Raw genomic sequence first — 57,671 nt, 5'->3', positions numbered from 1 at the left:
AGCAGACGGGCTTGGCATCGGCTATCCGGTGCAATCCGGCAGCGCGGATGCCATGTTTGGCGCGTACGTCAACGATTTCACCCTTGGCCATTCCGCCCAATCGAACTTCCCGGATGCCAAGGTAGACGCCTTTTCCGACTGGACGGTATCGATGCTGTTCAGCAGCGGCGGAACGATGCGGATTACAACCGGACACGGCCTGCCGTTTATCTACGGTACATACGCCGGCGGCCTGCCTAAGCTCGCTTTCCCGTCCGCCCCAACCGTCTGGTCCGGCAGCGCTTCGAGCAGCGTTCTGGGTGTAACGATTAACGGCCATCACTACGGGTTATTTGGACCTACCGGCTCCACCTGGTCCGGCATTGGAACCTCTACGCTTACCAACTCGTTGAACGGCAAAAGCTACTTCTCGGTCGCCGTTCTTCCGGACAATACGGCGGCTACTCTTAATGCCTACAAGCAATATGCCTACTCCTTCGTAACCAATACAACTTCGAACTACTCCTACAACTCTTCGACCAGCAAGGTGTCAACTACCTACTCCGTCACAACGCAAGCCATGGAAGGCACGCAGACCGGCACGATTATGGCGCTTTATCCCAGCCAGTGGAAAAATACATCGGCCTCGCTGCTCCCTTACACCTACGACAGCGTCAGAGGAACGATGAAGACGGTATCGGGGTCCTCTTTTACAACATCGCTTACTTATCAGGGCATTCTCCCTTACCTGCCTGCCGTTGGCAGCTATAACAACGCAACCTTGAACAACTATATCGAGTCCGTCCGAACCGAAGCGAACCATACCGTTGGGGCAACCGATACGTATTGGCTTGGCAAATATTTGGGCCGGATCGCCAACCTGCTCCCAATCGCCCAGCTGGCCGGCAATACGGCAGCCGTTGCGAATTTCGAGAACTATCTGGAGACAACGCTGAGCAGCAATTTGACTGCCGGGACAAAAACCAACAACCTGTTCTACTACAACAGCAACTGGGGTACCCTTATCGGCTACCCGGCCAGCTATGGTTCGAATGATTCCTTGAATGACCATCACTTCCATTACGGCTATTGGGTTCGCGCAGCGGCTGAAGTGGCCCGCAACAATCCAAGCTGGGCTTCAACCGCTAACTATGGCGGCATGGTGAATATGCTGATCAAAGACTTTGCCAACTGGGACCGCTCCGATACCAGCTTCCCTTATATGCGCAACTTCGATCCGTACGCCGGCCATTCCTGGGCATCGGGCAACTCGGAGTTTGCGGACGGCAATAACCAGGAATCGTCTTCGGAAGCGATTAATGCTTGGTCTGCGATGATCCTGTGGGGGCAGGCTACGGGCAATACGGCTATCCGCGATGCGGGGATCTACCTGTACACGACCGAGGTCAACGCGGTGAACGAATATTGGTTTAATATCGATGGAACCAACTTCAAAAGCGGCTATAACCACAACTACTCCTCGATGATCTGGGGCGGCAAGTCCGTTTATGCAACCTGGTTCTCGGCGGATGTGCAGGCGATCCGCGGCATTAATATTTTGCCGGTAACCGCTGCCTCCGCGTATCTTGGCTACAAGCCTTCCTATTCCGCTGCCTTCCTGGCGCAAACGGCCTCCGAACGCGGGGGCAATGCCTGGAACATGTGGCCGGATATATTCTGGGAATACCAGGCTCTGTATGATGCGGACGGTGCGATCAGCCTGTTTAACGCGAATCCGAACTACACGCCGGAGGACGGCGAGACCAAAGCGCATACGTACAGCTTCCTGTATAACATGCAGGCGCTTGGTCAGGTGGATACTTCCGTAACGGCTAACGTGCCGACCTACGGCGTATTCAAAAAAGGCTCAACCCGCAACTACGTCGCATACAATCCGGGAACTTCGGCCATTACGGTTACGTTCTCGGACGGAGCTACCTTGAGCGTGCCTGCCGGCTCGGTCGCTTCCTCGCTTGGAACGGTTGTTACGCCTAGCGGACCGTCAATTACCAGCTTAAGCCCCTCTTCCGGTTCAGCGGGAAGCACGGTTACCGTAACGGGCAGCGGATTCGGAGCTTCGCAGGGTACATCGTCTATTAAATTCGGCTCTGCTGCCGCTGCCGTAACAAGCTGGTCGAACACCTCCATTACGGCTACCGTTCCTTCGAGTCTTGCGGCAGGAAGCTATAATGTAACCGTAACGACCTCTGCCGGAACCAGCAATGCAGCGAGTTACACCGTTGCGGGGGCATCCCTCTCAAGCAATGTGCTTTATGCGAAATCGGGCTCCAGCTTAAGCTTTACGGCAGGAACGGCGGCAGCAAGCGATACGATTGCTAGTGCGGGCGGAGCAAACTATGACGGTAATCCGCATAGCCCAACTACGTATACCATTACAGGCATTACTGGCACATACGACGCAACCAAAGCAACCGCCTTCCACCTGTTCCTGGACTCCGGGACTAGCGTCGGCAACGGCGTTCAGGTACAGGTCACGTATGATTTTAATGGCAACGGAAGCGCGACGAGGGTGGAAACCTACGGTTACTTCGCGACCAATGACGTAACCGGCTGGGAGGATTATACGCAAGGCGGCGGACCAACCTCGGCTGCCGGCTCCTTCGCGAACATGAACAACGGCACCATTACGATTAAGGTGTGGAGCGCGATTGGCAACGGGGCATCCTCGCTTCGCGTCAATGCGAGCAGCGCCAACGGCCAGCAGTCTACCGTGACCATTCCGTATAAATAAAGAAGAGACCGCTTCGCTCCGGGCAGTTTGTGCCCGGCCGCGAAGCGGTCTTTCTCCGTGCTGCTCAACTAAATCAGATACTTCCGAATAAAATACGTTGGCGTGCAGCTCCATGCGTGGCAGTAGCTGTTGATCAGGTTGCTGCCGTACGGCGACAGCTTTTTGTCCTCCGGGTTGTACAGCTCCCAGAACGTATCCGCGCCGTCCTTGATCATCTCGCCCCAATAAGCCTGCATCTGCCGAGTGGCTTTCTCCCTGCTGCCAACCGAGAACAAGGCCTCGATCAGATGGTGGTACATATACGGCGTTGTCATTCCGATCGCCGGCTGCTCCTCAAACAGGCGCTCCAACAACGCAACGTTTTCCTCCGCCGGCAATACGTCCGCAAGGACCAGCCAAATTTGCGATGCCCAAGAAATCTGGCGATCGGAGCCGCTGACGAAGAAGCCCGCGTCCTCATCCCATAATTGAGCAACGGCCGCCTCTGCCGTCCGTGCAATCTGTTCTTCTATATACTGCTGCTTGTCTGCCAGACCAAGAGTGCGGGCCAGCTTTTGGCCGCGCTTCAGGCAATAGATCAATACGCCTTGCGATGGCGCCTGCTTGTTTAGCTCCGGATGCCAGTCGATAAAGCTCCACCAGGTCTCGTCATCACGCACGATTCCCCGCTCGTCCAGCCTCTCCACGCCAATCTCCAGCTGCTCCATGGCAATCGGCCACAGCTCTTCAAGCGTTTCCTTGTCCCCGGATGCCTCATAATAATCGTACAGACAGGCCACGAAAAACAGCGCATAATCGTAAAGCCTTGTATCATCCGCATGAGCATGCGGCTTCTCAAACACGCAAGCTCCAACCGCGCCATCCGGAAGCCGCATGCCGGCAAACAAATACAAGCAGCGCTTCACCAGTTCATGGTTGTTAAACGTCAAATAATTCGCCTGCGCCTGCAGCCTTAAATCTCCGATCCACAGCCTGCGGTCCCGCTTCGGCCCGTCCTCAAATACGGTCTGCATGCAGTCCTGCAGCGTCTTGACCGCTATGCGGTCCATCTCCGACCATTCACCGGACACGCTTTCCGGCAGCGGCGCAACGCGGGTAACATCGCCGGATGTAACCGCCGTGCACGCTACCTGCTCGAATGACACGTTATATTTTTTCGAAGTGTCCAGCACATCCACCTTGATATAACGGAACGTATACCGTCTTGGAAGCTTGATCTCCGCGGGAAGCACGTCAATAAAGATCGTCTCCTCCTGCAGCCAGGAGCTGCTCAGCCAGCCGTTGTACGTCTCAAAAGGCTCCGCAATCTCACAGGGCATTTCCCCTATCGTCAGCTTCAGCTTTAACGGTGCATCCGGCGGGCTGCCGACGGGCTTCACCTTCAAGCCGACATAACCAACAAGGTGATCGCCAAAATCCAGAATAAAGCTGTCTCCTTTTCCGAGCACCCGCTCCTTCCACGTCTGATCCTCTGCCTGCTCAACCCGCCAACCTTGAAAAGCCTCCTCATCCGCCACGATTTCAACAACGGATTTCGGCTCAACCACGCTTGTCATTAATTCAGGTATTAACGCTTCCGCTTTATCGACCATCGTTTGATTGATTAGCATCTATAAACCCTCCCGTATCCTGCTGCCTTACCTTCTTATACCTTCAATCGTATGCGCTCGCATCGTTTCCAGCAAGGCCGGCCTTTTTGGATAAGCATCCGATTTTTTTAGATGCTCCTTGCCTGGATGTCAGCGATTTTTGGGTCCCGCGTACGATTAATTTGGATCCCCCGGCGAAACTCCGCGCCGTTACTGCACTGTCAAAAAAAATCCGACAAGAGCCAAAAAAAGCAGCGCTTATCAAGTCGTCATGAAAGCCTTTACACTTAGGTCCACAGGGCTCCGGAAACCCGAACCGCTAACGAATGGAACAGCTTGATTACGCTCGAACATAACAAGGAGGGTACATCTGAATGGCACAATCTAAAAAGAAAACAATTCTGGCCCTGACAGGAGCCGTGCTTCTTACATCCGCTTTGACGGCATGCGGCAGCAACAATAATAACGGCAACGCGGCGAACGCTAATGCCGCCAACTCCCCGGAGGCAAGCCAGACCGCGGCAGCCGAATCGCCGGCGTCCACAAGCGACGCCTCATCCGAACGCTACGAGAAGCCGGTCACGCTGAAGCTAATGATCGACAACCAGACTTCTACGGAAGGCATTAAAGCGGTAGCCGACGAAATCGAGAAGCGCTATAACATCAAAACCGAATTCGACCTTCGCCCGGGCGGCGACGAAGGCGACAACCTCGTAAAAACAAGACTGGCAACCGGCGAAATGGATGACCTGAGCTTCTATAACTCCGGCTCCCTGTTCAAAGCGCTGCAGCCCGAGAAATATTTCCTTGACCTGACAAGCGAACCGTTTATGCAAAACGTGGTGGATTCCTTCCTGCCAACCGTCAGCGTTGACGGCAAAACGTATGCGGCGCCAAGCGGCGCATCGCAGGCGGGGGCTTGGCTCTACAACAAAAAGGTTTATGCGGAGCTTGGCTTATCCGTTCCGAAAACCTGGGATGAGCTGAAAGCCAATAACGAGAAGATCAAAGCAGCGGGCAAAACGGCGGTCATCGGCTCCTACAAGGACAGCTGGACCTCCCAGCTGATCGTACTGGCCGACTACGCTAACGTAACGGCTGACGCTCCAACGTTTGCCGACGATTTCACCAATAACAAAGCGAAATTCGCCGATACCCCGGCAGCACTCCGCAGCTTCCAAAAGCTTGCCGAGATGAAGGATTACATGAACAAGGACTACCTCGCCACCACGTATGACCAGGCGCTCAAAATGCTCGTTGACGGCACAGGCGTTCAGTACCCGATGCTGACCTTCGCTCTCTCGAACATCTTTGCAACGTATCCGGACAAAATCGACGATATCGGCGTATTCGCCCAGCCTGCCGACAGCGCGGACAAAACCGCTTTGACCGTATGGATGCCTGCCGGAATCGCGATCTATAAGGACGGCAAAAACGTGGAAGCCGCGAAAAAATGGATCAACTTCTTCGCTTCGCCCGAGGGCATGGCCCTTCTGGCAACAAAAGCAAAGCCTGAAGGTCCTTACGTGATCAAAGGCGCAACGCTGCCGGATGACGCTTACGCCGGCGTAAAAGAAATGATGCCTTACTTCGATAACGGCAACAACGCGCCTGCCCTTGAGTTCCTGTCCCCGCTCAAAGGACCAAGCCTACCGCAGCTGACGGTTGAAGTCGGCGCAGGCATGAAGTCGCCGGAGGACAATGCCAAGGCGTACGATAAAGACGTCGAGAAGCAAGCGAAGCAGCTTGGCATCGCCGGCTGGTGATGTTTCAGAAGTAAAAGCAGCAGCCCTGCCCTGCTCCTTAAGGCAGGACAGGGCTTTTTGCAAAGATAGTAAGATGGGAGAGATTCACCATGCAGAAGGCTTCCCTAACAAAGGCTTCCAAAAGGTTTTATACGTACAAGTTTTTGCTGCCCGCGGGCATTATTTATTTCGTGCTGTTCCTCTTGCCCACCATCATGTCCTTCTTCTTCAGTATGACGAGATGGGATCTGGTGGACTGGGATTTCATCGGCCTGGACAACTATAAGACGTTTTTCTCGGAATCGTCGCTTAATATCGGCTTTCGCAACACCTTGATCTATGCGGTAGTGACCTGCGGTCTCAAGGTCGTATTCGGACTCTTGCTTGGGGTTGCGCTGACATCCGGCCTCCGGATCAAAGGTTATCTTCGCTCCGTCGTTTTCTTCCCGACGCTGCTCTCTACCATTGCGGTAGGCATCGCGTTCAGCAGCATGATGCATCCGACGCAAGGCCTGATTAATAAAAGCCTGGCGCTTGCGGGCATTGTTGGTCCCGACTGGCTTGGCGACACGAGTATCGCCCTCTTGTCCGTCGCTTTCGTTGACGTGTGGAAGGGCATTGGCATGGCTACTGTTATTTTTATCGCGGGCATTATGTCCATTCCCGAAGAATATTACGAAGCGCTTCAGATTGACGGCGGCAACGCCTGGGACCGGTTCAAGCATATTACGAACCCGCTTGTGGCACCCGCGATGAACTCGGTTATTATTCTTGCCTTTATCGGGGGCCTTCGTTCCTTCGACCTCGTATGGGCGATGACCAAAGGCGGGCCGGGCTTCAGCACGGACTTGATCGCTTCTATCATTTATAAACAATATCAAGGCGGCTTCTATGGCCTCTCGACGGCGGGCAACGTGATTCTTTTTATCGGCGTATCCCTGCTGGCCTTCCCTCTGCTTAAGCTTCTGTCCAAAAGGGAGGTTGATCTGTAATGAAGCTGAAAGGCACGAAACGAATCGTTTTCGAGGTTATCGCGATTGTCTTGTCCATCGTTATTTTCTGGGTCCCGTTCTGTTTTGTCATTGTCAACTCGCTGAAAAATAAAACGGACGCCGCCCAGCTTGATCTAAGCTGGCCAACGTCCCTTCAATGGTCGAACTATAAGGAAGTTCTTATCGCGCAAGACCATATGGTGATCCGCTCCTTCGTGAACAGTACGCTTATCACGCTGCTGTCGATCGCTATCCTCGTGGTGGTCAGCGCAATGACCGGTTACGTGCTGCAGCGCCGCAATGACCGCTGGTCGGGCATCATTCAGTTTCTTGTGCTGGCCGGCCTTATGATTCCTCCCGCCGTCGTACCAACGATATGGGTGCTGGACTCGATCCATCTGTTCAAGACGATGTCCGGAATTGTCCTCGTCGAGGTTGCGCTTGGCATTTCGTTCGCCGTTATGTTGTACCGCAGCTTTATGGCGACAATCCCGAGGGAAATCGACGAAGCGGCTATCGTGGACGGCTGCGGCAGCATGCGGATGTTTTTCCAGATGATTCTGCCGCTCCTTATGCCGGTAACCTCGACGGTTATCGTGCTGTCGTCGGTTGGCATTTACAACGACTTCGTGAATCCGCTCTACTTCTTCCCAGGTGCCAAAAACGCTACGATCCAGCTGACCCTGTACAACTTCACCAGCATGTACAATACGTCCTGGAATTTGCTGTTCGCGGATATTATTCTGATCTCTCTTCCGCCGCTTATTCTGTTTATCTTCTTCAACAAAAGAATCGTTGCCGGCATGACGGCCGGTGCGGTCAAAGGCTGATAAGCGCAACAAATCCCGCAAACCGGACCAGGTCTGCGGGATTTTGTTATTCCAGCTTATTGCTGCTTGTCTAGTGCGGCCTGCAAGTCCTGCATGTACATCTTCCCGGTATAATCCTTGCTTGCAATCAGCAGCTGCGCATTATTCCAGGCAACAGTCTGCGTATCGGCATCGAATAAAGCCTCAAACCATAAAGCGCCGTTCTTGACGCTGTCTATGGTCTCCTGCGCCATTTGCGTCAGCTTAGGCACATCGTCAGGCATGTTTTGCACGTTAAAGCCGGAGATTACGCCGTATTCCTGCATCGCCTTGTCCCCGTAGCCGGTAAACACCGCCTTCAGCCAATCCTTCATCGTATCGTCATACGCTGCCGCCGATAAGGAAGTGATCAGCCCCGCGTTCATCAGCCAGTCATCCTTCGTTCCAGCTCCGCCCTTCACCAAAGGAATGTTAAACAATCCGATGGCATCCGTTCCGATCTTGTTTCGGATCGTGCTGTTAAAATCCCTGAGGCTCCAGCTTCCCGTGTAATACATGGCGGTTTTCCCTTCGAGGAACATCGTTGTCGCTTCGTCCGTCTCGGTTGTGTTCACATGCCTGCCGAAATAACCAAGCTGGGCCATCCGCTGGATCGTATCGGCCGCTTTGACAAAGCCCGGATCCGTTACCTTCAGCTCCTTGCGGGCTACCCGCTGCATCGCGTCATAGCCGTATACCCGGATCACATAGCTGTTAATGAGCCGGGTGATCGGCCATTTATTGCCGCCCGCCAGCGAGAAGGGCTGAACGCCATGCGACTGCAAGACCTCCGCCGCTTGGAGGAGATCATCCCAGGTTTCCGGAACCGCCAGACCATACTTGGCGAACAGATTTTTGTTGTACCAGAAGCCCTCGATGTTAATCTCTAGCGGCAAAGCGTACAGCCCTTTGTCCCGTACCATCGACTTGAGCAGCTTCACGGCTGCCGGGTTTAATTCGTTTTGCAAGCCGAGCTCGCGGAACACCTTCTCGATATCCAAAATAAATCCGTTATCCGCCAGCTGTTCAAGCGGTCTTCCCGATTCGTAGGAGAAGACCTCCGGCAGGTCGTTGCTTGCCGCCAGCAGCTGGATTTTCTGAACGAGGTCCGAGGTGTTGACGTTCTCGAACTCATATTTAATGTTGGGATGCTGCTTCTCGTATTCGCGAGCCTGCTCGCTGATAATCCGGGGCTGCTGCTCTTCCAGATCCGACGATACATAATGAATAACCCGGGTCGGATCCGTAATTTGCTCATCATTGGTTCCGTACGAGCCGCCGCTCGAGCAGGATACGAGAAATACGCATAACGCGGTTATTAGGCCTATTGCCGCGGCCGGCCTACTCATGCTGCTCCACCTCCTGCGCTGGCTCATGCGTTTTGCCGCCGACATGCCCTTCACGGAATTGCCCCGGCGTTACGCCCGCGTATTTCTTGAACAGCTCCGTAAAATGCCTGTAATTATAATAACCTACCTTCTTGCTCACATCGTTGACCAGCATGCCTTTGTGCAGCAGCATCTTCGCCTGCTCCATCCGCAGCTTAGTGACGTATTTGATATACGAGGTTCCTACCTTTTCCTTGAACAGCAGACTGAGATAGGTGGCATTCATGCCGACATGCTCGGCCACCTCCTGCAGGGTGAACGACTCCAGATAATGCTTCTCGATAAAAGCAAGCGCCTTCTCCACCGCATTATGCTTGGCGGCATGCTTATCCTCCTTCATGAAATGAAGGAACATCTCCATCTGCTCTTGGAGCCATTCAAACATCCGGTCCCTGGATGACATCTCGCCAAGTTCCCGGTAGGCTACGGTTGCCTGCTGCTTCATATCCCCGCCGGATTCCTTGGCTACCTGATACCCGATATAAGCCAGCTTGAGAACCTCCTGCTCGACTGACTCGGGACTAAGCCGCTCAGCCTCCATGCAATGCTTGTATTCATCCAATAGGCGCAGCAAGCCGTCCTTATTGCCTGTTCGCATGTTGAAGACGATTTCTTCTTCGCACCCGGTTAAGCCATGCGGAAAGCTGTCCTCCGCATGCTCGAACCGGGTCCAGCCTTTCTCCTCCAGAAAAACGGCGTACCTGAGAGCGCGTACCGCTTCATTGTAGCTTTTGGCTGCATCTGCCGCATCGGCATAGGTCTGCCCGGAGCCAATCGACTCCTCCATTTGCGGTGAACGGAGCGTCAATTGTTCCCATAGCTGATCTGCCGGCAAATCGTAATGAAAAGCGGTGGTCACCCACTCTTTTCCGTATGAGAAAGAAATCAATCGGTACGACGGATGCTCCTCGAGCCGCTCCGTTTTGCCCGTGGCTGCAAGCACGGTGACACCTTTCACCCTGTTGGCGTCAGCTTCCCCGAAGGCCTTCTTCCAATCCGCAACGGCTTGCTCCCCAAGCAGCAGCAAATCAAGCGTTGCTTTCTCCAGCAAAGCTTCCTTGTTGGCGGCCACCTGGGATTTTAGCTGCGTGTGCTCCTGTTGATGGCCGATGCGGGTAATGGTCCGATTGATCGCTTCGTCGATTTTTTCAAGCGTGATGGGCTTATCCAAATAATCAATCACGCCAAGCTTTAGCGCCTTGCGGATATATTCGAACTCGTTAAAGCCGCTGAACACGATACACGCGGTATCCGGCATTTCCTTCGCAATCTCTTCAATCAGCTGCAATCCGGTTAAGCCGGGCATGCGGATATCCGTCATCACGATATCGGGCTGAAGCTCCCGGACCATCTGCAGAGCGGAGAGACCGTCGGCTGCCGTACCCGCCAGCTCAATGCCGTAACGGGACCAGTCCACCATCATTTGAAGCCCCTCTGTAACGATATACTCATCGTCGAAAATAACGGCTTTTAACATGTCTCTCAACCCTCTCTGATTTCATTTGGCCGGAACCGGATCTCGACGATTGTTCCTTTCCCCGGTTCGCTGCGAACGGTTAGCGAGCTTCTGTGACCATAGTAGAGCAGGATTCGTTCCCTGACGTTGACAAGTCCGTACCCGGTTTCCGTTGCCTGAATATCTTCCATTCCAACGCCGTCGTCCTCCACCGTAAAGACAGCCGTGCCATCCTCCATTCTGCCCGTCAGCCGGATCGTTCCTTCTCCAACCTTGGGCTCCAGGCCGTGGTAGATGGCGTTCTCGACAAGCGGCTGCAGGATCAGCTTCAGAATCTCGATGCTCATCAGTCCCTGCTCGACATCAACGATATAGTGGAACCGCGACTTATAGCGGAGATTCTGTATCGTCATGTAATGCTCGATATGCTGGAGCTCCTTGAACACCGGGATCGTTTCCTTCCCTTTGTTCAGGCTGATCTTGAAGCTCTCCGACAGAGCAACCGTCATCTTGGCGATATCCGCGTTGTTTTGCAAAATAGCCATCCAATAGATCGAATCCAGCGTGTTATAGAGAAAATGAGGCTTAATCTGCGCCTGCAGCGTCCTCAGCTCCGCTTCCCTCTCCTTTAGCTGCGAATGGATAAGCCTTTCGTTCAGCTGTTTGTTCTCGGATGAGATCTTGCGGAACGTCTCGCCAATCGCCCCGACCTCGTCTTCTTCGAAGGAAATAACCTGAACCGAGGCGCCTGAACCCTTGGACCAGTCCACCATCATTTTTTTCAGCTGCAGGAGCGGCCGCGTAATGCTTCCGGATACAAACATGGACAGAATAATCGCAATAAGCGCGATAAAGCCCGCAATAAGCATCGTTACCGTACCGATCCGGTTGGAATCCTGCAGCAGCACGTTGGTTTTGACAATATGAAGGAAGGTCCAATTGGTCGTTGCGTTGCGGTAGCCAACCGTCAAATAACCATGCTGATGCAGCTCGCGCAGGACGCTGTCCTCGCCAACCTCGCGGTCGATCAGATGTTCAATGGAAGCATTCTGGGCATAGACGCTGCGGGAAAACTTGCCGGTCGTATCCAGCACGATAAAATCCCCGTCGTCTCCCATCGCCTGCTCGAATATCGTCTTCTTCAGATTAATAATAAGCAATCCGATGACACGGAAGCTCGCCGGATCGCGAAGCAGCTTCACGCTGGAGAACGAGGTCCCGGCATTCCCCGAATTAATGGACTGAAGGACATTGTAGCTGAAAAATACTTCCCTGCCGTTCGCCGCTTCCGCGCGCTTGTACCAATCCGTCTGGCCAATCACCGAACGGCTTGTCTCATCGTCATAGATTCCCGCGTTTGCTTCAACGCTGCCGTAACATACGGAATGAAAGCCCCGATCAAACAAGCAGATAGAGTCGATGTGGCGGGTATCGATCAGATTGCGCACAACGAGATTTTGCAGGCGGTTGGCGGTCCGGATATCGAGCACGTGGCTTTCGTCCGCCGCGCTTGCCTTCAGCTCTTCGCGTAGCTGATCGTTGGCGAGAATAAGCCGGTGCATGTTAATGACGTTCCGGAACAGAAGATCCGCCACTTCGCTTGCCGCCTGCAGATTATGCTTGTTGTTGTCCAGATGGTTATGCACGATTGTATTTTTCGAAATATTAAAGGAAATATATCCTAGAATGATTAACGGCGGCACCGACAATAACACTACGGCCAGCAGAATTCGGGTGCGAAGTCTGCGGGGACGGTACTGCCTTAGAAGCGAGGATAAAGAAAAGGATCGCATCCGCTTTGGCTCCTTGGCCGCCGATCCGGCCCGATAAGATGTTTCCTTCATTGTAAACGAAATTTGGGACGTTTATCACGGCGCATTTTTTTAGGTGGGGTGTCAGGATTTTTTGGATTGTATTTATTGTGTGGGTTAATATGCAAACTGCGTGTTTGTATGTTCTTCCGATCGCCGTTGCTCTGGGATTCCTCTCAATTAGAGTTGTATAGTAGGAATCCCAGAGCAAAAGCGAACATTAGCATTTCTCCAGAACATACAAACACTTCGTTTGCCTTTAACCTGTCAAATAAAGAACAATAACCAAGAAAATCCTTGTGGAGGTGACCGCATAGCAAAAGAGGCTGTGCAGGTAAGCTCTGCACAGCCTCTTTTGGTTTTACCTATTCAAGGGATTGCTTAACGATACAGTGCATCGTTTAGGCTCCGAAAAACAGGCCCAGGGGCTGGTTTTTCACTGTTTTTGGTGTACTTAACGATGTGCATCATCGTTAAGGTGCCCAGGATGGGCAGCTCGCTTGGCTTAACGATGCGGCGCATCGTTAAGACTGTTGATAAGATGGAACTCTAGTTAGTTAGGGGTCGGAGACACTGCGTCGATGTAGAGGGAGTTTCGTGCTGGGAGCGGCTTCAAGCAAGATCGGTACGATCGGAACGGAACCGGCTTTACTAGCCTTCCAGGCTCTGAGCCAAATCGGAGATCAGATCCTCACGGTCCTCGATGCCAACCGAGATGCGGATCAAACCGTCGGTGATGCCAAGCAGCTCTCTCCTTTCCTTCGGGATGGACGCATGCGTCATCCGGGCCGGAACGGAGATGAGGCTTTCCACGGCGCCGAGGCTTTCAGCCAGCGTAAAGTACCGAACCTTACGCAGCACCTCCGCTACCTTCTCGGTGCTTCCCACGTCGAACGAGATCATCCCGCCGAAGCCAAGCGCCTGCCGCTTCGCCAGCTCATGCTGAGGATGGTCCGGCAACCCGGGATAATAGACCTTCCGGACAGCCGGATGCTCCGCAAGAAACGCCGCGATCTCGCGCGCATTGGCCTCATGCGCTTCCATGCGAAGACCTAGCGTCTTCATGCCGCGGATCAGCAGCCAGGAATCATGCGGACCAAGCACGCCGCCAACGGCATTCTGAATATAATGCAGCTCTTCGCCAAGCTTCTCGTCCGCCGTAACGACCAGCCCCGCAACAACGTCGCTATGTCCGCCCAAATATTTGGTCGCCGAATGGACCACGACATCCGCGCCTAACGCAAGCGGCGTCTGCCAATATGGCGTGCCAAACGTATTATCTACAATAAACAACAACCCGCGCGATTTCGTCCACGCGGATACCGCCGCGATATCCGTCAGCTTCAGCAGCGGATTGGTTGGCGTCTCGACAAGCAGAGCTTTTGTGTTTGGTCGTACTGCCTCGCCTAATGCATCCAGATCAGCCGTGTCCACAAAGGTGGCCTCAATGCCAAGGCGCGCGAGCACCCGGGTAACGATCCGGAACGTCCCGCCATACACATCGTCGGTCACAAGCAGATGGTCCCCGCTGCCCAGGCGTGACAACACCGTATGAATCGCCGCCATGCCGGAGCTGAACGCCAGTCCACGCGCTCCTCCCTCGAGCTCCTTTATGAGCTCCTCCAGGGCATGCCTTGTCGGATTGCCCGTGCGGGAATACTCGTAACCGCGGTGTACGCCAATATCATCCTGTTTATACGTACTCGTCTGGTAGATCGGTACGTTAACGGCGCCGGTATGCGGATCAACCGGCGTTCCTCCGTGAATCAGCTTTGTTAATCGCTTCAACGACAAGCCGCCTCCTCTATCCCCCGTAAATCTGCTTGCTCAGATAACGCTCGCTTCCGTCCGGGAATATCGTCACAATGCGGCTTCCCGATGGCGCAAGCTCCGCTTCCCGGAGCGCAGCTTCAAGCGCCGCGCCGGAAGAGCTGCCTACAAGCAGGCCTTCCAGTCTTGCCAGCTCCTTCACCCGGACAAACGCAATATCGTCGGTAATGGTGTGAATCGCATTGAAGTAGGAAGGGTCCATAAACGGAGCCAGCTTCTCCACGCCGATGCCTTCGGTCCGGTGCGGTCCGGATTTGCCGCCAGCCAATATCGAGCCCTCCGGCTCGACGATTGCCGTCTTTACGGACGGATTCTTCTCCTTCAAATACCGCGCCGTTCCCATAAACGTTCCGCCCGTTCCCGCTCCCGCCACAAAGACATCCACTCTCCCGTCCAGCTCCTGCCACAGCTCCGGACCAAGCGTGTCATAATAAGCCGAAGGGTTCGCAGGATTCGAAAATTGCGCCGGTGAATACGCTCCCGGAATAGACGACACCAGCTCCTCCGCTTTACGAATAGCACCGAGCATTCCGTCCTCGGTAGGCGTATTGACGACCTCCGCTCCAAGCGCGCGCATCAGCGTCTGTTTTTCGATGCTGAATTTTTCAGGTACGACAAATATGACTTTATAGTCCGTTCCAACCGCGGCAAGCGCCAGACCAATCCCCGTATTGCCTGCCGTTGGTTCGATAATGGTTCCTCCGGGCTGCAGCTCGCCCCGCTCAGCCGCATCGCGCAGCAGCGCCAGACCTAAGCGGTCCTTGACGCTCCCTCCGGGATTCATCAGCTCCAGCTTGGCAAATAACCGAACCCCTGCGGGTAACGGAAAACGAGTCAGTTCAACGATAGGCGTATTTCCGATCAGCTCACGGACATTGCGATAAATAGCCATGCAAGCATCTCTCCTCTGCTGTTCCCGTCTAGAGGTGCAATCGATTCAGGCCAGCTTGACGGCTTCCAGCATCCAGACATAACGGTTGAGCCGGGTGAAGCTGACCGTAAAACCGTGATTCGTAAACAGCTTATTCAAGACATCGAGAGAGGTATAATACTCCGTGCGCAAATCCTGATATAAATTTAGAAATCCCGCTTTAAGGGCAGATTGTTCAATTTCATTACGCTCTTCCGTGCTTGCAAAGGATGTATCCGCAAACACCACGCGCCCGCCTGGTTCAAGTAACCGGCTATACAGGGCAATTGCCTGGTCTTTCTCCGTATCCGTCAAATGGTGAAAAGCATAAGTGCTCACAATTGCGTCCATCCGCTCCGGCAGATCCGGAAACTCCAGAAAATCTCCGTCCAGAAGCCGGATCGGCAGCTCACGCTTCGACACCTCCCGGCGCATGCCTTCCGAGGGCTCAATACCGTACACCTTATCGCTCCGCTTGAGCAATTTCTCCGTCAAATTGCCCGTGCCTACCCCAAACTCTACTATCGTGCCGCTAACCCTCTCCGCTACCGCTTCAAGGATGCGGTCATATCCCGCAAATACTTCCCGATACTCCACATCTTCCCCGGCAACCGTCCGATCATAAGATTCCGACCATTCGTCAAACAGCGCTGTAAACTCTCTGCCCATCTGTACGCATGCCCCTCTCGTGCTGCCACAATGTGTTGCTTGCTATCAGCATATGTAGCCTGGCTCAACTTGTTCTCCTTTCTCCAACCTTATCAATCGGATTTATGCAAAAAAAGAAACAGCCTTGCTCAACGAATAAGCAAAGCTGTTTCTCCTGCCCCGTTACCGGTTATATCGGGGAGCAATCCGGTCAATCCGGTTCGTCCAGATGATACCCGAATATCCTTCGGGCAGTCGTTTCAAATCTTCCACCGTATCAAAACCGCTGGAAAATTCGCTGCCGTCGCCGCCAACGATCACGACGCGGTTATCCGCTTTAGCCATGCGATCCAAAAACTTGTCCGGCCATCCCCACAAGAAGGGGGCTATCTTCTCGGGAATATTCATCCCAATGAATTGATTGTGACTGACGGAGGCTGCTGGCGAAGCTTGAAACGGTTAGCCCTCCCCCTCTCGGCTGAACTTGTCGACACCTAAAGTGTAAACGCTTACTAAACTGCAGGTAAGCGCCTCTTTTTTTGGGATAAGTTCCTATTTTTTTGATAATGTCGTTAAAATAAAAAAGCTGACATCGGTTAAAAAAAAACCGACATCAGCTGATTGAGCCCTCCCCGATTACGTCCGGGCCTCCTGCAAGGCGCGTTTTCTATCGCTTAACGTCAATGCGAAGCATAGAAGGAGAACGACGCAAGCAAGCGTGTAAGGGTAATTAATATCCACATCGAACAGGAATCCGGCGATGATGGGTCCGGCAATATTGCCAAGGCTCGTAAAGGCCGAATTCAAGCCCGCCACATAGCCCTGCTGGTCCTTCGCCACCATCGACATTTGCGTACTGATCGCCGGGCGCAATATATCGATCGCGAGGAAGATAATAAACGTCACCGCAAACACCATCCAGAACTTGTGAACAAAGAGCGTCAGTACGATAAACAATCCGGCAAACAAAAGACATATGGAGATGACCCGCCGCTCGCCAAACGTCCTCAGAATCCAACTGAAAATCGTGACTTGAACGACCGCGCCGGCAATGGAACCAAACGTAATAATAAAGGCGATATCCTTCGGCTCATAGCCGAATTTATGGTCGACGAACAATCCGAATACCGTCTCGAAATTCGCAAGTCCAAACGACATGACAAAAACGATAATCAAGGCCAGGAAATACGGCTCGCGATACGAATAACGGAGCTGCGTGAGAAAGCCGTGTTGTTTCTTCACGGATACCGAGGTTTCCGTTGCCTCTTCCTGTACGGGCTTCGACTCCGGAAGAATGATCAGGTTGATCACGGCTGCAAGGACGCCCGCTGCGCCGGCAGCGTAAAACGGCGCCCGTATGCCGAACTCGGCAATGTAACCTCCAATGCCGGGACCGATAATAAAGCCGGTCGTAATGGCCGCATTAATAAAGCCCATGCCCGAAGCCCGCTCTTCCTTCGTCGTAATATCCGCCGCGTAAGCCATAACGGCCGGCATAATCATAGCGGCGCTAATCCCGCCAAGCAGCCTGGATACGAATAATAGGACCGAGGATTCCGCGAACCCAAACATAGCCTCGGAGACGGCGAACACAAGCATGCCGATAACGATCATCCTTTTCCTGCCGAATTTGTCGGACAACCGTCCGGCAAGCGGCGAGAATAGGAGCTGCGTCAGCGAGAACGCCGCCACAAGCAGGCCAACGATACCTCCCGTAATGCCAAGCGTCTCCATAAATTTCGGCATAATCGGGATAACAAGCCCGATCCCCGTGAACACTAGCAATAAATTAAACATCAGGATAAGCAGCGCACCCCGATTTTTAAGCAATAAAGTCATTGTATGATTCCCCCGATTTCCAAGCTGTTCGAATACTGAATATTCATTCTAGATTATTGCAGAAAAAAAGGCCTAGCGGGCCGGTGCGGCAATGCCGTGCAAAAACACGTCCATAGCCAGCCGGTAGGCCGCCAGAGCTTCCTCTCGTTCCATTGTTCGCGTGTGCTGATTCAGGCCGTACATCAGACTGTCCAAAATAATCGCAAGTCCGGTCACATTCGAGGATTGGAATTCGCCGCTGTCGATTCCCCGTTGCAGCAAATCCCGGTTAAAGTCAATATAACCTTTTACCATCTCGTTAATGCGCTCTTCGACTTCCGGATTTTTCTCCGCATTGTTGAAGAACTCGTCAACGGCTTTGGTAAGCGGATGATTCTGCTGATCATGCGCCAGATGCTCGGCCATGCCGTACAGCTTATCGATGGTAGTCTTGTACTGCGGCTCCTTCGCCAGCCAAGTCTCTTCCCATTCCGTGTTCCAATCCTCGATCAGATGCAGGAACAGCCCTTCCTTGCTTTTGAAATGATAATAGATATTGCCGGCGCTGCAGCCTGTCGCTTTGACGATATCCTCGATAGAGGTCGCCTTATAGCCCTTTTGCACGAACAAAGCCCGCGCCGCATCCGCTATCTTCCTCTTTGTCTGCTCGGTTTGCTGCTGCTTCTTGTTCACACCCGACTCACCTCGCTTGAACTCCCGAATTCGATACTGAACGTTTATTCGATATTGTAATGGATAAACGCAAAGTTTGCAATCTCGGCGAAGTCTGCCAAATTACATATTCCGGCAACCGCATGGAAATAATTAGTGCAAAGAATTCGGGAGGACTCCGTATGCAGGGAAACCAACAAACCGTAAGCTCCAGACAGCTAATAGCCCTTATGATTTTATTCGAATTCGGAACCGCGATTGTTGTCCATATCGGACTTGCTTCCAACCATGCGACATGGTTATCCGTTCTTCTGGCGATTCCGGGCGCTCTTCTGCTCTACTCGGTCTACCTTTATCTCCATCAGCAATATCCCGAACTTATCGTCAGCGCTTATATCCGAAAGATCGTTGGTCCCATTCTTGCCTGGCCGATCAGCCTTTTTATTCTTGCCTATTTTATTTATAATGCCTCCCGCAATCTTCGGGAAGCCGGCGACCTGTTAATTGCCTCCGCGTACGACGAGACTCCTTTGTTTATCATTAATGCAACTATGGTCCTTGTCATGATTTATGTGCTTGGCAAAGGAATCGAGGTCATTTGCCGCCTGGCCCAGGTCTACGTGTATGTGATCATTATCCTTGGAATTTTCGGTCTCCTGGCCGTCTTCTTCTCAGGGGAAGTCGAGCTTTCCAACATCTTTCCGATTAACGGGGGGAGCTGGCAAAATGTCGTTAAAACGGCTTATCCCTCCATTTTATTATTCCCGTTTGGCGAATTATTCGCCTTTTCAACCGTCCTGCCCCACCTTAAGGATAAAAAAAAGGCCGGCAAAACAGGAATGGTCGCGATATTGTTCAGCGGGTTCGTATTGTCTCTGACGCAGGCCGTACAGCTCCTCGTTCTTGGAGACAGCATTTATATCCGCTCTACTTTTTCTCTCTTAACCATGATTTCGGTAGTCAATATCGCGAATTTTTTGCAGAGGCTGGATGCGATTGTCATGCTGACGCTCATTATATGCGTATTTTTCAAAATGAGCTTGTACAGCTATGCCATCATGGCCATCTGGGGCGATCTGTTCCGGATTCATACGCTCGCCAAGCTGGCTGCTCCCGTCGGGATTGTGGTGTTGTTTATGTCTATCTTCTCGGCCTGGAGCTTTCCCGAGCACGTAAGCGAAGGGCAAACCTCGTCCATGCTGATGCTTTTTATCGTCACGGTTGCCCTGCCTTTGCTTCTTCTTCTCGTGCATCTCGCCAAAAAAACATTCCGACAGCTCAGGGAGGCAGGCCATAATGACTAATCCCGTAAATACAGATCTGGAATCGAATTTAAAAAGGATTAAATCGGCTTTAGGTCCAAGCTCCGATCTGGTATTCAAAAGATTTCAGCTGGAGAATCCGGAAATAAAGGCAGCCGCCGTCTACATGGAAGGGCTGATCGATAAACAGCTTGTTCATGATTTGTTTTTCGATTCCGTAGCCTCCCTTACCTTGGACTTGAACCGGCGCAGCGGATCTCTTCTCCAGCAGATGAAGCATCTGGATCTGTCCGTTAATAACGTTCAGTCTGTGCTATCGATGGACGATCTGATCTTGGCTATTTTATCCGGCGATACCGTTTTGATCGTGGACCGATTCAGCGAAGCTCTCAGCTATGAAACGCGCGGGGGAGAAGTACGGGCGGTTACGGAGCCCTCTTCCCAAATCGTCATTCGCGGGCCAAAGGAAGGGTTTAACGAATGCATCGGTACCAACGTCGCGCTCGTACGCAGACGAATCCGGAATCCGAATCTTTGGCTGGAAAGCATGAAGATTGGTTCCGTTACGAAGACGGATGTCGCGGTGATGTATTTGAACGGCATCGCAAAGCAGGAGGTCGTTGACGAGGTCAGGCAGCGCCTGCGGAAGATCAACTACGATTCCATTCTGGAATCCGGCTACATTGAAAATTTGATCGAGGAAAAGAGCTTTACGCCTTTTCCCACCATGTTTAATACGGAAAGGCCGGATACGATAGCGGCGCATCTTCTCGAAGGGCGGGTTGCCATATTCGTAGACGGCACCCCTTTTGTGCTTGTGGCTCCAACGACGTTCTTTATGTTTTTTCAATCGGCGGAGGATTACTACCACCGTGCGGACGTATCCTCCGCAATCCGGTTCCTGCGGTATGTTTCTTTATTTATTTCGATGTTTGGCCCCTCCATCTATATTGCGGCGATTACCTTCCACCAGGAGATGATACCGACACCGTTGCTGCTGTCGCTCGCTTCGCAGCGCGAAAGCGTTCCGTTTCCCGCCTTGGTCGAAGCTCTCATTATGGAGATCTCGTTCGAGATTCTAAGGGAAGCCGGAATCAGGATGCCTCGGGCGATTGGGCAAGCTGTTTCGATCGTAGGCGCATTAGTACTAGGACAAGCAGCCGTGCAGGCCGGAATCGTATCCTCCGCGATGGTTATCGTTGTTGCCCTTACGGGTATATCAAGCTTTACGACGCCTGCCTTTAACGCTGCCTTGTCTATCCGGCTATTGAGGTTTGCGGTGATGTTTTTTTCCGCTTTCCTCGGCTTTTTCGGCATCGCGATGTTCACCATCCTGCTAACCGCTCATATGTGCGGACTACGGTCTTTCGGTGAGCCGTACTTGTCGCCGCTTGCCCCGATGAGGAAAGAAGAGTTGAAGGATACTTTCTTCCGCAGGTCGTTTAAAAGGATGAGCCCCTCCGTCCAGCCCGCGTCAAACCGCAGGTCAAAGTAAACTAACCGAGTTTCAGCAAAACTGTCGAGGAGGACCGGGCTTGTGAAACGAATCATTATGTTGCTCCTGATCATTTCAATATGCCTGCCGATCGCGGGATGCTGGAACAGCAGAGAGCTTACGGACATGTCCATCGTGGTTGGAATGGGCGTCGATGCGGTGCCGAACTCGGATCAATACTCCGTATCCTTTCAAATCGTGAATGCCGGGGCTTTATCTACGCAAGGAGTATCTCAGGCCGGCACGGGGGCTCTTCCCGTCGTGACCTACAGCAGTCAGGATAAATCCTTGTTCGGGGCGCTTCGCAAAGCATCCCGGAAGGTTCCGAGACGGCTCTTTTTCGGCCATATCCAGCTTGTCGTCATCGGAGAAGCGGCTGCAAGGAAAGGAATCGAGGATATGTTCGACTTCTTCGAAAGATCCCATGAGGTCCGCCTCAGCTCGGTTGTTCTTATCGCCAGGGGCATAACGGCTCAAAAAGTTATGAGTATTATTACGCCTCTCGAAAAGACCCCTTCGATTGGGATCTCGCGAAGATCCCGCATTACTTCCGAGGTCTGGGCGGAGAACGCCGCCACAAATGCGAAAGAGATCATCAACGATCTTGTTGGTCCGGGTGAACCGATTATCGGGGGCATCCAAATGATTGGAGACAGAGCGGAGGCCACTACGGATAAAAATTCGAAAGACGTTAATCCACCCGCTTATATTCTGGTCAACGGCATAGCACTGATGAAAAAAGGGAAGTTAACAGGCTGGCTCGATAATCAGCCTGCCAGAGGCGTGATGTGGACTCGCAATAAAATGAAGGGCACCGCCATGAATCTCCTTTGCGGGGATACGAAGGACAATGACGTCGTGATTGTCGTTCGCTCGAAAACGAAGGTAAAGCCCAGCATAAATAACGGCAAGCCGAAATTTCTGATTCACGTCAAAGAAGAAGGCATTCTGGGAGAAACCAGCTGCTCCTCCGATTTGGACAGCCGGAAATCGATGCTGCAAATTCAAGACAAGTGGACGGCTCAAACGAAAGAAGAAATCTCGGCTGCCATTAAAGCTGCACAGAAAGCGGAATCGGATGTGGTTGGTTTCGGCTCGACTATCGAGAGAACCCATCCTGAGGAGTGGAAAAAACTCAGCAAGGATTGGCCGAAAATTTTCGCGCAAAGCGAATACGAGGTTCAGGTAGAGGCTTATATCCGGAGGGCCGGCATGAGAGGAACATCGTTCAAGAAGCAGATGAAGGAAGAAGAAGGTTAAGACGGTTATCCCCTTCTTCTCCTCCATCCGATCGTAATAAACGGCAATATAGCCGCTGCCGGAATGAGTATGTATTCGATTGGCGTCAGAATGCTAAAGGTATGCCGGATGATGTTCAAAGCTTCGGATAGCGGCATTCCGGATAATAAGTCTGCCAATATGATGATAGAAAATCCAATTACAATCAACAGAACATACGACAAAGCATGTTTCATATACATCGGTTTGCCTCCTTTCGTTTAACTATAACTGTTTCCCAATTGACCAAAATAATATGTATGAAGGTGAAACGGATCTATGCGGGGAATGGAAAAAAGCTTGGCATGGACGGCTCCATGCCAAGCTTTTTTCCGCCTTATTGTCCGGGCGTGCCCCAGACTGCCGCCAAGGCCTCGTATTCGGCTCCGGTCAGGTTCAGGAACGATCCATGCCTCTTCTTCGAGGCCCCCAGGTTATACTCTTCCGGACTCAGAATACGGAACTGTCCGCTGGACAAGTCTTCCGTAATAAGCGGCAGATACCCCTTGCCGGCGGCATACTGATCGACCATTAGACACCATTCGTTTCGGTCGTTGAACTTGAATACTTCGGGCCCTTCTACTCCAAACAGCTCGTCCAATACAGGCGAATGCAATTCCCGGAACGAGGAAGCGGATAAGGAATCGCTGCTCTCGACCGTTATGCATTTGGTTGTCTCGTCCTTCGAATAACGGTAATACGCGCTGCCTTCCCGGATAATCGTCGTATCGATCACGTGATTGCCGCGTTCGATATATTTTTCCGGCTTCGTGAAGGATACAAAGTCTATCGTCCGGGAGCTGTAAATAATCTGCTTAGGCTCCTGGTCTCCTTCCTTGGTCATCGAAGCCCAGAAAATCAGATGCTCTCCCGCTTCCTCGTCGAAGATCGTTTCCGGCGCCCAGACGCAGCCTGCATCCGGAAGATCCATCTCCACGCTTCTCTCCTTCGACCAATTCACAAGATCCGCGGATTCCCACACGATAATCGACCGGCTGCCGCGATGCTGCGCCGTATCCCAGCCTTTATCATTCGCAATGCGGAGATCCGTCGCAATGATATAAAACTTGTTATCAAGCGGAGAACGGATAATAAACGGGTCTCGCACACCCTTCTCGCCGATGCTCGATTGCAATACCGGCTGGCTGTCATTCAGATCATTCCAATGGAGCCCGTCCCGGCTGACCGAAAAATAAACCTGCTCGCCATTCTCATGCTCACCGGTAAAATGCACAAACAGATAAGCCTCGTAAAGCTGATTTTTTCCTTGTTCTACTGACATGAGCTAGTCCCCCTCGAAAAATTGCTGCGTATCATGCTCTTGCTCCAATTATCCGGTACTACGGGCGGCTTGATAAGCCCTTATCATGCTATGAACTGACCTATTGTGCTTTATTTCGGATTGCCATAACGATCAGGATTTTTCTCTTCCGCAAACTGTTTATTAACTTTTTAAACAGAAAAATAAAATACACTTAAATTATCAAACCTATATAAGAAAAAAACTTTATATTGTTAATCCCATATTCTTCTGCTATACTCAGTCTCACTAACATGTTAGGAAAACTTACACAAAAGAAAACAAAAGGGAGAAATGAGTATGAGAAATCGATTTTCATGGAAGGTTTGCATAGCTTTATCTGCTTTGATGGTGTTTAGCTTGCCTCTTTATGTTGCAAATGCTGACGCGAAGCCCAAGACGCATTACCTTGCCGCAAATTCAGAGAATGTACGCTGGGGCAATATCGGGAAAGGGGATCCGGTCCTTACCGTGAATTCCGGGGATATCGTAACGGTCGAGGCTATTACCCATCATTCCGGCGATGATTACGAGAGAATGATTGAAGGCGATGCGGGCGTAGAGGATATTTTCCACTGGGATCATGTCGAGAAGAACGAAGCGCTGCGCGGACCCGGCGTACATATTATGACCGGACCAATCGCGGTTGAAGGAGCGGAACCGGGCGACGTGCTGGAAGTGAAAATACTGGATATGAAGCTACGGCCGAACGGGAACGAGAAATACGCAGGCAAAACCTTTGGCGTCAACGCTGCCGCCAACTGGGGCTACTTGTACGGAGATATGGCGGAAGAACCAAAAAAACGGGAAGTGGTCACGATCTACGAGATGAGTTCGGACGGCGTTACCGATTACGCTACGGCGCTGTACAGCTTCAAGTGGACGCCGCAGACCGATCCCGACGGCAAGGCGCATCCAACGATCGATTATCCGGGCGTTATTGTCGATCACGATACCGTCGAAGAGAACTTCAACGTACTGGAAGGCGTCAAGGTTCCGGTCAGGCTCCATTTCGGCACGATGGGCGTTGCTCCAAAGGAAGCGGACGTTGTTGACTCCGTCCCTCCGTCCTACTTCGGCGGCAATGTCGACGACTGGCGCGTAACGGAAGGCGCTACGATGTATTACCCGGTATCCGTACCCGGCGCGCTGCTGCAGGTTGGCGATCCGCATGCCGGCCAAGGGGATGCGGAAATTAACGGAACGGCCATCGAGACATCCGTGACCGGCGACATTCAAGTAATTTTGCACAAGAAAGCGGATTTGAACAAGAAGCTGAACAATCTCAGCTACCCGCTCCTTGAGAACGAGAATGAATGGGTCGTACACGGCTTCAGCTACGCAAACTACCTGGCAGAGCTTGGAGCAAATGCCCAGAAGGATATCTACAACAATTCCTCGATCGACAAAGCCATGAAGGACGCCGCGTTTAAAACAAAGGATTTTCTGATGGAAGGAATGGATCTGACGGAGGATGAAGCCTACTCCCTAATGTCAGTCTCCACCGACTTTGGGATTACACAGGTCGTTGACGGCAACTGGGGCGTTCACGCCGTCATTACGAAAGGCCAGTTCGGCGAAGCGGAGCAGAAGACTGTAGGACTGCGAAGCGCCTTTGAAAGCTTTGGCGCCAAGGTACGCTGGAATACGCCAACGCAAACCGTAACGATCAGCTATAACGGCAACACACTTGCCATGACGATCGGCCAGACAACCGCAACCTATAACGGGGAAAAGATTAAGCTGACCGCTCCCGTGCAGCTGTCAGGCGGAACAGCGGTCATCAGCGATTATTCCGCAAGCTTCTATCAATCCAAGCTGTCCAAAACCAATTAAGCCATCATCCTATTCTACTCAGCAAAAAAGAAACGCCGGGCTGCCACCCGGCGTTTCTTCCTGTCACGGCAGCTTAAATATTAAGGCCGTCCTGATTCTTATGGCGCTTGAGCAGAATCTGATTCTCAACGCGCAGTATCCCTTTTAACGAATAGATCGACTCGTGCATGAACCGGTCCACCTCGTCCATATCTTCCACCAGATAATGAACGTGAAGCAGGCAGGGACCGGTCATCTCGTAAAGAACAACAACGCGTTCGTTGGCCTTGAGCGATTCCAGAATCTCGTCCAGATGGACGGGCTCGACCTCAAGCTCCAGGTAAGCGGATATCTTTTTGCCCAATCTTTCCGCGTTGATGACAATCGAGAACTGCTCGATAATGCCCTGATTCACAAGCCTGTCGATCCGCTCCTTCACCGCCACCCCCGACAAGCCTACCTCCTTGGCTAGATCGGTATATGAAATCCGGCTGTTCTGCGACAGCCTCTGCAAAATAAGATTATCGATGGAATCCAGCATGCCTTCACCTCTTTGAGGTTATTGTAACAGATCGAACTTACCTATCTCCAGAGAGGAGTATAGAAAAAGACGCTGCCCCCGGGACAGCGCCTTCCATTGTTTATACGCCAGCCTCTTGCGGCTGCCAGTTGCGGACTCCGTTATCTTCGATAATGCCTATCGTAACGTCTGCGATCGCCGGATCAAGCAAAAGTGTGTCTCTCACCTTGAACTTGATATCGTCGGCTTCCGCAAGCGTCATCCCCGGCTTCAGCTCGATTAGACCTTCAACGTGGTAATAGCGGCCTTCCTGCAAAATTCGCATCGAATAAATATCGGTTACTTCCCCATGGGAGAAAATCAACTGCGCAACCTTCTCTTCGACTTCGCGCGGCGCAGCCACGCCAATCAGGCCAACCATGTTATCGTAGCCTACGCGGAACGCTACCGCCACCATAAGAAGCCCGATCAATATAGTCGACACGCCATCCAGCAGCGCAAAGCTGGTAAGCGAGGTGACAACGACGGCAATCAGCGCAAGAAACGCGCCTGTTGTAGCAACCAAATCTTCATAAAATACGAGACGCGTCGGAGGAGCGGCCCGTCCGACGTTTTTGAACGCTGCCGCAACAATCGCAAGACCCTTCGCCTCGGAACGCGATTCGTGAAGAATCTCTTTCATCGCTTTATGTAAAACAAAGCCGTCAACGCCAATGGAAATAAGCAGGATAATAAAGTTTATCCAGAAGCCATGGGATTCCGACGGATGAGCCAACAAATGAACGCCTTCCAAGATGGTTTCGTAGGCCATAACGGTAACCACGATAACGGCAATCATGCAAAACAGGTTAATAACCCGGCCGAATCCGGTCGGAAATCTTGGCGTCGGCTTTTTCTCGGCAAGCACGCTGCCCGCAAATACAAAGCCCTGGTTCACCGCATCCGCTATGGAGTGCATGGTGGAGGCAAACATCGCGCCGCTTCCCGTCATCACCGCAGCTACGCCTTTTACGATAGCCACTGCCGTATTCCCGACTGCCGCCGTTGCCGAAGACGTATTCCCTTTTTTCAATAAACTCCAAAAACTGTCCTTATGCCTGTCCGATTCCACTTTACAAAGTTCCCTCCATTATGTGCTTATCTTCCTAGTATAGGTAAAATTACTTTACTACAATACGATCTTGTAAAAAAGTGGTTTCATCGTATTCGCTAAAAAAAATGCCCGGCATGATCAATCTCATGCCAAGCACTTTTAATTCTACCGGAAAGGCAAAGCCTTCTTCTCCTCGCTGCTTTGAATGGCCAGCTCAATAATCTTAATCGTGTTCCTGGCATCTTCCGCCGCAACGGGTACTGGTTTATTCGCCGTAATCGCCTGAACCATTCCCTCGTAAAAGCGTTCATAGCTTCCCTGCAGCGTCTTCACCTTACCGGTCTCCGTCTTGCCGTCAACCGTTACCGTCAGCTCGCCGTACCGCTCTTCCCGATCCGTGCCCCACTCCGGCTGACCCGGCAAGCCGCCCTTGCGCAGCATGTCCTCCTGCGAATCCAGGCCGTATTTGATAAAGCTGCCCTTGCTGCCATGCACCTGGAACTTGGGACCATGCTGCAACACAAGCGAGCCGCTGTGCAAGATAACTCTTTTCGTGCCATAGCTCAGGATCAGGTGGAAGTAATCCGTCACCTCGGAGCCTGCCCTTTGCGCCATAAGATCGGCATATACGGTATCCGGCTTCCCGAACAGATGCAGCGCCTGGTCGATCAAATGCGCGCCTAAGTCATACAGCATGCCGGAGCCCGGACCCGCCGTTTCTCTCCATCTATTGGACACTTCCGGACGGTAACGGTCATAATGCGCTTCGTAGGATGCGATCTCTCCCAGCTCGCCAGCCTCGATTAGGCCCTTGACGGTAAGAAAGTCGTTATCCCATCTCCGGTTCTGATAGACGCTAAGCAGCTTGTCTTGCTGCCGTGCCGTCTCGATCAAATCATCGGCTTCTTCCGACGAAATAACAAACGGCTTCTCCACAACAACATGCTTGCCCGCAAGCAAAGCTTGCTTCGCAAAGGGATAATGCGTCTGGTTAGGCGATGTAATCACAACCAGATCGATGCTTTCGTCGGCGAGAAGCTCCGCAAGCGAGGCGATAACCTCCGTGTCCGGCAAGTATTGTCCTACCTTTTCGGGATTGCTGGACACGACCTTTGCGATTTCCATTCCTTCAACCGATTGTATAAGTGGAGCGTGGAAAACTTGCCCCGATAATCCGAAGCCAACCAATCCAACCTTAACCTTACTCATGCTCTGCACTCCCTCTCCGTTCTCTGTCCTGTCTCAACCAGTATAAAAGATGACATGCGGCAATTCAATGCCAAATTAATTATTTTACTTATAAATATAATTATTAAAATTATATAAACGGATTTCAAGCAAGTGAAACATGCACATTCTCCGTATTTTGCTTGTCATTAAAAAGTACCGTTGCTTATAATGGAAGAAGAATGGACAAATAAGGTGGGCAAAAGATGACGCAAGAGGAACGGATTAACTCAATCGTTGATTATATGAAGCTAAACCGGAAAATTAGCATGGAGGATATCTGTACCTTATACGAAGTATCCTACGATACCGCAAGGCGCGATCTGGTCAAGATGGAAGCCGATGGCCTGATTGTCCGCGTCAGGGGCGGAGCGATTCTCTCGACCATGACCAAATCGGTGAGCAGCTATAAAGACAGATTAACCGAAGCAGGAAGCAAGCGTAGCATCGCGATGACGGCCGCCTCCCTTATCCGGGACGGAGAGCATGTCATGCTGGATACCGGAACCACAACGCAATATGTCGCCGAGTTTATGTCCACAACGGAAAATGTGGTTGTCACGAACTCGATCGACGTTGCCGGCGTGCTCTGCGACAAGCCGCAAATCGCCATCCTTTTGCTTGGCGGCATGCTTAATTCCTGGCACCGGTACGCCTTTGGGCCGCGTACGGTCGAGATGTTGAACGACATCCGGGTAGACAAGCTTTTTCTCGGCACATGCGGCCTTACGGCCGAAGGGTTGTTCACCCCAACGGAGGAAGAAGCGTACCTCAAGCGGGAAATGATCAAACGGGCGAATCAGGTTATCATGCTGGCCGATTCCGCCAAATTCGATAAAAGCCTGTATCACCGCGTATGCTCGTTTGACGCTATCGATCTGCTTATTACGGACGTTAATCCGCCCGCCCCTTTCGATAAGCTGCTGCAAGACCACAATATAGAAGTGATTATCGCTTCCCCATTGCAAAAATGAACGAAAAAAGCGGCTGTGCATCTCGCGCGGCCGCTTTTCATTTTATTCTTTAATAGCGGCGGGCTGCTCGCGCTTCCTGTACATCGAAGGAGTCTCGCCAAAGGTTTCCTTAAACTTGCGGGTAAAATATATCGTGCAGTCGAACCCAACGTCAGAGGCGATTTCCGTTATCTGCCGATTGGTTCCGGTAAGGAGCTGGGCCGCTTTCTCCAGCCGGATTTTACATAAAACATTCAGAACCGTATCCCCTACCTGCTCTTTGAACAGATGAGAGAGCCGCGAGGTGGACAAGCAGCTTTTCCTCGCCAGCTCCGGCAGGCTGATCCTTTGGGCGGGAGACAACTGAAGCTCCCTTAGAATCTGGGCAATTCTCGGATCCATCGTAACGGAACTTTCCGCCGGGCAGGTCTGCTGAATATAAATAAGCGTCTCCTCGAGCGCCATTTCCGCCAGACGGCGGTGCAGCCTCGAGCTTCCCGCGGAAGTCTCATGCCGAACCATCCGCGCTAACGCTTCGTGAATGCCGTCGCGAGACTCCCCCTCCCCCACATGCCGGAAGAAAAACTGCTCATCCGAACCGGGCAGCCTTAGCCACGTGCTCCATTCCGGATCCGGAATAAAATGCACCCAAATAAATTCCCATGACATCCCTTTCGTTCCGTAGTGATGGGGAATGCCTGGCATAAGCACGGCAACATCCCCAGCCCGACACGTAACGGTGCTCTGGTTGTTCTTTTGAACCTGTCCTTCGCCGGAGACGGTATACATCAACAGCCAATCCCTGCTGCCCGAGGGACGCTGGATGGCATAATCAGCAGTCTCGTTATAATAACCCGCAATTAAAATCCCGTATGGGCGTTCATTATAAATAGCATAATCGGTTTGTTTTTTAGCCATATCAGCTCTACCTCACAATCTAGCGATTGCCCTACAATTAAAGAAAATTGAAGCATTTATACAATTATCGGAACAGTAGAATTCATCGCTACGAACATATCATAAGGAGGCTATACCTGCAATGACCGATATTACCAAGCTTAATCTTACGGACAGCGTGCAAGTAGAGATTCGTCCGGGCAAAATGGGCGGCAAAGGCGGCAGCAGTCCAACAGGAAAATCCTTTGGGTTCACCAATTACTATATGACGAGGAACGGCAAGCCTTTTATTCCCGTCGTTGGCGAGTTTCACTTCTCCCGCTTCTCCTCTCTCCAATGGGAGGAAGAGCTGCTCAAAATGAAAGCCGGCGGCGTTCATATCGTGGCAACCTACGTCTTCTGGAATTTCCACGAGGAGGAAGAGGGCGTATTCGATTGGAGCGGCAGCCGCAACTTGCGCCACTTTATCGATCTATGCGCAAAGCTCGAGTATCCGCTTATTCTGCGGATTGGCCCGTTCTGCCATGGCGAAGTCCGTAACGGCGGCATCCCGGACTGGGTGCTCGCCAAACCGATCGAGATCCGCTCTAACAACCCGGAATATTTAAAGCTTGCCAGGAAGCTGTACCGGGAGATTGCGATACAAATGAAAGGCAGCCTCTATCAGGAGGGCGGGCCTGTCATCGCCGTTCAGCTTGAGAATGAATTTATGCATTGCGGCGCCCCAAACGAAGCATGGGGATATAAGACCGGCAAATTCCTGTCTTCCGGAACCGGCGGCAACGAGCATCTGGCAGAACTCCGCCAAATCGCCGAGGCTGCGGGAATTAAACCTCTGTTCTTTACCGCAACGGCTTGGGGCGGAGCTGCCGTTCCGGAGGAAGGCTTCCTCCCGATGCTGGCCGGCTACGCCTATACGTCCTGGATTCCGAATCAACCGCCAAGCCGGGAGTTTATGTTCCGGGACCTGCGCGTTGCACCCGCTGAACCCGTTAACTTTGATACCAACGAATATCCGGTCGCTTATTGCGAGATGGCTGGCGGCATGCAGGTCAGCTATAATGCCCGCCCTTCCGTTCCCGCTGCCAGCATTGAAGCAATGACGCTTGTGAAGCTTGCAAGCGGCAGCAACCTGGTCGGTTATTACATGTACCATGGCGGCTCTAACCCGGTCGGCAAAAAAGGCTACATGAATGAACAATTCCTGCCGAAGATCACGTACGACTATCAGTCCCCTCTGGGAGAATTCGGCCGTGTCGGAGAATCGTATGACCGTATTCGCTCCTTGTCCCTTTTCCTGGAATCGTTTGGGTCTATTCTGGCTCCAATGACAACCGTTCTTCCGGATGGCCAATCCGATCTGGAGGTAACCGATACTTCGACGCTCCGGTGGTGCGTACGACAAAAGGACGGCTCCGGCTTTGCGTTCCTCAACAACTTCCAGGACCAAGTCGATCTGCCGCAGCGTCCGTTCCGCATTGAACTGGATACAGCCCGCGGCCCGGTCTCTTTCCCGCAGGAAGGAGTCGCTCTGCTGCCGGCCAACACCGGTGTCGTGTTACCGTTTAACCTTGACCTTTATGGCATTTCCTTGCTCAGCTCAACCGCCCAGCTGCTGACGGAAGCACAAGCCTCCGATGGCGAGCGGATTATTTTCTTCTATGCCCATGATGGCTTGGCACCCGAGTACGTAGTTGCCAAAGGCTCCTTGTCCGGCATTGACGTCCATGACGGTCAAGTTAACGAAGCGGGCGACAGCTACGTAATCCGCCCGGCTGTTGGCAGGAACCGCGGGATTTCGTTCCGGACGACAGACGGCAAGCCGGTCCGGTTTATGACGCTTTCCCGCCAGGATGCGCTGCAGACCTATCGTTTCGAGCTGTGGGGACAATCTACGGTTGCAATCAGCAGCTGTCCTGTTGTTGCCCATCGTAATCAGCTCGTGTTCACTTCGCCAGGCAGCACGGCATGCAAGGTGTCCCTGTTCCCGGCGCCACAGCCGGAGCTTGCCGCGAATAACGGAATGGCTGTACAGCTTGAGACGGAGGGCTTGTTCCGTACGTATTCGATTAAGGTTCCCGCCTATACGCCGGAAATAGAGGTTACCAAACCGTCGGAGCATACGGCACTACTTCAATTCGCCGGCAATGATTGGCCTTCCCATGTAGAGGACGTCTGGCTCGAAATCGATTACGACGGCGATGTCGCCCAAGCGTTCCTGAACGGCAAACTTCTGACCGACCATATTCATTTCGGCAAAACCTGGAGCATTGGCCTAAAAGATTTCTATAACCAGCTAGAGCAATCTACGCTGCATCTGACCATTACCCCGCTGCGCAAAGGAACGGTTCATACGTTTGTTAATCAGGCGCAGGTTGAAAGATTCGAAGGCGTCGAGATTGCAGTCTTCCACCGGATCGAGATCATCCCGCATTATCGGGTAGCCTTGCTTCCGCTTCCGGCAGCCAAATAAACAAACAAAGGGATCATCGCCTCATAGCGATGATCCCTTTGTTCTAATTCCCTATTTCCGACCAAAGCCTTCTCGCCGTTCTCATAAAGAACTTCGATTGCTCCCAACGGTCGCTGATTTCATGGTTGCGTTCGGCGTATTCATCCGTTGTTATCGCATAGGAAGGCGGACCCAGCTCCACGACAAAAGGCAGCACATCCCCCGCTCCCGCTTTCGACCGCCAATTTTTCATGCCCGAGCTCCACCAACGCTCGAAATGCTGCAGCATCGGATGCTCGCCGTTGCTGCCTACGTCAATCTGCACCTGCTCGCCGTTTGATACCCTCGCGTGGAAAGCCGCGCTGCGAGTCAGAACGGTCTGAATCAGCTGCTCCGCTTCATCGGATATCGTATGAAGCTCGCCTGCCACCACATAATGAGACAGATCAATGGTCAAGCGAAGAGACTGCAGCGCCTTAATATAATCTACCGTTCGCAGCAAATCTTGGGTAATCGTACCCCGGTGGGTCTCGATCAACAAAGGAATTCCGGCATGACGCGATAAGGCATCCATGGAGCTGAGCAGCTGAACGGCTGGCTCGTTGATGAGGAAAGGCGTCAGCACTTGCGCGTTAATATGCTGAATGCCGCCGTATTCTTTCGCCTTGGCTAGAAACTGATCCATGTCCTGAGCCGTCTTAGGGTACGCATTTACGCTAAAGGATAAATCGTAACGTTCCAGAAGACGTCTCCATTTCTCCTCGTCTTGCGGAGCCGGGATAAATCCGTTAATACCGTCAAAGCCCGCTTCCGCAATCATCTCTACCTGTTCCTCGACGCTTCGCCCCTTCGCGGCAGCGAGGCCCGACATTCCCCACCATGACATCTGCACGTCAAGCTTCGGATCCAACGATTCCTTCACACGCTCTCCTCCTAAACAAACATATAGTCTAGTATAGGGAATCGCCGGAAGGAGAGGCAGTAACGATCCTGCTATCAACTCGTTTAATCCTGCTACTCGATTTACTATTTGGTCAGGTTGCCGTAACTGATCGCCAGACTTTCAAGCGGATCTCTGCGGCACAAATCCTGCTCAACCACAAGCCACTTTGTCCCGATCTCCTCTGCCGCTTGGAAGATGGTTTCAAAATCCAATACGCCCTCGCCAATCTCCGCAAAAAACGCTTCTTCACCAGCCTCCGCATCCTTGATATGCAGCAACGGACAACGGTCACGAAGCTTAAGCAAATATTCCACCGGATTTAAGCCCCCGCGATGAACCCAATACGTATCGAGCTCCATTTTCACATAGGAAGGATCGGTCTCCCTCAGCAAAATATCCAGTATGTATTCGCCGTCGAATTTCCTGAATTCCCAATCATGATTATGGTACAACAGCTGTACGCCTCTTCGACTTAATCGGGCACCAATTTCATTCAGCTTACCAGCCTTGCCGAGTAAATCTTCCTTTGATTCGAAGCCGAGGGACAACGCTGCATACTTTTCTGCATTTACCTCTTCCAAATATCGAACTACGCTGTCCGGATCCGATTCAAGCTGCTCCAGCGATGAGTGGAAACCGATCACTTTTAACCCAAGCTGGTCCAGAAGCACTTTTTGCTCGGCAAAGGTAATTCCCACTGGAGGCGGCCCAAGCTCAATCGCTTTGTAGCCAATCTCCGCTATTTTTCTTAATGTTCCCCTGTAATCCTTGTCCAGTTGATCACGGACGGTGTAAGGCTGTACGGCGACCGGAAGATTAGGCATCGTTATTAAACCTCCTATCCTTTTTAGAACCAATCGAATAATACCCCGTGATAATGATCTTTGTCGTTTCTAAGCCCTTCATAGGCTTGAACGGCTTGTTCCGGCTTTAGTATATGACTGATTAACGGCTCTATTGCCAGTTTTTTGAGTTTCATAAGCTCAAATATGATTTGGGAATTCCGGGTTAAGGAATGCTTCACAAACGCGTCAGGCTCAACGGGGAATCTCCACTCGTGAGCGCCTTTAAACGTTAGGCAGCCTTGTCCGTCCAAATGAATATAATTCAGCAGCTCCGTAATATTCCCTTGATATTCGCCCCGCGGGCTTCCGAGCAGCACAACCTCTCCGTATTTCGCAACCCATGGCAGCCCTTCCGTTACGACCTTTGGAATTCCTGTGGCATCTATAAGCGTCGATACCCCTTTTCCGCCGGTAATTTTGTTTATATGCCCATGAACCTTGGGGTCTGACGGCAATGCATGTCCGATTCCGGATGCCGTCGCCGCCTCCAGCCGAGGTCCCGATAAATCGATTCCGATCACGGAAGCGCCTTGCAGAGAGGCTAATTGCGCGGCCATATTCCCGATTAGACCCAAGCCGGTTACGGCCACATAGTCGCCAAGCTCAATCTCGGATACCCGAATAGACGTTATCGCTACGGAAGCCATTCGGGTGAACGGCACCCAGTGAAGGGGCAGGTCTGACGGCGCTTTCAAAAGTATTCCGCCTGACGGAATGACCGAGTACAAGCTATGGTCTCCATAGTGAAACACATAGTCGCCCGGCTTAAAGCCCTGCACCTCTTCGCCAATCTCGATGACTTCGCTCACGGAAGAATAACCGGGAATTCCCGGCATGGCAAACCATCCCTCATTACCCGATAGACAGGCCAGCTCCGTTCCCGGACTGATTAAGGTAAATCTTTTCTTCACCAGTAACTCGCGCTCCCCCAGCTTTGCTATATGGAAGGCATCCTCATGAACCTCGACCTGCCATGGGGCGGTAAAGACGATTTTCTTGTTATTCATTATTAATCTCCTCCTTGGACATTGCCCTGCCGCTTGTCGAATAGGCCTCAATAAACTGGCTGGCTGTCAAACCGGCAATAGCTTTGAATGTTCTGCTGAATGCATGGATGGATGCAAAGCCAGCCGTTTCCGATATTTGAGTAATAGAGAGGTTACCCTCAAGCAGCTTTCTTTTTGCTTCCTCGATCCGAACATAAGTCACGTATTTATGAATAGTAACTCCAAGCTGCTCCTTAAAGAGATACGATAAGTGATTGGTCGATACCCCGGCCTGCAGGCTGATTTGTTCCAGATCTAACCGGGGATTGGCAAACTCCTGTTGAATATAAAGAACGGCTTTTTCGATAGATGCCCAGCCTTTTGTCTTCTTGCCTTTCCCTTCGTAGGACATGTGCTGATTTCTTAAGAAGTAAATGAGCAGCTCCAGCGCCAGCGACTTCATAAACAGCTGATGGTAAGGGCGTTTGCTCAGAAACTCCTGATGAAGGATATGAAATCTTTTGTGCACCTCTAGTCTATGGGCCGGATGAATGAACGAGATAGGATACAGCGACGATAACAGCTCTTCTTCCGGCTTTATCTCGACCTGCTGCCCTTTGGAAACACCGGTCTCCTGCCACTTGCTCTGATCCTCCCAATGGAATAAATCGAAATGAAAGATGTACTGAACCAAAGGCTCGCTGGACGCTGACCGGATAAAATGAAGCTTCATCGGCGGAAAAAGGATAGCTTCCCCTGCCTTTAACCGATACTGGACGCCGTCCAGCAGGATCTCGGCTTCTCCTTGTTCGATATAGGTATACACGTGATCGTAATCTACCCATTCGCCCACAAGGTAGTCCGATCTCGTTATTTTTACAGAGCGGACAAAGGGCGATAGCCGCTCTATTCCGGCGATGATGCGTTCCATAATAGCCTCCGTTTGAAAAGGGGATTTAACTATTTCCGAGTACTCGTTACACCTATCTTATTGAATTTTTAACGCGAAGTCTTTAAATAAGAAAACGTTTTTTTAACCGTAACACCGACTATTGCGGATGTGTTCGTTAAGAACGCAAAAAAGCCGCGATGCGATGCACGCGGCTTTTTGACCCTCTATTTCCTTATATGGAGCGAATTCGCTTCAGCAAATTTTCATAATCGAACCCAACCGCCGTATCAATCTCAACGACCGTCCCGCCAATAGATAATGGCGCAAGCGTCTCGTTCAACAGCCGTTCTTTGTTGCCCTGCTGTTCGATCCATTCCTTGTCATTATGGCCCTTGTGCCGATGCGCTGATCCCATACGCGCATAATAGCGCTCCAAGAGCACTAGTCCATCGGCTCTGCACATGATTTGGAAGGGCTCGAAGTCGTACTCCCGCTTCAGCTTAAGAAATTCCGCGCTTCTTAGTTCCGGACGGCCGAAAAAGCCTTCGATAACAAGCGATTGTCCGGCAGCCAGCACCTTACCCGCGAAGGAATAAAGAAAAGTAAAAGCGGCCGGCGCCAAGAGCGGCGGAGAACCATGCGTCTTGCAATCCAAAGCGTCAAACAGAGTCTCGTAGATCCCGTCCCGGGACAGCAAGGGAAGCTTCAAATCCTTGGACAGCCGCTCTGCGAGCGTTGTTTTTCCGGCTCCTGGGAATCCGTTCACTATAATAACCGCAGGTTTATTCATCCGCCGAAGGGCCATAGAGGCCGGGAACCGGAATATCCAGGAGCCGCAAATATACCCCAAGCTGGGCACGGTGATGAATCATGTGGCTTAATCCGAAGGAGCGAAGCGCCATTGCCCGCGGCTGCCGCAGAATAATATAATCACCGTTTCGCAGCGTCCATTCTTCGCTAAGCTTGTTCTCGCCCAATTCGGTTATCAACCCGATAACCTTGGCCGCATTGGCATCGTATTCCGACAGCACGTCTTCGCGCTTTTGCAAAGCCTCCCGCCGCCCCGATACAGTGGACATATCGAGTTCCGGGGAATGTAAAATAGCGGCCTGCCAGTTCAACAGGTTGATCAAATGCGTGGCAAGCCCGCCCAACGTCATCGATTTTTCATGCGGCTTCCAAGCCATATGCTCGTCAGGCAAGCGCTCCAGAATACGTCGCGTAATCGTCAGTTCATGTTCGGCATCCCCAACAATAAGTTGTTTCATCATCACTCGGGTCTCCTTCCGCTTTAAGATAGTCCTTTTTTATACTAGCATATTTTGTAAAAGTTTATCTATCTACCAACATCGGATTATTAATTAACTATACAATTAATAAATTAACCTTTGTATTGACATAAGAACGAACCTTCCACATAATATGAACTAGAATCATCTTAATTTCATTATTAAATTAACCTAACGGTTAACTAAAAGGAGAGAAAAGAAGATTATGGCTAGTACGCACAAGTATGTGAAGGATTATCCGCGTCCGCAGTGGGTACGCGACGAATGGCAATTGTTAAACGGCGAATGGGGCTTCCGCTTCGATGATTCGTTTGAAGGCGAACGCAGCAAATGGTACAGCAAGCTGGATGCGGACCGGACGATTCAAGTCCCGTTTACATATGAGACAAAAGCGAGCGGCATCGGCGAGGAAACCTTCCATCCATGCGTATGGTATGAGCGGAATGTTGCAATCCCGGCAGAAACGGGAGACAAACGCGTTATCCTCCATTTCCAGGCCGTTGATTATTTGGCTAAGCTGTGGGTAAACGGCGTGTATATCGGTTCGCATGAAGGCGGATATGCGGCATTCTCCTTCGATATTACGGATGCCGTGCAGATTGGCGGGGATAACCGCATCACGCTCCGCGTGGAAGACAGCAACAGCACGATGCAGCCGCGCGGCAAGCAGCGCTGGATCGAGAAGAACTACGGCTGCTGGTACGTGCAGACAACCGGCATCTGGCAGTCCGTCTGGCTGGAATATGTCGACGGCAACCATGTGGGCAGAGCTAAAATTACGCCAAAGCTGGAAGAAGCAGCGGTTACGTTCGAATACGAGCTTGGCAGCACGGTACGTTCCTTCGACGGCCTGACGCTCCAGACCGTTATTCGTTACGACGGGAAACTGATCCGCTCCTCGGAAACCAATGTTGACCGCAAGTTCTTGAAAGTGGAGCTAAGCGTCATGAACGACGTCAATGAATGGAAAATTCATTCCTGGCATCCGAATCATCCGAACCTGTACGATGTGGAAGTTGTTCTGAAGAAAGACGGCCAGCCGGTAGACACCGTATACTCCTACTTCGGCATGCGCCGCATTCAGATTAAAGGCGACCGCATCCTGCTCAACAAGCAGCCGCTCTACCAACGCCTTCTGCTCGATCAAGGCTATTGGGAAGATACGCATCTGACTCCGCCTTCCGAAGAAGCCATTATCGAGGATATCGATAAAACCTTGGCGCTTGGCTTCAACGGCGTGCGCAAGCACCAGAAGCTCGAGGATCCGAGATACCTGTACTGGGCGGACCGCAAGGGCCTTCTCGTCTGGTCGGAGATTGCCGCTACTTACGAATTCGGAGACGATGCCGTAGACCGGTTCACAAAGGAATGGATGGAAGTTGTCCGCCAGCATTACAACCACCCTTCCATTGTGACGTGGGTACCGTTTAACGAATCATGGGGAATCGGACAAATCTTCACCGACCGGAAGCAGCAGCAATTCACCGAATCGATCTATCACCTGACCAAGTCCTACGATCAGATGAGACCTGTAGTCGTGAACGACGGCTGGGAGCATACGATTTCGGATATTATTACGCTACATGACTACGAGGAGCTGGGCTCCGTGCTCGAAGCCAGATACAAGGACAAGGACGCCTTGCTCAGCAATGATTTCGCGCATGACAAACACCGCTATCCGTTCGCTAACGGATACAGCTACAAAGGCCAGCCGGTGATCATCAGCGAGTACGGCGGCATCGCATTTACGAGCGAATCCGGCTGGGGTTACGGCAACCAGGTAAAAAATGAAGAAGAATTTTTGGCCCGTTATGAAGGAATTACCCAAGCAATCAAGAATCTCGATTATGTAAGCGGATTCTGCTATACGCAAATTACGGACGTGCAGCAGGAGGTTAACGGCTTGCTTACGATTAAGCGGGAGCCTAAGATTGCTATGGAGAAGATCAGAAAAATCAATCTGCAGTAATATCAGGCTTCCGATACACAGTTCATGAGAAGGCAGGGATTGGATTCATGTCAAAAATGCAACGTATTGGAATTATCGGCAGCGGCGGTATCGCTTCTGCTCACGTAAGAGCCTACAAACAGCTTCACGACGTTGAGATTGTCGCCGTTGCCGATGTCATTCCAGGCAAAGCGGATCAATTCGTTACACGCGAGCAATTACCGGGAGCCATCGGCTTCGATGATCACCGCAGGCTCCTTGAGCTTGATCTGGACGGGGTCAGCATCTGCACGCCAAATGCCTCCCATCACGTAACCACCGTTGACGCGCTGCGCGCAGGCAAAAACGTCCTGCTCGAAAAGCCGATGTCCGTTACCTTGGAAGAAGCGATCGATATGGTTCAAGTCGCGAACGAAACGGGTAATATGCTGACAATCGGTTTTCAGCCCCGTTACGACCCTAACATGAAGGTCGTTAACGAAATCGTCCAATCCGGCAAGCTCGGCAAGGTCTATTACGTGGAGACCGGCGGCGGCCGCAGACGCGGCATGCCTGGCGGCACGTTTATCAGCAAGCAGCTCGCCGGAGCCGGCGCTATGGCGGATATCGGCTGCTACTCGCTCGATATGGCGCTTAATGCGCTTGGTTATCCGAAGCCGCTTACGGTATCGGCTTATACGTCCAATTATTTCGGCACTAATCCCGTTCATCATCCGGAAGCGAGTAAATTCGAGGTTGAGGATTTTGGAGTAGCGCTTGTACGCTTCGAGAATGATCTGGTGCTTCAATTCAAGATCTCTTGGGCTATGCATATGGATACGCTTGGCTCCACCATGTTCCTCGGAACGGAAGGCGGACTGAAAGTGAATCCTTACGGAACGGGCAATTGGTCCGGCGTATGGGATGGCCGCGTCGGCGATATGAAGCTGTTCCATGACTTTATGGGCAAACAGACTGAGACGCCGATTCCGGTTACGAATACCGACCTTAACCTCTTCAACGAGAAGGTGCGGGATTTCTCCGAAGCCGTGCGCGAAGGACGTCCCGCCCCTATTCCGGGCTCGCAGATCGTCATTCAGCAAGCCATTATCGACGGAGTGCTCCGCTCCTCCGCCGCCAAACGCGAGGTATCCATCGAGCTGCCTTTCTAACGTTAAACCTAATAGCCTTGGCCCATATCCGGCCTAGGCTATTTTTTATGGACAAACGAATCCCCGTGCACTACGATCTTAACAGCGCAATACTATAGGGCGGTGAGTATGTTTTGAAGCTGGAAAGATTGATATCGATCACCTACATGCTGCTTAATAATGAAGTCGTGTCCGCGTCGGAATTGTCGTGCAAATACGGCGTTTCGCAAAGAACCATCTACAGGGACATCGAAGCGATCTGCGCGGCGGGTATTCCCGTTGTCTCCTATCAAGGCGTTAACGGCGGATACGGCATTATGAAGGAATACAAGATGGACAAAAGCCTGCTCAGCTCCGATGATATCGCCTCGCTAATTACTCTTCTCAAGAGCACGACTACCATATTCGAGGATGAGCGGGCCCATGAGACGATTCATCGGCTGAAGACTGTTCAGACCGATAACGGCAGAGCTCCAAGCCTGACGATGGATCTTGGCAGCTGGCGATCGTACACGGCCCATCTTCGCGCGCTCCACTCCGCCATAAACGGCCGACAGCTCGTCCAATTCCATTATACGAATGCGAAGGATGAACGTCAGGACCGCGTCGTCGAGCCTGTTAGTCTCCTGTTTAAATACGGCGCCTGGTATTTGTACGGCTACTGCCGCTCCAGGGATGACTATCGGGTGTTTAAGCTAACAAGAATGTCGGAGCTGCTGACCTTGCCGGAATGCTTCCAGCGTGAGCATAACATCCACACCGAAGATGTTCTCACCGGCGGCGGCGGTCAGGAGCAGGAGCAGATAAGCCATGCCATCATTCATTTCACGGGCGGTTCGCTTGCAAGGGTGCTGGATGAATTTTATTTGGACGAGAAGCAATTTAACGATGACGGCACGCTTACGCTGACGATTACTCAAGCGATCGACACGGACTGGCTGATCGAGAAGCTGCTTGGTTTTGGCGAGGATGCCCTTGTATTGGAACCGCCTGCGCTTAGGCAACGAATCAAAGAAAAAATTGGAAAAATGTTAAACCGTTACGAAGAAGTATGACAGGATGCTGTCATACTTCTTTTTTTATAATGGAAACATTCGTTCGATCAACTTAATCGTAAAGGGAAGTGACTGAGTTGTTAGACCATCCTTTTTTCTTTGAAGAACAGATGAAGCATAAAAGCTGGGAGCTCAAACAAATCGATAAGCATGCTTGGAAGTACGCGCACATGAAACGGAAAAATCTGCGGCTGCCTCTATTCCTGCTGCTTCGCGTCCTCGGAAGAATTAAACATTGACAACGCTTGGGATCTGTTTTTATACTGGTAACCGAAACGTCAATACTAAAACTCATTAGGGAAGCTGTGGACTTTTCTGGAGAGCAATCTCTATTTTCGCCACACAAAGGCCCGTACTGCCGGTACGCGTCATTTGTGTGGTTTTTTGCGTTCAAAAAAAGGAGGATCATCATGAAATTATGGCATTACGCGTTAATCGTATGTTTGGGAGGCTGCTGTTACGGGGTCTTGTCCACTTTTGTAAAACTGGCGTATGCGGCAGGCTTTTCCGTCTCCGCGGTAACCGGCGGCCAGTATCTTTTCGGGGCGGTCCTGAGCTGGCTGATCGTACTGCTCGTTAACAGGAAAACGCCAACCCGCAAACAAACCTTTAAACTAATGTTATCCGGAATACCTTTTGGATTAACGGGCATTTTTTATTATCAAGCCTTGCAGACGCTTAATGCTTCGCTGGCTATCGTCATTTTATTTCAATTCGTCTGGATCGGAACGTTGCTGGAATGGCTGCTGCTTAAGAAAAAACCGACGAAGAACAAGCTGATGTCCATAACGCTCACGCTGCTCGGTTCCATTCTAGCCGCCAATATTCTGTTTCAGGAGAACATGTCGCTGTCATGGACGGGATGCCTGTGGGGATTGCTCGCCGCGTTGACCTTTTCAGCTTTTGTGTTTCTCAGCAGCACGGTCGAACCATCAACGCCTCCCCTCTTAAAAAGCGCGCTTCTTTCCACGGGCGGCGTTATCACGATATTTATCGTATTCCCGCCGACCTTTTTATTGGATTGGCATATCGTCACGGGGCTATTCCCTTACGGATTAGCGTTAGGCGTATTCGGGGTCGTGCTTCCTCCCCTTTTGTTCTCGATTGGCATGCCGCATGTCGGTTCGGGGTTAGGAACGATTCTGACCGCATCCGAACTGCCGGTTGTCGTTATTCTTTCCTCTTTCGTGCTCGCGGAACCGATCAGCTTGCCGCAATGGATTGGCGTTTTCATTATTTTGAGCGGGATTATCGGCAGCAACCTCCGGTTAAGGAAAACGGATGGTCCATCCTTAGCCGCTTAGAAAATGAAAGAAATATATTTCCATATGAAAGAAATTTATTTTTTCTTGGCCCTGTCTGAGTAAATGCTCATAGAGTCACGGCATTGTAATGTTCTTGTAACACTGCACTCAGACTCCTTTCATTTACGCAATCTATACTAATAGACATGACCCCCCTTTATTATATTTCTCTCTTGCAGCCTGCGGCCCCGTGCCGCAGGCACTTTGTTTTTATAGGGAGAGCATGGTAGTCTAATGAGGTGAGCTTACATAAGAACGGGGGCAGTAAAAGAATGAGCGGCACTAATCATAAGGTAGTCCGTCTTGCCGGCGTCGACTGTCTGCAGGTCGATCCCATCGGGCAATCGGGCGGAACCGTCCTTTTATATCATGGATGGGGCTCCACGCAGGAGAGCTATTTATTTTTCGCATCCATCGTATCGGGCTGGGGTTATACGGTCATCGTTCCGGAGCTCCTCCATCACGGCTATCGAGGCACTCTGAATTACGCGGATCCCTCCGTACTCGAACAGACCTTCCTGGAGATTGTTCTGCAAGGCTCCAAGGAAGCCGTGGAAATGACTGAACAGCTTGGCGGGCCGAGCGGCGGCAAAATCGGCATTATCGGCCATTCGGCTGGAGGTTTCGTGGCCGCGGGAGCCTTCGCGAAAAATACGGATGTTGCGGCAGCCGTCGTTATTAACGGCTCCTGCGCATGGACGGAGTTTTATGAAGCGTATCTGAAATACGCCGGAAAACCGGCTTTAGGGGAAGAAGAACGTATCGCTCTCGCGAAGCAAGATCCGATCTCTTTATTAAATTTCGAGGATGAGAGAGGATTGTTGCTGCTGCACGGAAAAGAGGATACAACGGTACCGATTCACAGCCAGCGTTATTTTATGGATAAAAAGGCCTGCGCCGCTCCCGAGCGTCTCCGTATGGTCGAGTACGGCGGAGTCAACCATCAGATCACGCTCAAGATGCTGGAGCAGGCCAAGCTATGGCTGGACAGCCATCTTCGGGCAAACTAATATTGGGCAGCAGCGTTTACAGCTTGCTTACGGCTTCAACAAACTGGCGTGCGCGGTCCGTTATCAAATCGAATCGACCCTCGCGCACCCAGTCGAGATTAAGCAGCTTGCCGCCCATTCCGACGGCATTGGCACCCGCGGCGAAATAATCGGCGATATTATGCAGATCTACGCCGCCGGTCGCCATAATCGGAATGGAGTCAAGCGGTCCGCGGATTTCCGATAAGTATTTGGTTCCAAGCGTTCCCATCGGGAACAGCTTTACCGCTTCGGCGCCGGCCTTCCAGGCTTTTACGATTTCCGTAGGGGTCATAACGCCCGGCCATACCGAAACTCCTCTTTCTTGTCCGTAGGCGATGACCTCCTCATCCAGATTCGGCGAGATCAGAAATTGCGCGCCGGCGGCAACGGCCGTCTTCGCCATCTCCGCATCCAGCACGGTACCCGCCCCTACAGCAGCCTGTCCGTCAAAGCGGCTGCGCCAGCGCTCGATCATCACGGCCGCGCCGGGCGTGTTCATCGTAATTTCCATCAGACGAATGCCGCCGTCAATCATGGCTTGTCCGGCAGCGTCCGCTTGATGGTCTTCAATGCCTCTCAAAATCGCCACAATCTTGTGCTCAAGCAGCAAATCCAGCATCTTACTCATCTCAAAACCGTCCCCTTTACGTCCAATATTCCCGCAATATGCGAATGAATAAATTCGGAAAAGCCAATGTGTCCATATCCTCAGGACCAATCCATCGGTATTCGCCTTGCTTGCCGCCTGCTTCGTAAGCGGCCGCAGTCTCCGCAGCCAGGCTTGAACCGGCAGCAGCAGCTGCCGCCCCCGCAAGTGCACCAAGGTCAGCCAGATAAATTCTCATTTTCCAGTGAATATGGCTGAATACATGATCCGCATCCATAAACCAGCGCTCCGGTCGGATCAAGAGACCCGTCTCTTCTTCCATCGACCGCGTCAGCCACTCGCCCGCAGCCGCCGTACTGCCGTCTGTCTCGGGAGCGGCATCAACGATTTTTTCCTGTTCCTTCGGCACAAGCAAATGAGGAAGCTCCCACATCTGCGCGAGCAATCCGGTCTCCGGACGCTGACGCACCAGAATCTTGCCTTCATTCGCGCCCGTACCGGCGATAATCGCGGCAACCCGCTTTTCCGGACGAGGAGGCTTCGCCTTCGTCTTGATCGGCAGCTCCGTTTCGCGGCCGGCAAGACGCGCCTCGCAATGCTCCATTACCGGACATGGCAGGCAGCTTGGCGCTTTTGGCGTACAGACAAGCGCCCCAAGCTCCATAAGCGCCTGGTTGAAATCCCCGGCAGCCCCTTCCGGAATGAGAGATCCCGCAAGCTTTTCGATACCAACGCGTGTCGCAGGCTTCGCAATATCGTCCTCCAGGCAGAAGTACCTCGACAGCACCCGCATGACGTTGCCGTCTACCGCAGGCTCCGGCCGGTTAAAGGCAATGCTCATAATCGCGCCGGTTGTATAAGGGCCGACGCCTTTAAGTCCCGCCACCGCCGCTTTGTCATCCGGCACAACACCGCCGTACCGTTCGACGACCTCGCGTGCGCCGGCCTGCAAATTGCGGGCGCGCGAATAATAACCGAGTCCTTCCCAGCACTTCAGCACTTCCGGCTCCGGCGCTTCGGCAAGGGCGCGTACCGTAGGGAATTTATTCATAAACCGCTCGTAGTAAGGAATTACCGTGTCCACCCTGGTCTGCTGCAGCATAATTTCCGATACCCATACGCGGTATGGATCCCGATTCATCCGCCACGGCAGGTCCCTCTTGATTCTCCGGTACCAGGTAAGCAGCTCGCGGCTGAAGTAAGTCTTTGCCTCTTCCTTATAAATCGCTTCCATTTGTCTAGTTGTTCACCTCTTTGTGTTCGGCAGCCCCCAGAGCTTTCGGAAGCTCCAGCTTCATAAACCGGCGGTATTGCTTAGGCGTTATTCCGGTATGGCGCTTAAGCAGCCTTGGCAAATAATGATTCAGCATCCCTACCTTGCCGGCAATTTCGGATATCGGCAAATCCGTCTCCTTAAGCAGCTTTTTGGCCAGCTCAAGACGCCGCTCGGTTACGTATTGAATCGGCGAGCAGCCCATTATCGATTTGAAGGAGGTAATCAAATAATTGGGATGAAGATAAGCGACTTTAGCCAAATCCTCGATTTGAATGTTATGATGCAAATTTTGTTCAATGTATAAGAGGACATCATCCCATTTTTCTTTTCCAACCTCGTTGCCTATAAAATAAGCATCGTTCAAATCATCCCAGGAGCTATGATCCAATAGATACGCGATCAGCTCCAATATGCCGGAATGCAGCCTGAGATTGGTCGATACGGTCGGAAACTCTTGCGCTTGAATCATTTTTTGCATAATTCCAACCACATGGCACTCGTCCCGAATCGCAACGGATGAGGAAAAAGGAAGCTTCGGAAGCTTCATAAACTTCATATCGTCGGCATTCCGAATACGGAAATGGCACCAATAGGCTTTAATCGTTTGCTTGATAGCAATATTATAACTAACTTTCTGCTTTGGGCGAAGCACGTAAATTCTGCCCGGTATCAGATCGTAGCCTACTCCCTTTGTCTCGAGAACGGCATGTCCCTCCATTAAATAGAAAACCCTGTAATAATCGATTTCATCATTGTTGTTCAACCAGCCGGCTTCCCTCTCCGAATAAGCAGCCATAATAACGTCGATCTTCAAATGATCGAATTGTCTTTGTAATATCTGTATTTTCGTATCCATGACTACCCCTGTTGTCTGGCTTTCGCAAATTATTTACTCTATTATATAAGCAATAAAGATAAAATCATATTGGAAGTTCTATCATTATGTTGGATTCATTATAGCCCAGTTACAAGAAAGAAGGAAAAACATGCTAGCAAAAGGATTAATTGTATCCGCCGTTCTCGCCGTACTTCTCGCTGCCTGCGGCAGCGGTGGTTCCGGTTCCGGCTCCGCGATCTCAACCAGCCATATGGATGCTCCCGGGAAGACCGGAGCTGTATATAAAGCGAACTGCGTCAGCTGTCACGGCTCCGATCTGCAGGGGCGGATGGGAGCGCAAACGAATCTTCAACAGGTAGGCGCACGCATGACCGAGCCCGAAATCGTCGAACAGATCAAGAAGGGGGGATCCTCGATGCCGCCTTTCGAGGATCGTCTGACGGACGAGCAGATTGCGGGACTCGCAGCCTGGCTGGCAGGCAAGAAAAAAGAGTAAAGCATGCAGACGAAAAGGCTGAACCGGTATCCAGCTTAAACAGCCGCTTACCGATCAGCCTTTTCTATTCATTCCTCTATGCCGTCTGTTCCACAATCGCCACCGCAGACGCAATCGCGCGATCGTGAGTAATCGTAATATGAATGCGATGCGTCTCCGGCGTCAGTTCAAGCCTCTCCCAGGCACTGCCGGACAACGTACACTCCGGCTTCCCTTCGGGTCCGCGCAAAATATCGATATCGGTAAACCCGACTTTGGCTCCGATCCCGCAGCCCAAAGCCTTCACTACGGCTTCTTTCGCCGCGAATCTCCCCGCCGCAAATTGCGCCAGACGCTTGCCCTCGTAGCTGCCGGCCAGATCCCGCTCCCGACTCGTCAATATCCGGTCTAGGAACCGGGCTCCCGCTTTGCTCGCAAGCAGCGCCTCGATCCGGTCCATGTCCGTAACATCATGTCCGACCCCTGCTATCATCGCTTGGATCAGATCCCCGGAATCGGGGAACGCTTATGCTCGGTACGCAAATATTGCTTCTCGAGCTTCGCTTTCGCTTCCGCTCCGATCTCTTTGCCTTCGAGATAAGCGCTGTTCTCGTCATACAGAATGCCAAGCTCCGATTCGTCGGTCTGCCCTTCCCAAAGTCCGGCGGTTGGCGCTTTATCCAGAATGCTCTGAGGCACGCCAAGCACGCCTGCAAGCTGGCGGACCTGGCGCTTGTTCAGCGAGCTGAGCGGCGTAATGTCAACCGCGCCGTCGCCCCATTTCGTAAAGAAGCCGGTGATGGCTTCAGACGCATGGTCCGTGCCAACAACAAGCAGGTTGAGATCAAAAGCAAGCGCGTATTGGACAACCATCCGCGTTCTGGCTTTTACGTTTCCTTTGCCGCCGCGGCTCAGATGGCGGTGAATCCCGATCGCTTTAAGCGCATGCTCGGTTTCCAGCGCGATTTCGTCCACCGCTTCGCCAATATTCGTCTCCACCTTATGCTTCAGCTGGAACGCTTCCGCCGCCCGATAGCTGTCCTCTATATCGACCTGCTCCCCGTAAGGCTGAAACACGCCAAGCGTCATATACTCCCGGCCGGTCTCGGCAGACAATTCGTCCGTTGCCATCTTGCAGAGGCCAGTCGTAACCGCGCTGTCGATCCCGCCGCTGATCGCAATCAAAAGGCCCGTTGTACCGGACTTCTTCACGTACTCCTTCAAGAAGTCGACGCGCTTGCGGATCTCCGCAGCGGGATCAATCTCCGGCTGTACGCCGAAACGCTCGATTATTTCCTGTTGTAAACTCATAGCCCAGGCTCCCCCTACTCCAACTGCCGATTAACGGCAGTAACGGTCAAAAGCTTCAGTCAGATCAGCCGCGATTTCGGCAGCGGAACGATTCTCGATTTGATGGCGTTCGATGAAATGAACCAGCTCGCCGTCTTTCATCAGAGCGATCGAAGGCGAAGATGGCGGATACGGAGCAAAGTACTCGCGCGCTTTCGCCGTTGCTTCTTTATCTTGACCGGCAAACACGGTATACAGGTGATCCGGCGTAATATCGTGCTGCAGCGCTTCGGCTACGCCCGGACGGCATTGACCAGCCGCACAGCCGCAAACCGAGTTAACAACGACAAGCGTAGTTCCTTTTGCATCCGGAATCGCATCCGCAACTTCCTCAGGCGTACGAAGCTCTTTAATCCCGATCCGGGTCAGATCATCGCGCATAGGTTGAACCATATCCAGCATATATCTCTCAAATGACATAGACATTTGAAAACACTCTCCTTTGTAATAACCTAAATTTAGTTACTATTATACCGCCCGCCATGAAAATAAAGCAACCGGAGCAAATGTCACTCCGGTTGCTTTTGCGGCGCTTCCTCCGAGTCTGGAACAGGTTCCCCCGCACGGTAGGCGCTGTTTTTGTCCTGATGCATAAAGATCCCCGCTTGGGGCGCGATTCCCCGTTCGAAATAGTCCCGGTTCTCGGCGGTGAGGAACCCGATATCCTTAAAAGGATGGACCCACTGATCGCCGGCCATAACGGCCGGATCCGTATCGGTGCTCCATTCATTAAGCGGCGAATTCGGCGAATCGTAATCATGATCGCCAATCACTACGCCATGCTCATTGACGAACGGCTCGCGCGGGCCTCTACCCTCGCGGAATTCCGGAAGAAAGGAGATTTCGAACGGATCAAGCGACGGATCGTCCCCTTTGCCCTTGCCCATCGCCCGTTCCTTTAGATCGAAGGGCGGTTCGGCCCGTCCAGCTTCTTATCGTAGCCGGCTTCGCCAGGTTCGGCTGCTCCGGCTTTATTTTTGCTTGCTTGCTGGGTTTGTTCTATCGAGTTGCCTTGTTTATTTTTCGCCATCGTAGTCGTCCTCCCGTGTATAGCTGATTGTACGAACTACGATAGTATGCGCGTCCGGCACAAGCTTTATGTTTCCTCTTCCCTTAGGCCGAATGCTTGAAAAACGAAACGATAAACGTCGTTCCGACGCCCTGCTCGGATTCAACGTCGATGCGGCCGTTATGGCGCTCCGCAATGCTGACGCATAAAGGAAGACCAAGGCCCGTTCCCTGCGTCTTGGTCGAGAAGAAAGGATCGAAGATGCGCTGCTTCTGCTCGTCGGAGATACCCACGCCTTGATCCTGTATGCGAAGGATGATCTCCTCTTTTTCTTCTATGTATGCCGTATGGATGGACAAGCGGCCTTTCTCGCTCATCGCCTCCATCCCGTTGCGGGCCAGATTCAGAAGCAGCTGCTTGATCTCCTTCTCGTTCAGTTGAATGGCAGGCACAAAATCGCACAGCTCAACCTCGATCGTCTGCCCCCTCAGATTGGCATCGGCATTTAATAACGGAATCATTTCCCGGATAATATCATGCAGCGAGCCCGCTTCCATCGTAAGCGCCCGGTTCTGGGCCAAGGACAGGAAATCGCTGATGATCGTATTCGCCCGGTCAAGCTCGTCCATCACGATACCGTAATAAGCCTGCTGATTATCCGGGCTCCGTTCCCGCATTAGCTGCACAAAGCCGCGGATTACCGCCATGGGATTACGGATCTCGTGCGTAATGCTCGCCGCCATCTGCCCGATCAGGCTAAGCCGTTCCATCCTGCCAACTTCGCTGCGAAGCAGCGCCAGCTCCGTTATGTCATGCGCGGTGAGGACCGCCCCCGTTATGGAATCCGTTTGCAGGTTCCGGATACAAAAGGCGGTCTTCAGCAGCGTTCTTCCATTCTCCACCTGCGGATACTCATGAACAAGACTTTGCCCGTTTAGCGCCTCGCGCAGCAGCTTCGCATTGGAGTTCTCAAGCCCGTCATCAAAAAACTCGTAGAAATATTGGCCGACGATATGTTGTCCGCCAGCGAGCATCTGAACCCCCATCTCGTTCAGATGCGTGATTTTGCCGTATTGGTTAACCAGAACAACCGCAATCTTCGTCTGATTGATAAATTGCTCAAGCTTCTCCACTTCCTGCCGGTAGCTCTGCGACACCCGCTTCACATCGTAATGCAATTGAGCGTTTTCTTTAAATGTCTCAATCGTATACACCGAAATCCAAGAGGAAAACACCGTCATCGCTAGAGTAAGAAGTGCCAGAAGCACAAATTCAAGATCGACCGGCATCCCCGCCGTCATGACGGCAACCGTGAAGGACAAAATAACAAACGCGCACATCCCCACGATAAGCTTCATGACGATGCTGATCTTGCGCCGCCGGTCCGACCGCTGGAACGCTTTTATAATGGACGGCATAAAGACAACGTAGACAAGCATGAAGGAGAGAAACACAACCGTCTCTCCCATACTGTCGAGTGATTCAATCCTTAGTGCCGTATATACGCCGCTCAGCAGCAATAAAAAGTATGGTCCGCCGTATAAAGAACCGATTAACAAAGGCATTAGCCGAAAATTAAGTTCGCAGCCGTAATAGTCCTTCGCAAACAACATGCACAATGCCATCGCAATACAGCTGGACAGCCCTATAATAACGGGAATTCTCCGCCAATGGCGGCTAGAATTATGCCATAACTGAAAGGCAAAGGCAGGTACTAGCGTAATAAAGAATTGTAACAGCAATTCTTTCAACACGAACGATCAGTCTCCCAACGAAAACACGTCATGTTATAAAAAATACCCTGTCTTCACCTATTCACCTGATAGTCCGATTAAATCACAACTCTCATTATTTTACAATCGCCTTCCCAGCCAATTGGAAATAATATTTAACAAATGAACGGCGTAAATATCGTTATGCAATTCATGGTATCCGCCCTCGTATTTAACGAATTTGCAGCGGTCTCCGAGGCGCTCGGCAACCTCTTTGCTCGCATCGAACGAGGTCACTTTATCTCCCGTCCCGTGCACCAGCAGTACCGGAACATGCAGCTCGTTACTATGCATGATAGCCCATTCACCGGCATCCGTCATGATGTGAAAGGTCCTAATTGTGATGGCGCTATGGCATAGAGGATCCCCGAGGAACGTTACGGCTTGATCGTAACCGGGACGATACAGATCGTCGGGACTGATCCCCGTTGACAGCGACAGCTTGGGCATAATGCTTACAAGCAATCTGGCCAGAGCCTTCATAACGGCATTGGGGCCTTTCGCCAGACGCAGCCACGGACTGCTCAAAACGAGACCTTCAATAGAAGGTTTTAGGCGCAGAGCGGAATTGAGCGCTACATTGCCGCCCATGCTGTGGCCGTAAAGAAAGCAAGGAAGCTGCGGGTGCCGTTCTTTCGCCTGCTCAAGCAGCAGTCCCGTGTTACGGACCGCTGTTTCTATTGAAGAGAGATGTCCGCGCTTCCCCGCGGAACGGCCATGACCCTCCTGGTCGTGAGCCAGCACGGCATAACCATCGCTTGTCAGCCGCTCCGCAACTGCCGAATACCGTTCTCCATGCTCTCCCATGCCGTGTACAATGCAAACCGCGGCTTTTGGCTCCCGGTTATCCGGCAGCCATTCTCTTGCGTAAATTTCGATGCCGTTCGCCCCGCTGAACCGCCAATCCGTCCGCTCCATGCGTTATTCGCTCCTTTATGGGTTTAAAGTTGTCTTCATTATATTTCAATAAATAAGAAAAAGAATGTTACAATACGTAAAGAAGAAAACGTATGAGTCAGGAGCAATGTAACGATGTTTGATGTAATTATTATCGGCGGCGGACCGTCCGGTCTGATGGCTGCCGTTGCCGCCAGCGGCGCTGGCGCGTCTACCCTGCTTATCGATAAAGGGGACAAGCTTGGACGCAAGCTGGGCATTTCCGGCGGAGGCCGCTGCAACGTAACCAACGCGAATGAAATGGATGAACTGATCCGTAATATTCCCGGAAACGGGCGGTTCCTGTTCAGCGCTCTAAATCAATTCGGCAACCGGGAGATCATCGCCTTCTTTGAAGGGATGGGCATTGCCTTGAAGGAAGAGGACCGCGGACGGATGTTCCCGGTATCGGATAAAGCGAAGACGGTTGTGGATGCTCTGATCCGGAAGGTGAAGGAGCAAGGCGTCGAGATCCGAACGAATATGCCGGTGAAGGAAGTGCTGTACGAGAACGGCGCCGTTACCGGCATCAGACTCGCTTCCAACGAGATTATCCATAGCAAGTCCGTGGTTGTCGCTACCGGCGGAAAATCCGTTCCGCATACGGGTTCTACGGGCGACGGCTATCCATGGGCGAAAAAAGCCGGGCATACGATTACCGATCTATACCCGACGGAGGTGCCTCTCACCTCTGCCGAGCCGTGGATTCGCAGCAAGGAGCTGCAAGGCCTGTCGCTCCGCGACGTTACGCTGACCGTATGGAATGCCAAGAACAAAAAGCTTGTTTCCCATGAAGGAGATATGCTCTTTACGCATTTCGGTTTATCCGGACCGGCGGCGCTGCGCTGCAGCCAGTTTGTCGTTAAAGAGCTTAAGAAAGCTTCGGAAGCCGAGAGCGGCAGACAGACGGCCCTCGTTACCATCGATCTGTTTCCGGGTCGTACGGAGGCCGAAATCTTCGACGAGACGCTGAAGCTTGCCAAGCTTGATCCCAAGAAAGCTGTCAAAAACGTGCTGAAGGGCTATGTGCAGGAAAGATTGCTGGAGCTCCTTCTGCGCCAATGTGAGATTAACGGCGATGTCACGTACGACAACATTCCGAAGGAACCATGGCGCGAACTGGCCAAACGGATGAAGCAATTCCCTGTTGCGGTTAACGGAACTTTGTCAATTGAAGAGGCATTCGTTACTGGCGGCGGGGTGCACCTGAAGGAGATCGATCCAAAAACGATGCAGTCGAAGCTCGCCCAGGGGCTTTACTTCTGCGGGGAAGTGCTCGATATTCACGGCTACACGGGAGGCTACAATATTACGGCCGCATTTACTACGGGCCACAGCGCAGGAACAAGCGCGGCATCGGCTGCTTTAAGCAGCTGACGCCGCGCTTTTCCTTTTTCTCCTCTATTACGTGTGCACATCCCCGGAGAAATGACTGTACTCACCGGGATCCGGGAGAAACTCATTGGTCGTATCCGCATCGTCATCCCGGTTGTGCAGGTCTGTTGCTTCCTCTGCCCCAATCCAATCCTCGTTCACGATATGAGCCGGAATCGTAATGGCATTCAGGGAATAAGCCGTATCCGTGACAGCCTCGTTCTGAATCGCAGACTGGTCCACCAACTGGCCGCCATGAGACATGGCAATTTCCAGCGCCGAGGTCAAGTCGCTTCCGTCCACGTGAATATGCAGTCGGTTTCCCTCGTGCATTAACGGCTCGTATCCAAGCTCCTGCAGGGTATCCCGCGCAAGCGCAGCGCTAAAGGAGTCAGCGAAATCAAATAAAATAGCCGAACTCATCATCTCATCTCCTTCGATAGGCTTCCAATATATTAAGATTCCCTAACATTCCCCACTTTTATGAATGAAAGGTGTTGTCATTTCAACAAAACTTTATATAATTTAAGTTATACTCTTATACGTTAGGTTTATTTACACCATACGTCACATTAAAACGATATTCACATAATAACTCCCAGGAAGGTGACAAAACAATGGAGAACGTGTTTTATTTGCTGGCTGATCCGATGTTTATCGTCGAGCTTGAGCATAACCGATGGTATATACGTGACATTAATTATGCCTTTACCAAATTGACCGGATACAAAAAAGCGGAGCTGACCGATGCAGACCCTGACGGGCTGTTAAGAAGAGGCTTTACCTTCGGCGGACTTATGACCCAGCTTAGCGAGGATAACGAACAGTCGCTCGAACAGGAGTTAATCTCCAAATCGACCACCCCCATTCCCGTACGCTTTACCAGCCGCCGACTGCCCTCAAGCGAACAGACTTGCTTCATTATAATCTGCAAGGATTTGTCGGAGGAAAAATACATCGAAGAATACGCGATGGATAACCAGGTTCTGATGAGCGTTGGAATATCCGAGCAGTTCCGAATCACAAACGCAACCCGCTATTATTCGCCCTTCAAACCAATCAATCTGGTGAATCAGTCCGTATTTGACCATATCGCGGACGAAAGCCGCAAACCTCTCCGCCGCATCATGGAATACTCGCGTGCTCACGGCACTACCGAGCAGACCGATGTGAGGCTGTATCTCGGCGATCAGCTCCGGATGACAACGGTTATTATCAAGCCCTTCTTCCACGGAAACAAAGAGTTCAAGGGTTATGTCGTTCTGCTGACCGGCACGCTTCAGTCGGCGCGGGAAGAGGATGCCGCCTACAAGCTCCGCATGCTGATGCTGAGCAAAAACATTACGGCTACCTCATTGGCGCAATCAACCTTAATATCGCTTACGACCATCTCCAAAATCCGCAACGGCAAAATCAAAAAGCCCCAGCGTCTTACGGCCGAATTGATAGCCGGAGAACTGGGGGTAAAGCCGGAATCGATATGGAGCGGCTTTAAACGTTATTAGAAGATTGTTAGAAACGGAACTTCATAACCAATTCGTTCAAATCTTGAGCGATATCGGTCAAACCGCCTGCGGCAGATGCAATTTCTTCAGCCGAGGCGGTTTGTTTGTCCGCGCTTTGCGCGACTTCCCTGGCAATATCGTAGGTACGGCGCGCGATTTCGGTCAGTTGATCGATAGAGGCGGACACCTCCTCCGAGCTTGCGGCAAGCTGCAAGGCAGCGGTCGCAACCTCGCCGATTTTGCCGGACACTTCTCCTGCCGCGGTCGTAATTTGACGGAAGGAGCGGCCTGCCGCGTTTACTTTTTCCAGACCCTTTATCGTTTCCGCTCGGCTCGCGCTCATTTTTTGAACGGTAAGGATCATATCTTCCTTAATCATGCCTATTGCACCGGCAATATCGGAAACGGAGGCTGCCGTCTGGACTGACAGCTTGCGAACCTCTTCCGCGACAACAGCAAAACCTTTTCCCGCTTCACCCGCTCTTGACGCTTCGATTGCCGCATTAAGCGCGAGCAGATTAGTCTGCTTGGATATGGAGCCGATAAAATCGGTGATCCTGCCAATGTTGTTCATGCGGCTCTCGAGCAGCGCGACATGCTCGGATGCTGACTGAACGGTGTCATCGATGTCCGTCATCGTCCGGACAGCTTCTCCTATCGCCTCCGCCCCTTCCTTCGCCTGCAGCTCCGCATTTGCCGACAGCTTCGTCGCGATAGAACTGCTTTCCGCAATACGCTGCGTTCCACGAGCCATCTCTTCCGTTGAGCGGGAAATTTCCTCGAAGCTGTGGAGTTGCTCCTGCGAGCCCGATGCCGCTTCCCGGAACATAGCGGAAGCTTGCTCGACCGTGCCGGCATTTAGTTCGGAGGCCGCTAGCATCTCTTCCGAAGCCGCGGAGATGCTGGTTGAAGCCGTCAGCACGCTTTGCATCGTGGTCCGCAGAGAGTCAACCATCCCTTGCAGCGCTTGCACCATAACCCCTATCTCGTCTCTGCTCCTTACCTTCGGAATAGCAACCGAAAGCGAGCCCGCGGCCACTTCGGCTATAACATCCGAGGAGCGCTTGATTGGCAGGGAGATCGTCCGGCGCACGTAATAGAGCAGGGCGAGAACCAGAACAAGCGCGGCACCAAGACTTATGGCAATGGTCACTACCGCCTCGCGGTTAATCTTTTCGCTGGATTGCTCGGCAGCCTTCGCCCCTTCCTCATTAATCCGGATAAGCGTATTTATGTAAGACTGCATCGTACTGAAAGACTGCTCCGATGACATCAGGGAATCGCCGACCTGCTTCTCCTCCTCCAGATTGGAGTAACGGATGACATTCCGGTATAACGCCAGATAGGCCTTCCACTCCCCCTCCAGATTACGGGACAAATTCATGTCATCGCCCGATTTCGGAAGCGACATAAATTCCTGCAGCTTCTTTTGCAGAACAACGATCGTATATTCGCCGTCTTCCTCCAGCAGCTTGCGCTTCAGCGGATTGCCTTCCCACGCCATCTTGTATTGGATGGTCAGCATATGCTCGTTCAGATAATTGATTTCGTTAATGGCTTTTATATTAGCCAGCCACACCTGCGAGATCTCCTGCGCGTTGCTTGTCAGCTTGCCCATCCGGTTAAAGCTGAGCGCGCCGTTCGCCGCCAAAATAATAACGATTGCAAGGAAGGATAACGTCAGCCTCTGGCTTACCGAGATTTTCCACTTCCATTTGTTTGTGAATGTTTGCGGCATATAAAGCCCTCCTCTGGACTTGCTCGATTATGATGTTAGTATATCTTACATGTAAATAACAACCAACTTCATAAGCATGCAGGAAATCCATGATTTTGCCGTATTTACTCGCTTTTTGTCTGCGGCAGTTCAATTAGCGGATAAAAAGCAAAAGCTTTTAATCTTTTCCGCACAAGGTAAGATGGCTTCGCTTTCTTTAGGCGCGGAGGCCCGGCTAGTAGAAATTAAAAACAACCTTGGCTATAAGCCAAGGCTGTTAACAATAGAATAAGCTTTATGCTCCGGAAACTTCCGCAAGGGCCGAGGCCTTTCTTTTTCCGTACACCATTCTTGAGAGCAGAACGCTAATCTCGTACAAAACCACCAGAGGAACGAATACCAGCAGATGGGAAATCAGCTCCGGCGGAGATATCAAGCTGGCTACGACGACTAGCACCAGATACGCGTATCTTCTCATTTTATGAAGAGCTTTAGGCGTCAGGATTCCAATCTTGGTCAGAAACATAACGATAACCGGCAGTTCGAACGCAATCGCGAGCGGCAGCACAATATTGAACATAAACCCGAAATACTGAGCAACCCCATACGTCTCTACAAGCTCCATGCTTTTTGTTATTTTGGAAGTGAAGGAGAAGCTC

At 51.8% G+C, this 57,671-nt stretch carries 52 protein-coding genes and 1 pseudogene (2 of these 53 cut by a window edge); 18 read left to right on the top strand and 35 right to left on the bottom strand.

What is annotated here, in order from left to right; translation table 11 throughout:
- Positions 1-2,731: the 3' portion of a glycosyl hydrolase gene (locus tag CFI03_RS26325; RefSeq protein WP_248761140.1), read on the top strand. The gene continues 281 nt to the left of window position 1, outside the view; the window shows 2,731 of its 3,012 coding nt (coding positions 282-3,012); the start codon falls outside the window, past its left edge; the stop codon is at positions 2,729-2,731.
- 68 nt (positions 2,732-2,799) lie between these two features.
- Here the strand turns inward: CFI03_RS26325 and CFI03_RS26320 are convergent, their stop codons facing one another.
- The gene (locus CFI03_RS26320; protein ID WP_248761138.1) at positions 2,800-4,341 is read right to left on the bottom strand and encodes an alpha-L-rhamnosidase-related protein; all 1,542 of its coding nucleotides are present in this window, start codon (positions 4,339-4,341) and stop codon (positions 2,800-2,802) included.
- A gap of 353 nt (positions 4,342-4,694) precedes the next feature.
- Here CFI03_RS26320 and CFI03_RS26315 point away from each other — a divergent pair, with 353 nt between their 5' ends.
- From CFI03_RS26315 to CFI03_RS26305, 3 genes are all read left to right on the top strand, one after another.
- Positions 4,695-6,086 (top strand): ABC transporter substrate-binding protein, encoded by a 1,392-nt coding sequence (locus CFI03_RS26315; protein WP_248761130.1) that lies wholly within the window; start codon positions 4,695-4,697, stop codon positions 6,084-6,086.
- Positions 6,087-6,175: 89 nt separating this feature from the next.
- Positions 6,176-7,057 carry a carbohydrate ABC transporter permease gene (locus CFI03_RS26310; protein WP_248761128.1) on the top strand — a complete coding sequence of 294 codons (882 nt, stop codon included), beginning with the start codon at positions 6,176-6,178 and terminating at the stop codon, positions 7,055-7,057.
- On the top strand, positions 7,057-7,887 hold the full coding sequence (locus CFI03_RS26305) for a carbohydrate ABC transporter permease (RefSeq protein WP_248761126.1): 831 nt from the start codon (positions 7,057-7,059) through the stop codon (positions 7,885-7,887). The genes CFI03_RS26310 and CFI03_RS26305 overlap by 1 nt, the downstream gene beginning before the upstream one ends.
- Before the next feature lie 56 nt (positions 7,888-7,943).
- Here the strand turns inward: CFI03_RS26305 and CFI03_RS26300 are convergent, their stop codons facing one another.
- The 9 genes and pseudogenes from CFI03_RS26300 to CFI03_RS26260 all read right to left on the bottom strand — a co-directional run bounded on the left by CFI03_RS26300 (position 7,944) and on the right by CFI03_RS26260 (position 18,459).
- Entirely contained in the window at positions 7,944-9,254 is a 1,311-nt protein-coding gene (locus CFI03_RS26300) for an ABC transporter substrate-binding protein (RefSeq protein WP_248761123.1), read from the bottom strand.
- A complete protein-coding gene (locus tag CFI03_RS26295) occupies positions 9,247-10,770 on the bottom strand; it encodes a response regulator (RefSeq protein WP_248761121.1) in 1,524 nt (507 codons plus the stop codon). Before CFI03_RS26295 ends, CFI03_RS26300 begins: the two co-directional genes overlap by 8 nt.
- A gap of 5 nt (positions 10,771-10,775) precedes the next feature.
- The gene (locus tag CFI03_RS26290) at positions 10,776-12,542 is read right to left on the bottom strand and encodes a sensor histidine kinase (protein WP_248761113.1); all 1,767 of its coding nucleotides are present in this window, start codon (positions 12,540-12,542) and stop codon (positions 10,776-10,778) included.
- A gap of 669 nt (positions 12,543-13,211) precedes the next feature.
- Positions 13,212-14,348 carry a bifunctional cystathionine gamma-lyase/homocysteine desulfhydrase gene (locus CFI03_RS26285; RefSeq protein ID WP_248761111.1) on the bottom strand — a complete coding sequence of 379 codons (1,137 nt, stop codon included), beginning with the start codon at positions 14,346-14,348 and terminating at the stop codon, positions 13,212-13,214.
- 16 nt (positions 14,349-14,364) lie between these two features.
- Complete coding sequence (locus tag CFI03_RS26280; RefSeq protein ID WP_248761101.1) at positions 14,365-15,282, bottom strand: PLP-dependent cysteine synthase family protein; 918 nt, start codon at positions 15,280-15,282, stop codon at positions 14,365-14,367.
- A gap of 45 nt (positions 15,283-15,327) precedes the next feature.
- On the bottom strand, positions 15,328-15,969 hold the full coding sequence (locus tag CFI03_RS26275) for a class I SAM-dependent DNA methyltransferase (protein ID WP_248761098.1): 642 nt from the start codon (positions 15,967-15,969) through the stop codon (positions 15,328-15,330).
- A gap of 162 nt (positions 15,970-16,131) precedes the next feature.
- Positions 16,132-16,353, bottom strand: a pseudogene (locus CFI03_RS26270) (glycerophosphodiester phosphodiesterase family protein); the annotation flags it as partial.
- Between the two features lie 231 nt (positions 16,354-16,584).
- Positions 16,585-17,787, bottom strand: a complete 1,203-nt coding sequence (locus CFI03_RS26265) for an MFS transporter (protein WP_248761096.1) — start codon at positions 17,785-17,787, stop codon at positions 16,585-16,587.
- A 72-nt stretch (positions 17,788-17,859) separates the two neighbouring features.
- Entirely contained in the window at positions 17,860-18,459 is a 600-nt protein-coding gene (locus CFI03_RS26260) for a TetR/AcrR family transcriptional regulator (protein ID WP_248761094.1), read from the bottom strand.
- Between the two features lie 161 nt (positions 18,460-18,620).
- Between CFI03_RS26260 and CFI03_RS26255 the strand changes: the two genes are divergently transcribed.
- Genes CFI03_RS26255 through CFI03_RS26245 form a run of 3 tightly spaced genes read left to right on the top strand, consistent with a single transcriptional unit; the run spans position 18,621 to position 22,455 of the window.
- Positions 18,621-19,742 carry a GerAB/ArcD/ProY family transporter gene (locus CFI03_RS26255; protein ID WP_248761092.1) on the top strand — a complete coding sequence of 374 codons (1,122 nt, stop codon included), beginning with the start codon at positions 18,621-18,623 and terminating at the stop codon, positions 19,740-19,742.
- Complete coding sequence (locus CFI03_RS26250; protein WP_283094700.1) at positions 19,735-21,195, top strand: spore germination protein; 1,461 nt, start codon at positions 19,735-19,737, stop codon at positions 21,193-21,195. Before CFI03_RS26255 ends, CFI03_RS26250 begins: the two co-directional genes overlap by 8 nt.
- A 42-nt stretch (positions 21,196-21,237) precedes the next feature.
- Positions 21,238-22,455: a Ger(x)C family spore germination protein gene (locus CFI03_RS26245; RefSeq protein ID WP_248761090.1), complete on the top strand. Its 1,218-nt coding sequence runs from the start codon at positions 21,238-21,240 to the stop codon at positions 22,453-22,455.
- A gap of 5 nt (positions 22,456-22,460) precedes the next feature.
- Here CFI03_RS26245 and CFI03_RS26240 read toward each other — a convergent pair whose 3' ends face one another.
- Both CFI03_RS26240 and CFI03_RS26235 read right to left on the bottom strand, forming a co-directional pair.
- Positions 22,461-22,676: a YczF family membrane protein gene (locus tag CFI03_RS26240; RefSeq protein WP_248761088.1), complete on the bottom strand. Its 216-nt coding sequence runs from the start codon at positions 22,674-22,676 to the stop codon at positions 22,461-22,463.
- A 134-nt stretch (positions 22,677-22,810) separates the two neighbouring features.
- Positions 22,811-23,755, bottom strand: coding sequence for a glycoside hydrolase family 43 protein (locus tag CFI03_RS26235; RefSeq protein WP_248761085.1), 945 nt, complete (start codon positions 23,753-23,755; stop codon positions 22,811-22,813).
- Positions 23,756-24,073: 318 nt separating this feature from the next.
- Here CFI03_RS26235 and CFI03_RS26230 point away from each other — a divergent pair, with 318 nt between their 5' ends.
- Entirely contained in the window at positions 24,074-25,609 is a 1,536-nt protein-coding gene (locus tag CFI03_RS26230; protein WP_248761083.1) for an acetamidase/formamidase family protein, read from the top strand.
- A 73-nt stretch (positions 25,610-25,682) separates the two neighbouring features.
- Here the strand turns inward: CFI03_RS26230 and CFI03_RS26225 are convergent, their stop codons facing one another.
- The 3 genes from CFI03_RS26225 to CFI03_RS26215 all read right to left on the bottom strand — a co-directional run bounded on the left by CFI03_RS26225 (position 25,683) and on the right by CFI03_RS26215 (position 28,410).
- On the bottom strand, positions 25,683-26,129 hold the full coding sequence (locus CFI03_RS26225) for an Lrp/AsnC family transcriptional regulator (RefSeq protein WP_248761081.1): 447 nt from the start codon (positions 26,127-26,129) through the stop codon (positions 25,683-25,685).
- Positions 26,130-26,229: 100 nt separating this feature from the next.
- Positions 26,230-27,219, bottom strand: a complete 990-nt coding sequence (locus tag CFI03_RS26220) for a cation diffusion facilitator family transporter (protein ID WP_248761079.1) — start codon at positions 27,217-27,219, stop codon at positions 26,230-26,232.
- A gap of 147 nt (positions 27,220-27,366) precedes the next feature.
- Positions 27,367-28,410: an oxidoreductase gene (locus CFI03_RS26215; RefSeq protein ID WP_248761077.1), complete on the bottom strand. Its 1,044-nt coding sequence runs from the start codon at positions 28,408-28,410 to the stop codon at positions 27,367-27,369.
- Between the two features lie 224 nt (positions 28,411-28,634).
- On the opposite strand from CFI03_RS26215, the gene CFI03_RS26210 reads away from it, so the two are divergent.
- Entirely contained in the window at positions 28,635-29,402 is a 768-nt protein-coding gene (locus tag CFI03_RS26210) for a DeoR/GlpR family DNA-binding transcription regulator (protein ID WP_248761074.1), read from the top strand.
- A 42-nt stretch (positions 29,403-29,444) separates the two neighbouring features.
- On the opposite strand, the gene CFI03_RS26205 is transcribed toward CFI03_RS26210, so the two are convergent.
- The gene (locus tag CFI03_RS26205) at positions 29,445-30,299 is read right to left on the bottom strand and encodes a helix-turn-helix domain-containing protein (RefSeq protein WP_248761072.1); all 855 of its coding nucleotides are present in this window, start codon (positions 30,297-30,299) and stop codon (positions 29,445-29,447) included.
- 121 nt (positions 30,300-30,420) lie between these two features.
- Here CFI03_RS26205 and CFI03_RS26200 point away from each other — a divergent pair, with 121 nt between their 5' ends.
- Entirely contained in the window at positions 30,421-32,751 is a 2,331-nt protein-coding gene (locus CFI03_RS26200) for a beta-galactosidase (RefSeq protein ID WP_248761058.1), read from the top strand.
- A gap of 43 nt (positions 32,752-32,794) precedes the next feature.
- On the opposite strand, the gene CFI03_RS26195 is transcribed toward CFI03_RS26200, so the two are convergent.
- The 6 genes from CFI03_RS26195 to CFI03_RS26170 all read right to left on the bottom strand — a co-directional run bounded on the left by CFI03_RS26195 (position 32,795) and on the right by CFI03_RS26170 (position 37,667).
- A complete protein-coding gene (locus CFI03_RS26195; RefSeq protein WP_248761056.1) occupies positions 32,795-33,652 on the bottom strand; it encodes a sugar phosphate isomerase/epimerase family protein in 858 nt (285 codons plus the stop codon).
- Between the two features lie 104 nt (positions 33,653-33,756).
- On the bottom strand, positions 33,757-34,497 hold the full coding sequence (locus CFI03_RS26190) for a sugar phosphate isomerase/epimerase family protein (RefSeq protein WP_248761054.1): 741 nt from the start codon (positions 34,495-34,497) through the stop codon (positions 33,757-33,759).
- A 23-nt stretch (positions 34,498-34,520) separates the two neighbouring features.
- Positions 34,521-35,525: a zinc-dependent alcohol dehydrogenase gene (locus CFI03_RS26185; RefSeq protein ID WP_248761052.1), complete on the bottom strand. Its 1,005-nt coding sequence runs from the start codon at positions 35,523-35,525 to the stop codon at positions 34,521-34,523.
- Complete coding sequence (locus tag CFI03_RS26180) at positions 35,518-36,435, bottom strand: helix-turn-helix transcriptional regulator (protein ID WP_248761050.1); 918 nt, start codon at positions 36,433-36,435, stop codon at positions 35,518-35,520. Before CFI03_RS26180 ends, CFI03_RS26185 begins: the two co-directional genes overlap by 8 nt.
- 193 nt (positions 36,436-36,628) lie before the next feature.
- Positions 36,629-37,186: a P-loop nucleotide/nucleoside kinase family protein gene (locus CFI03_RS26175; RefSeq protein ID WP_248761048.1), complete on the bottom strand. Its 558-nt coding sequence runs from the start codon at positions 37,184-37,186 to the stop codon at positions 36,629-36,631.
- A complete protein-coding gene (locus tag CFI03_RS26170) occupies positions 37,179-37,667 on the bottom strand; it encodes a DinB family protein (RefSeq protein WP_248761046.1) in 489 nt (162 codons plus the stop codon). The genes CFI03_RS26175 and CFI03_RS26170 overlap by 8 nt, the downstream gene beginning before the upstream one ends.
- Positions 37,668-37,890: 223 nt before the next feature.
- Here CFI03_RS26170 and CFI03_RS26165 point away from each other — a divergent pair, with 223 nt between their 5' ends.
- From CFI03_RS26165 to CFI03_RS26145, 5 genes are all read left to right on the top strand, one after another.
- Positions 37,891-39,654 (top strand): glycoside hydrolase family 2 protein, encoded by a 1,764-nt coding sequence (locus tag CFI03_RS26165; protein ID WP_248761044.1) that lies wholly within the window; start codon positions 37,891-37,893, stop codon positions 39,652-39,654.
- Between the two features lie 47 nt (positions 39,655-39,701).
- Positions 39,702-40,784: a Gfo/Idh/MocA family protein gene (locus CFI03_RS26160; protein ID WP_248761042.1), complete on the top strand. Its 1,083-nt coding sequence runs from the start codon at positions 39,702-39,704 to the stop codon at positions 40,782-40,784.
- 113 nt (positions 40,785-40,897) lie between these two features.
- Positions 40,898-41,818, top strand: coding sequence for a helix-turn-helix transcriptional regulator (locus tag CFI03_RS26155; protein WP_248761040.1), 921 nt, complete (start codon positions 40,898-40,900; stop codon positions 41,816-41,818).
- Positions 41,819-42,228: 410 nt separating this feature from the next.
- The gene (locus CFI03_RS26150) at positions 42,229-43,122 is read left to right on the top strand and encodes an EamA family transporter (protein WP_248761037.1); all 894 of its coding nucleotides are present in this window, start codon (positions 42,229-42,231) and stop codon (positions 43,120-43,122) included.
- A 272-nt stretch (positions 43,123-43,394) separates the two neighbouring features.
- Positions 43,395-44,132, top strand: coding sequence for an alpha/beta hydrolase family protein (locus CFI03_RS26145; RefSeq protein ID WP_248761034.1), 738 nt, complete (start codon positions 43,395-43,397; stop codon positions 44,130-44,132).
- A gap of 16 nt (positions 44,133-44,148) precedes the next feature.
- Here the strand turns inward: CFI03_RS26145 and CFI03_RS26140 are convergent, their stop codons facing one another.
- From CFI03_RS26140 to CFI03_RS26130, 3 genes are read right to left on the bottom strand one after another with little or no spacing between them, the layout of a single operon-like run.
- A complete protein-coding gene (locus tag CFI03_RS26140) occupies positions 44,149-44,781 on the bottom strand; it encodes a bifunctional 4-hydroxy-2-oxoglutarate aldolase/2-dehydro-3-deoxy-phosphogluconate aldolase (protein ID WP_127491814.1) in 633 nt (210 codons plus the stop codon).
- Between the two features lie 16 nt (positions 44,782-44,797).
- Complete coding sequence (gene mutY, locus CFI03_RS26135; RefSeq protein WP_248761032.1) at positions 44,798-45,994, bottom strand: A/G-specific adenine glycosylase; 1,197 nt, start codon at positions 45,992-45,994, stop codon at positions 44,798-44,800.
- 4 nt (positions 45,995-45,998) lie between these two features.
- Positions 45,999-46,892, bottom strand: a complete 894-nt coding sequence (locus CFI03_RS26130; RefSeq protein ID WP_248761029.1) for a helix-turn-helix transcriptional regulator — start codon at positions 46,890-46,892, stop codon at positions 45,999-46,001.
- Positions 46,893-47,022: 130 nt separating this feature from the next.
- Between CFI03_RS26130 and CFI03_RS26125 the strand changes: the two genes are divergently transcribed.
- A complete protein-coding gene (locus tag CFI03_RS26125) occupies positions 47,023-47,370 on the top strand; it encodes a c-type cytochrome (protein ID WP_248761027.1) in 348 nt (115 codons plus the stop codon).
- 76 nt (positions 47,371-47,446) lie between these two features.
- Here the strand turns inward: CFI03_RS26125 and acpS are convergent, their stop codons facing one another.
- The 7 genes from acpS to CFI03_RS26095 form a co-directional block, all read right to left on the bottom strand.
- The gene (acpS, locus tag CFI03_RS26120) at positions 47,447-47,842 is read right to left on the bottom strand and encodes a holo-ACP synthase (protein WP_248761024.1); all 396 of its coding nucleotides are present in this window, start codon (positions 47,840-47,842) and stop codon (positions 47,447-47,449) included.
- An 8-nt stretch (positions 47,843-47,850) separates the two neighbouring features.
- Positions 47,851-48,660 (bottom strand): ammonia-dependent NAD(+) synthetase, encoded by an 810-nt coding sequence (gene nadE, locus CFI03_RS26115; protein ID WP_248761014.1) that lies wholly within the window; start codon positions 48,658-48,660, stop codon positions 47,851-47,853.
- A gap of 30 nt (positions 48,661-48,690) precedes the next feature.
- Positions 48,691-49,125 carry a BrxA/BrxB family bacilliredoxin gene (locus CFI03_RS26110; RefSeq protein WP_127491824.1) on the bottom strand — a complete coding sequence of 145 codons (435 nt, stop codon included), beginning with the start codon at positions 49,123-49,125 and terminating at the stop codon, positions 48,691-48,693.
- A gap of 83 nt (positions 49,126-49,208) precedes the next feature.
- Positions 49,209-49,586, bottom strand: coding sequence for a DUF3905 domain-containing protein (locus tag CFI03_RS26105; protein ID WP_248760992.1), 378 nt, complete (start codon positions 49,584-49,586; stop codon positions 49,209-49,211).
- Positions 49,587-49,597: 11 nt separating this feature from the next.
- Positions 49,598-49,729 (bottom strand): hypothetical protein, encoded by a 132-nt coding sequence (locus tag CFI03_RS31190; RefSeq protein ID WP_268960376.1) that lies wholly within the window; start codon positions 49,727-49,729, stop codon positions 49,598-49,600.
- A gap of 83 nt (positions 49,730-49,812) precedes the next feature.
- Positions 49,813-51,462: an ATP-binding protein gene (locus CFI03_RS26100; RefSeq protein WP_248760989.1), complete on the bottom strand. Its 1,650-nt coding sequence runs from the start codon at positions 51,460-51,462 to the stop codon at positions 49,813-49,815.
- 99 nt (positions 51,463-51,561) lie between these two features.
- Positions 51,562-52,398, bottom strand: coding sequence for an alpha/beta hydrolase (locus CFI03_RS26095; RefSeq protein ID WP_248760981.1), 837 nt, complete (start codon positions 52,396-52,398; stop codon positions 51,562-51,564).
- Between the two features lie 114 nt (positions 52,399-52,512).
- Here CFI03_RS26095 and CFI03_RS26090 point away from each other — a divergent pair, with 114 nt between their 5' ends.
- The gene (locus CFI03_RS26090; RefSeq protein ID WP_248760979.1) at positions 52,513-53,793 is read left to right on the top strand and encodes a BaiN/RdsA family NAD(P)/FAD-dependent oxidoreductase; all 1,281 of its coding nucleotides are present in this window, start codon (positions 52,513-52,515) and stop codon (positions 53,791-53,793) included.
- A 27-nt stretch (positions 53,794-53,820) separates the two neighbouring features.
- Here CFI03_RS26090 and CFI03_RS26085 read toward each other — a convergent pair whose 3' ends face one another.
- Positions 53,821-54,213, bottom strand: coding sequence for a hypothetical protein (locus CFI03_RS26085; protein ID WP_236013510.1), 393 nt, complete (start codon positions 54,211-54,213; stop codon positions 53,821-53,823).
- 194 nt (positions 54,214-54,407) lie between these two features.
- Here CFI03_RS26085 and CFI03_RS26080 point away from each other — a divergent pair, with 194 nt between their 5' ends.
- Positions 54,408-55,295, top strand: a complete 888-nt coding sequence (locus CFI03_RS26080; protein WP_248760970.1) for a helix-turn-helix domain-containing protein — start codon at positions 54,408-54,410, stop codon at positions 55,293-55,295.
- A gap of 7 nt (positions 55,296-55,302) precedes the next feature.
- Here the strand turns inward: CFI03_RS26080 and CFI03_RS26075 are convergent, their stop codons facing one another.
- Positions 55,303-57,033, bottom strand: coding sequence for a methyl-accepting chemotaxis protein (locus tag CFI03_RS26075; protein ID WP_248760967.1), 1,731 nt, complete (start codon positions 57,031-57,033; stop codon positions 55,303-55,305).
- A gap of 274 nt (positions 57,034-57,307) precedes the next feature.
- Positions 57,308-57,671, bottom strand: the 3' end of a protein-coding gene (gene tatC / locus CFI03_RS26070; RefSeq protein ID WP_248760965.1) for a twin-arginine translocase subunit TatC. Its footprint extends 389 nt past the window's final position; only the last 364 of its 753 coding nucleotides appear in the window; its start codon lies off the right edge, out of view — the gene reads right to left on this strand; it ends in the stop codon at positions 57,308-57,310.

The organism is Paenibacillus sp. ATY16, assembly GCF_003399985.2.
Classification (GTDB): domain Bacteria; phylum Bacillota; class Bacilli; order Paenibacillales; family Paenibacillaceae; genus Pristimantibacillus; species Pristimantibacillus glycanilyticus.
This window is presented reverse-complemented; position numbering and strand designations above follow the sequence as displayed.

Excerpts from the sequence above, each read along its gene's own strand:
- CFI03_RS26150 (WP_248761037.1), top strand. The coding sequence starts at position 42,229 with ATGAAATTATGGCATTACGCGTTAATCGTATGTTTGGGAGGCTGCTGT.
- CFI03_RS26290 (WP_248761113.1), bottom strand. The coding sequence starts at position 12,542 with ATGCGATCCTTTTCTTTATCCTCGCTTCTAAGGCAGTACCGTCCCCGC.
- nadE (WP_248761014.1), bottom strand. The coding sequence starts at position 48,660 with ATGAGTTTACAACAGGAAATAATCGAGCGTTTCGGCGTACAGCCGGAG.
- CFI03_RS26125 (WP_248761027.1), top strand. The coding sequence starts at position 47,023 with ATGCTAGCAAAAGGATTAATTGTATCCGCCGTTCTCGCCGTACTTCTC.
- mutY (WP_248761032.1), bottom strand. The coding sequence starts at position 45,994 with ATGGAAGCGATTTATAAGGAAGAGGCAAAGACTTACTTCAGCCGCGAG.
- CFI03_RS26210 (WP_248761074.1), top strand. The coding sequence starts at position 28,635 with ATGACGCAAGAGGAACGGATTAACTCAATCGTTGATTATATGAAGCTA.
- CFI03_RS26145 (WP_248761034.1), top strand. The coding sequence starts at position 43,395 with ATGAGCGGCACTAATCATAAGGTAGTCCGTCTTGCCGGCGTCGACTGT.
- CFI03_RS26180 (WP_248761050.1), bottom strand. The coding sequence starts at position 36,435 with ATGGAACGCATCATCGCCGGAATAGAGCGGCTATCGCCCTTTGTCCGC.
- CFI03_RS26315 (WP_248761130.1), top strand. The coding sequence starts at position 4,695 with ATGGCACAATCTAAAAAGAAAACAATTCTGGCCCTGACAGGAGCCGTG.
- CFI03_RS26190 (WP_248761054.1), bottom strand. The coding sequence starts at position 34,497 with ATGCCTAATCTTCCGGTCGCCGTACAGCCTTACACCGTCCGTGATCAA.
- CFI03_RS26075 (WP_248760967.1), bottom strand. The coding sequence starts at position 57,033 with ATGCCGCAAACATTCACAAACAAATGGAAGTGGAAAATCTCGGTAAGC.
- CFI03_RS26255 (WP_248761092.1), top strand. The coding sequence starts at position 18,621 with ATGCAGGGAAACCAACAAACCGTAAGCTCCAGACAGCTAATAGCCCTT.
- CFI03_RS26300 (WP_248761123.1), bottom strand. The coding sequence starts at position 9,254 with ATGAGTAGGCCGGCCGCGGCAATAGGCCTAATAACCGCGTTATGCGTA.
- CFI03_RS26275 (WP_248761098.1), bottom strand. The coding sequence starts at position 15,969 with ATGGGCAGAGAGTTTACAGCGCTGTTTGACGAATGGTCGGAATCTTAT.
- CFI03_RS26085 (WP_236013510.1), bottom strand. The coding sequence starts at position 54,213 with ATGAGTTCGGCTATTTTATTTGATTTCGCTGACTCCTTTAGCGCTGCG.
- CFI03_RS26225 (WP_248761081.1), bottom strand. The coding sequence starts at position 26,129 with ATGCTGGATTCCATCGATAATCTTATTTTGCAGAGGCTGTCGCAGAAC.
- CFI03_RS26165 (WP_248761044.1), top strand. The coding sequence starts at position 37,891 with ATGGCTAGTACGCACAAGTATGTGAAGGATTATCCGCGTCCGCAGTGG.
- CFI03_RS26320 (WP_248761138.1), bottom strand. The coding sequence starts at position 4,341 with ATGCTAATCAATCAAACGATGGTCGATAAAGCGGAAGCGTTAATACCT.
- CFI03_RS26240 (WP_248761088.1), bottom strand. The coding sequence starts at position 22,676 with ATGTATATGAAACATGCTTTGTCGTATGTTCTGTTGATTGTAATTGGA.
- CFI03_RS26250 (WP_283094700.1), top strand. The coding sequence starts at position 19,735 with ATGACTAATCCCGTAAATACAGATCTGGAATCGAATTTAAAAAGGATT.
- CFI03_RS26080 (WP_248760970.1), top strand. The coding sequence starts at position 54,408 with ATGGAGAACGTGTTTTATTTGCTGGCTGATCCGATGTTTATCGTCGAG.
- CFI03_RS26205 (WP_248761072.1), bottom strand. The coding sequence starts at position 30,299 with ATGGCTAAAAAACAAACCGATTATGCTATTTATAATGAACGCCCATAC.
- CFI03_RS26310 (WP_248761128.1), top strand. The coding sequence starts at position 6,176 with ATGCAGAAGGCTTCCCTAACAAAGGCTTCCAAAAGGTTTTATACGTAC.
- CFI03_RS26230 (WP_248761083.1), top strand. The coding sequence starts at position 24,074 with ATGAGAAATCGATTTTCATGGAAGGTTTGCATAGCTTTATCTGCTTTG.
- CFI03_RS26265 (WP_248761096.1), bottom strand. The coding sequence starts at position 17,787 with ATGACTTTATTGCTTAAAAATCGGGGTGCGCTGCTTATCCTGATGTTT.
- CFI03_RS26185 (WP_248761052.1), bottom strand. The coding sequence starts at position 35,525 with ATGAATAACAAGAAAATCGTCTTTACCGCCCCATGGCAGGTCGAGGTT.
- CFI03_RS26110 (WP_127491824.1), bottom strand. The coding sequence starts at position 49,125 with ATGTCTATGTCATTTGAGAGATATATGCTGGATATGGTTCAACCTATG.
- CFI03_RS26175 (WP_248761048.1), bottom strand. The coding sequence starts at position 37,186 with ATGAATAAACCTGCGGTTATTATAGTGAACGGATTCCCAGGAGCCGGA.
- CFI03_RS26235 (WP_248761085.1), bottom strand. The coding sequence starts at position 23,755 with ATGTCAGTAGAACAAGGAAAAAATCAGCTTTACGAGGCTTATCTGTTT.
- CFI03_RS31190 (WP_268960376.1), bottom strand. The coding sequence starts at position 49,729 with ATGGCGAAAAATAAACAAGGCAACTCGATAGAACAAACCCAGCAAGCA.
- CFI03_RS26105 (WP_248760992.1), bottom strand. The coding sequence starts at position 49,586 with ATGGGCAAGGGCAAAGGGGACGATCCGTCGCTTGATCCGTTCGAAATC.
- acpS (WP_248761024.1), bottom strand. The coding sequence starts at position 47,842 with ATGATAGCAGGGGTCGGACATGATGTTACGGACATGGACCGGATCGAG.
- CFI03_RS26160 (WP_248761042.1), top strand. The coding sequence starts at position 39,702 with ATGTCAAAAATGCAACGTATTGGAATTATCGGCAGCGGCGGTATCGCT.
- CFI03_RS26095 (WP_248760981.1), bottom strand. The coding sequence starts at position 52,398 with ATGGAGCGGACGGATTGGCGGTTCAGCGGGGCGAACGGCATCGAAATT.
- CFI03_RS26295 (WP_248761121.1), bottom strand. The coding sequence starts at position 10,770 with ATGTTAAAAGCCGTTATTTTCGACGATGAGTATATCGTTACAGAGGGG.
- CFI03_RS26090 (WP_248760979.1), top strand. The coding sequence starts at position 52,513 with ATGTTTGATGTAATTATTATCGGCGGCGGACCGTCCGGTCTGATGGCT.
- CFI03_RS26200 (WP_248761058.1), top strand. The coding sequence starts at position 30,421 with ATGACCGATATTACCAAGCTTAATCTTACGGACAGCGTGCAAGTAGAG.
- CFI03_RS26280 (WP_248761101.1), bottom strand. The coding sequence starts at position 15,282 with ATGGCTATTTATCGCAATGTCCGTGAGCTGATCGGAAATACGCCTATC.
- CFI03_RS26170 (WP_248761046.1), bottom strand. The coding sequence starts at position 37,667 with ATGATGAAACAACTTATTGTTGGGGATGCCGAACATGAACTGACGATT.
- CFI03_RS26130 (WP_248761029.1), bottom strand. The coding sequence starts at position 46,892 with ATGGATACGAAAATACAGATATTACAAAGACAATTCGATCATTTGAAG.
- CFI03_RS26140 (WP_127491814.1), bottom strand. The coding sequence starts at position 44,781 with ATGAGTAAGATGCTGGATTTGCTGCTTGAGCACAAGATTGTGGCGATT.
- CFI03_RS26305 (WP_248761126.1), top strand. The coding sequence starts at position 7,057 with ATGAAGCTGAAAGGCACGAAACGAATCGTTTTCGAGGTTATCGCGATT.
- CFI03_RS26215 (WP_248761077.1), bottom strand. The coding sequence starts at position 28,410 with ATGAGTAAGGTTAAGGTTGGATTGGTTGGCTTCGGATTATCGGGGCAA.